57 protein-coding genes (2 of these 57 only partly in view) are annotated in these 55291 nt (G+C 66.3%); 29 read left to right on the top strand and 28 right to left on the bottom strand.

The window, feature by feature from the left end; all coding sequences use genetic code 11:
* The 4 genes from KW832_RS00755 to KW832_RS00740 all read right to left on the bottom strand — a co-directional run.
* A protein-coding gene (locus KW832_RS00755; RefSeq protein WP_255577431.1) for a glycosyl hydrolase family 18 protein crosses the window boundary here: on the bottom strand, nt 1–1772 show its 5' portion. Its footprint begins 634 nt before the window's first position; the window shows 1772 of its 2406 coding nt (coding positions 1–1772); it begins with the start codon at nt 1770–1772; the stop codon falls past the left edge of the window.
* Between the two features lie 43 nt (nt 1773–1815).
* A complete protein-coding gene (locus tag KW832_RS00750) occupies nt 1816–2514 on the bottom strand; it encodes a hypothetical protein (protein ID WP_218298972.1) in 699 nt (232 codons plus the stop codon).
* A 482-nt stretch (nt 2515–2996) separates the two neighbouring features.
* Nucleotides 2997–3545 carry an ATP-binding protein gene (locus tag KW832_RS00745; RefSeq protein WP_370628613.1) on the bottom strand — a complete coding sequence of 183 codons (549 nt, stop codon included), beginning with the start codon at nt 3543–3545 and terminating at the stop codon, nt 2997–2999.
* Complete coding sequence (locus KW832_RS00740; protein WP_218298973.1) at nt 3542–4237, bottom strand: hypothetical protein; 696 nt, start codon at nt 4235–4237, stop codon at nt 3542–3544. The genes KW832_RS00745 and KW832_RS00740 overlap by 4 nt, the downstream gene beginning before the upstream one ends.
* A gap of 368 nt (nt 4238–4605) precedes the next feature.
* On the opposite strand from KW832_RS00740, the gene KW832_RS00735 reads away from it, so the two are divergent.
* Nucleotides 4606–6363: a hybrid sensor histidine kinase/response regulator gene (locus KW832_RS00735; RefSeq protein WP_218298974.1), complete on the top strand. Its 1758-nt coding sequence runs from the start codon at nt 4606–4608 to the stop codon at nt 6361–6363.
* Nucleotides 6364–6442: 79 nt separating this feature from the next.
* On the opposite strand, the gene KW832_RS00730 is transcribed toward KW832_RS00735, so the two are convergent.
* Genes KW832_RS00730 through KW832_RS00720 form a run of 3 tightly spaced genes read right to left on the bottom strand, consistent with a single transcriptional unit; the run spans nt 6443 to nt 9716 of the window.
* Nucleotides 6443–7063 (bottom strand): response regulator transcription factor, encoded by a 621-nt coding sequence (locus KW832_RS00730; RefSeq protein WP_218298975.1) that lies wholly within the window; start codon nt 7061–7063, stop codon nt 6443–6445.
* A 56-nt stretch (nt 7064–7119) separates the two neighbouring features.
* Nucleotides 7120–7950, bottom strand: a complete 831-nt coding sequence (locus tag KW832_RS00725; protein ID WP_218298976.1) for a general secretion pathway protein GspB — start codon at nt 7948–7950, stop codon at nt 7120–7122.
* 2 nt (nt 7951–7952) lie between these two features.
* A complete protein-coding gene (locus KW832_RS00720) occupies nt 7953–9716 on the bottom strand; it encodes an ExeA family protein (RefSeq protein ID WP_218298977.1) in 1764 nt (587 codons plus the stop codon).
* A 243-nt stretch (nt 9717–9959) separates the two neighbouring features.
* On the opposite strand from KW832_RS00720, the gene KW832_RS00715 reads away from it, so the two are divergent.
* The 9 genes from KW832_RS00715 to KW832_RS00675 all read left to right on the top strand — a co-directional run bounded on the left by KW832_RS00715 (nt 9960) and on the right by KW832_RS00675 (nt 21281).
* Nucleotides 9960–11906 carry a long-chain fatty acid--CoA ligase gene (locus KW832_RS00715; RefSeq protein WP_121422121.1) on the top strand — a complete coding sequence of 649 codons (1947 nt, stop codon included), beginning with the start codon at nt 9960–9962 and terminating at the stop codon, nt 11904–11906.
* Nucleotides 11907–11944: 38 nt separating this feature from the next.
* The gene (locus tag KW832_RS00710) at nt 11945–12730 is read left to right on the top strand and encodes an ABC transporter ATP-binding protein (RefSeq protein ID WP_055400027.1); all 786 of its coding nucleotides are present in this window, start codon (nt 11945–11947) and stop codon (nt 12728–12730) included.
* Nucleotides 12731–12745: 15 nt separating this feature from the next.
* Nucleotides 12746–13675, top strand: coding sequence for a branched-chain amino acid ABC transporter permease (locus KW832_RS00705; RefSeq protein ID WP_055400015.1), 930 nt, complete (start codon nt 12746–12748; stop codon nt 13673–13675).
* A 28-nt stretch (nt 13676–13703) separates the two neighbouring features.
* Nucleotides 13704–14780 carry a branched-chain amino acid ABC transporter permease gene (locus KW832_RS00700; protein WP_055400013.1) on the top strand — a complete coding sequence of 359 codons (1077 nt, stop codon included), beginning with the start codon at nt 13704–13706 and terminating at the stop codon, nt 14778–14780.
* A gap of 52 nt (nt 14781–14832) precedes the next feature.
* Nucleotides 14833–16161: an ABC transporter substrate-binding protein gene (locus KW832_RS00695; RefSeq protein WP_055400011.1), complete on the top strand. Its 1329-nt coding sequence runs from the start codon at nt 14833–14835 to the stop codon at nt 16159–16161.
* Nucleotides 16162–16385: 224 nt separating this feature from the next.
* Nucleotides 16386–17198: an ABC transporter ATP-binding protein gene (locus KW832_RS00690; protein ID WP_055400025.1), complete on the top strand. Its 813-nt coding sequence runs from the start codon at nt 16386–16388 to the stop codon at nt 17196–17198.
* A gap of 225 nt (nt 17199–17423) precedes the next feature.
* Nucleotides 17424–18671, top strand: coding sequence for a phenylacetate--CoA ligase family protein (locus tag KW832_RS00685; protein ID WP_218298978.1), 1248 nt, complete (start codon nt 17424–17426; stop codon nt 18669–18671).
* A gap of 412 nt (nt 18672–19083) precedes the next feature.
* Complete coding sequence (locus KW832_RS00680; protein WP_121422117.1) at nt 19084–20070, top strand: tripartite tricarboxylate transporter substrate-binding protein; 987 nt, start codon at nt 19084–19086, stop codon at nt 20068–20070.
* Between the two features lie 182 nt (nt 20071–20252).
* Complete coding sequence (locus tag KW832_RS00675; RefSeq protein WP_176888129.1) at nt 20253–21281, top strand: tripartite tricarboxylate transporter substrate binding protein; 1029 nt, start codon at nt 20253–20255, stop codon at nt 21279–21281.
* A 28-nt stretch (nt 21282–21309) separates the two neighbouring features.
* Here the strand turns inward: KW832_RS00675 and KW832_RS00670 are convergent, their stop codons facing one another.
* The 3 genes from KW832_RS00670 to KW832_RS00660 form a co-directional block, all read right to left on the bottom strand.
* Nucleotides 21310–21699, bottom strand: coding sequence for a nuclear transport factor 2 family protein (locus KW832_RS00670; protein ID WP_218298979.1), 390 nt, complete (start codon nt 21697–21699; stop codon nt 21310–21312).
* A gap of 98 nt (nt 21700–21797) precedes the next feature.
* Nucleotides 21798–22121: a DUF1840 domain-containing protein gene (locus KW832_RS00665; protein WP_121422116.1), complete on the bottom strand. Its 324-nt coding sequence runs from the start codon at nt 22119–22121 to the stop codon at nt 21798–21800.
* Nucleotides 22122–22150: 29 nt separating this feature from the next.
* Complete coding sequence (locus KW832_RS00660; protein ID WP_218298980.1) at nt 22151–23419, bottom strand: class I SAM-dependent methyltransferase; 1269 nt, start codon at nt 23417–23419, stop codon at nt 22151–22153.
* 113 nt (nt 23420–23532) lie between these two features.
* Between KW832_RS00660 and KW832_RS00655 the strand changes: the two genes are divergently transcribed.
* Genes KW832_RS00655 through KW832_RS00630 form a run of 6 tightly spaced genes read left to right on the top strand, consistent with a single transcriptional unit; the run spans nt 23533 to nt 30516 of the window.
* Complete coding sequence (locus KW832_RS00655; protein WP_218298981.1) at nt 23533–25884, top strand: bifunctional salicylyl-CoA 5-hydroxylase/oxidoreductase; 2352 nt, start codon at nt 23533–23535, stop codon at nt 25882–25884.
* Nucleotides 25885–25890: 6 nt separating this feature from the next.
* Nucleotides 25891–26382, top strand: coding sequence for a MarR family winged helix-turn-helix transcriptional regulator (locus KW832_RS00650; RefSeq protein WP_218298982.1), 492 nt, complete (start codon nt 25891–25893; stop codon nt 26380–26382).
* The gene (locus tag KW832_RS00645; RefSeq protein WP_218298983.1) at nt 26379–27233 is read left to right on the top strand and encodes an enoyl-CoA hydratase family protein; all 855 of its coding nucleotides are present in this window, start codon (nt 26379–26381) and stop codon (nt 27231–27233) included. Before KW832_RS00650 ends, KW832_RS00645 begins: the two co-directional genes overlap by 4 nt.
* Before the next feature lie 4 nt (nt 27234–27237).
* Nucleotides 27238–28443: an acyl-CoA dehydrogenase family protein gene (locus KW832_RS00640; RefSeq protein WP_218298984.1), complete on the top strand. Its 1206-nt coding sequence runs from the start codon at nt 27238–27240 to the stop codon at nt 28441–28443.
* A 4-nt stretch (nt 28444–28447) separates the two neighbouring features.
* Nucleotides 28448–30115 (top strand): AMP-binding protein, encoded by a 1668-nt coding sequence (locus KW832_RS00635; RefSeq protein ID WP_218298985.1) that lies wholly within the window; start codon nt 28448–28450, stop codon nt 30113–30115.
* Nucleotides 30116–30117: 2 nt separating this feature from the next.
* Nucleotides 30118–30516: a RidA family protein gene (locus KW832_RS00630; RefSeq protein WP_015012337.1), complete on the top strand. Its 399-nt coding sequence runs from the start codon at nt 30118–30120 to the stop codon at nt 30514–30516.
* On the opposite strand, the gene KW832_RS00625 is transcribed toward KW832_RS00630, so the two are convergent.
* Nucleotides 30461–31429: an EamA family transporter gene (locus KW832_RS00625; RefSeq protein ID WP_218298986.1), complete on the bottom strand. Its 969-nt coding sequence runs from the start codon at nt 31427–31429 to the stop codon at nt 30461–30463. The two genes, KW832_RS00630 and KW832_RS00625, sit on opposite strands and share 56 nt — an antisense overlap.
* Nucleotides 31430–31526: 97 nt before the next feature.
* On the opposite strand from KW832_RS00625, the gene KW832_RS00620 reads away from it, so the two are divergent.
* A complete protein-coding gene (locus KW832_RS00620; protein WP_056059735.1) occupies nt 31527–31988 on the top strand; it encodes an Lrp/AsnC family transcriptional regulator in 462 nt (153 codons plus the stop codon).
* A 36-nt stretch (nt 31989–32024) separates the two neighbouring features.
* Here the strand turns inward: KW832_RS00620 and KW832_RS00615 are convergent, their stop codons facing one another.
* From KW832_RS00615 to phnG, 12 genes are all read right to left on the bottom strand, one after another.
* The gene (locus tag KW832_RS00615; protein WP_218298987.1) at nt 32025–32609 is read right to left on the bottom strand and encodes a phosphonate degradation HD-domain oxygenase; all 585 of its coding nucleotides are present in this window, start codon (nt 32607–32609) and stop codon (nt 32025–32027) included.
* Nucleotides 32610–32621: 12 nt separating this feature from the next.
* Complete coding sequence (gene phnE, locus KW832_RS00610) at nt 32622–33428, bottom strand: phosphonate ABC transporter, permease protein PhnE (protein ID WP_146870132.1); 807 nt, start codon at nt 33426–33428, stop codon at nt 32622–32624.
* A gap of 34 nt (nt 33429–33462) precedes the next feature.
* Nucleotides 33463–34410, bottom strand: coding sequence for a phosphonate ABC transporter substrate-binding protein (gene phnD, locus KW832_RS00605; protein WP_055399982.1), 948 nt, complete (start codon nt 34408–34410; stop codon nt 33463–33465).
* A 45-nt stretch (nt 34411–34455) separates the two neighbouring features.
* Complete coding sequence (gene phnC, locus KW832_RS00600) at nt 34456–35316, bottom strand: phosphonate ABC transporter ATP-binding protein (RefSeq protein WP_218298988.1); 861 nt, start codon at nt 35314–35316, stop codon at nt 34456–34458.
* A 112-nt stretch (nt 35317–35428) separates the two neighbouring features.
* Nucleotides 35429–36583, bottom strand: a complete 1155-nt coding sequence (locus KW832_RS00595) for an alpha-D-ribose 1-methylphosphonate 5-triphosphate diphosphatase (RefSeq protein WP_218298989.1) — start codon at nt 36581–36583, stop codon at nt 35429–35431.
* Entirely contained in the window at nt 36580–37311 is a 732-nt protein-coding gene (gene phnL, locus KW832_RS00590) for a phosphonate C-P lyase system protein PhnL (RefSeq protein WP_218298990.1), read from the bottom strand. Before phnL ends, KW832_RS00595 begins: the two co-directional genes overlap by 4 nt.
* Nucleotides 37308–38096, bottom strand: a complete 789-nt coding sequence (gene phnK, locus KW832_RS00585) for a phosphonate C-P lyase system protein PhnK (RefSeq protein WP_055399975.1) — start codon at nt 38094–38096, stop codon at nt 37308–37310. Before phnK ends, phnL begins: the two co-directional genes overlap by 4 nt.
* Nucleotides 38093–38554 (bottom strand): GNAT family N-acetyltransferase, encoded by a 462-nt coding sequence (locus KW832_RS00580; RefSeq protein ID WP_218298991.1) that lies wholly within the window; start codon nt 38552–38554, stop codon nt 38093–38095. Before KW832_RS00580 ends, phnK begins: the two co-directional genes overlap by 4 nt.
* Nucleotides 38551–39471 carry an alpha-D-ribose 1-methylphosphonate 5-phosphate C-P-lyase PhnJ gene (locus tag KW832_RS00575; RefSeq protein WP_304505072.1) on the bottom strand — a complete coding sequence of 307 codons (921 nt, stop codon included), beginning with the start codon at nt 39469–39471 and terminating at the stop codon, nt 38551–38553. The genes KW832_RS00580 and KW832_RS00575 overlap by 4 nt, the downstream gene beginning before the upstream one ends.
* Entirely contained in the window at nt 39468–40571 is a 1104-nt protein-coding gene (locus tag KW832_RS00570; RefSeq protein ID WP_218298992.1) for a carbon-phosphorus lyase complex subunit PhnI, read from the bottom strand. Before KW832_RS00570 ends, KW832_RS00575 begins: the two co-directional genes overlap by 4 nt.
* 2 nt (nt 40572–40573) lie before the next feature.
* Nucleotides 40574–41212 carry a phosphonate C-P lyase system protein PhnH gene (gene phnH / locus KW832_RS00565; RefSeq protein WP_218298993.1) on the bottom strand — a complete coding sequence of 213 codons (639 nt, stop codon included), beginning with the start codon at nt 41210–41212 and terminating at the stop codon, nt 40574–40576.
* Entirely contained in the window at nt 41209–41721 is a 513-nt protein-coding gene (gene phnG, locus KW832_RS00560) for a phosphonate C-P lyase system protein PhnG (protein WP_094289204.1), read from the bottom strand. The genes phnH and phnG overlap by 4 nt, the downstream gene beginning before the upstream one ends.
* 75 nt (nt 41722–41796) lie before the next feature.
* Here phnG and phnF point away from each other — a divergent pair, with 75 nt between their 5' ends.
* The 5 genes from phnF to KW832_RS00535 are packed head-to-tail and all read left to right on the top strand — an operon-like array spanning nt 41797 to nt 45594.
* Nucleotides 41797–42579, top strand: a complete 783-nt coding sequence (gene phnF / locus KW832_RS00555; protein ID WP_218298994.1) for a phosphonate metabolism transcriptional regulator PhnF — start codon at nt 41797–41799, stop codon at nt 42577–42579.
* Nucleotides 42566–43294, top strand: coding sequence for a DUF1045 domain-containing protein (locus KW832_RS00550; RefSeq protein ID WP_218298995.1), 729 nt, complete (start codon nt 42566–42568; stop codon nt 43292–43294). Before phnF ends, KW832_RS00550 begins: the two co-directional genes overlap by 14 nt.
* A complete protein-coding gene (phnN, locus tag KW832_RS00545; RefSeq protein ID WP_218298996.1) occupies nt 43291–43896 on the top strand; it encodes a phosphonate metabolism protein/1,5-bisphosphokinase (PRPP-forming) PhnN in 606 nt (201 codons plus the stop codon). The genes KW832_RS00550 and phnN overlap by 4 nt, the downstream gene beginning before the upstream one ends.
* Nucleotides 43897–43932: 36 nt before the next feature.
* A complete protein-coding gene (arsC, locus tag KW832_RS00540) occupies nt 43933–44355 on the top strand; it encodes an arsenate reductase (glutaredoxin) (protein WP_218298997.1) in 423 nt (140 codons plus the stop codon).
* Between the two features lie 39 nt (nt 44356–44394).
* A complete protein-coding gene (locus tag KW832_RS00535; protein WP_218298998.1) occupies nt 44395–45594 on the top strand; it encodes an MFS transporter in 1200 nt (399 codons plus the stop codon).
* A gap of 4 nt (nt 45595–45598) precedes the next feature.
* On the opposite strand, the gene KW832_RS00530 is transcribed toward KW832_RS00535, so the two are convergent.
* Nucleotides 45599–46264 (bottom strand): DNA-3-methyladenine glycosylase I, encoded by a 666-nt coding sequence (locus tag KW832_RS00530; protein WP_218298999.1) that lies wholly within the window; start codon nt 46262–46264, stop codon nt 45599–45601.
* A gap of 73 nt (nt 46265–46337) precedes the next feature.
* Here KW832_RS00530 and KW832_RS00525 point away from each other — a divergent pair, with 73 nt between their 5' ends.
* Genes KW832_RS00525 through KW832_RS00515 form a run of 3 tightly spaced genes read left to right on the top strand, consistent with a single transcriptional unit; the run spans nt 46338 to nt 48632 of the window.
* On the top strand, nt 46338–47510 hold the full coding sequence (locus KW832_RS00525; protein WP_218299000.1) for an aminopeptidase: 1173 nt from the start codon (nt 46338–46340) through the stop codon (nt 47508–47510).
* Entirely contained in the window at nt 47503–47910 is a 408-nt protein-coding gene (locus tag KW832_RS00520) for a polyhydroxyalkanoic acid system family protein (protein ID WP_218299001.1), read from the top strand. The genes KW832_RS00525 and KW832_RS00520 overlap by 8 nt, the downstream gene beginning before the upstream one ends.
* Nucleotides 47911–47927: 17 nt before the next feature.
* Nucleotides 47928–48632, top strand: coding sequence for a nitroreductase (locus KW832_RS00515; RefSeq protein WP_218299002.1), 705 nt, complete (start codon nt 47928–47930; stop codon nt 48630–48632).
* 21 nt (nt 48633–48653) lie between these two features.
* Here the strand turns inward: KW832_RS00515 and KW832_RS00510 are convergent, their stop codons facing one another.
* Nucleotides 48654–49715 (bottom strand): ornithine cyclodeaminase, encoded by a 1062-nt coding sequence (locus tag KW832_RS00510; RefSeq protein WP_218299003.1) that lies wholly within the window; start codon nt 49713–49715, stop codon nt 48654–48656.
* A 209-nt stretch (nt 49716–49924) separates the two neighbouring features.
* Between KW832_RS00510 and KW832_RS00505 the strand changes: the two genes are divergently transcribed.
* The gene (locus KW832_RS00505; RefSeq protein ID WP_218299004.1) at nt 49925–50845 is read left to right on the top strand and encodes a hydroxymethylglutaryl-CoA lyase; all 921 of its coding nucleotides are present in this window, start codon (nt 49925–49927) and stop codon (nt 50843–50845) included.
* Nucleotides 50846–50906: 61 nt separating this feature from the next.
* Here KW832_RS00505 and KW832_RS00500 read toward each other — a convergent pair whose 3' ends face one another.
* Complete coding sequence (locus KW832_RS00500; protein ID WP_055397012.1) at nt 50907–51161, bottom strand: acyl-CoA-binding protein; 255 nt, start codon at nt 51159–51161, stop codon at nt 50907–50909.
* A 149-nt stretch (nt 51162–51310) separates the two neighbouring features.
* Between KW832_RS00500 and KW832_RS00495 the strand changes: the two genes are divergently transcribed.
* Together KW832_RS00495 and KW832_RS00490 are read left to right on the top strand one after the other, a co-directional pair.
* Complete coding sequence (locus KW832_RS00495) at nt 51311–52945, top strand: wax ester/triacylglycerol synthase family O-acyltransferase (RefSeq protein WP_218299005.1); 1635 nt, start codon at nt 51311–51313, stop codon at nt 52943–52945.
* Complete coding sequence (locus KW832_RS00490) at nt 52942–53538, top strand: DUF922 domain-containing Zn-dependent protease (RefSeq protein ID WP_370628615.1); 597 nt, start codon at nt 52942–52944, stop codon at nt 53536–53538. The genes KW832_RS00495 and KW832_RS00490 overlap by 4 nt, the downstream gene beginning before the upstream one ends.
* 37 nt (nt 53539–53575) lie before the next feature.
* Here KW832_RS00490 and KW832_RS00485 read toward each other — a convergent pair whose 3' ends face one another.
* Nucleotides 53576–54433, bottom strand: coding sequence for a LysR substrate-binding domain-containing protein (locus tag KW832_RS00485; protein WP_218299006.1), 858 nt, complete (start codon nt 54431–54433; stop codon nt 53576–53578).
* Nucleotides 54434–54520: 87 nt separating this feature from the next.
* On the opposite strand from KW832_RS00485, the gene KW832_RS00480 reads away from it, so the two are divergent.
* Complete coding sequence (locus KW832_RS00480) at nt 54521–54901, top strand: tautomerase family protein (RefSeq protein ID WP_218299007.1); 381 nt, start codon at nt 54521–54523, stop codon at nt 54899–54901.
* A 27-nt stretch (nt 54902–54928) separates the two neighbouring features.
* On the opposite strand, the gene KW832_RS00475 is transcribed toward KW832_RS00480, so the two are convergent.
* Nucleotides 54929–55291, bottom strand: the 3' portion of a protein-coding gene (locus KW832_RS00475; protein ID WP_218299008.1) for a TetR/AcrR family transcriptional regulator. It continues 222 nt past the right edge of the window; only the last 363 of its 585 coding nucleotides appear in the window; its start codon lies off the right edge, out of view; its stop codon occupies nt 54929–54931.

The following is a 55291-nucleotide window of genomic DNA, read 5'->3' as shown; positions in this document are numbered from 1 at the left end:
GTCGGGTGCTGTGGCCCTTCGCCGAACAGCGGCGAGTGGTGCCAAGACAGCCAGCCCCAGTCGCCGGTCATGCTGTAGGTCATGAGGTTGAAGCGGTCCACCACCGAGGCCACCTCGGCATGCCAGGCGGTCACATCCTTGTGGTTCACGTTCACCCAGAAGCCAGGCCAGCTGATCTCCAGCGGCGTGGCCTGGTAGCGGGCACGCTGCTGCGACGCGGCGCGCAGTTCGCGCAGCAGGGCCAGCGCCTGGGCGCGGCTTTGCTCGGTGTCCAGACCCTCTTCCCAGTCGATGTCCACGCCGTCGTAGTTCTTCTGCTCGGCCTTGTCCAGAATGTTCTTGATGAACCGTGCGCGGGTCTGCGGGTCGGCCGTGGCGGCGCGGAAGCCGGGGCCATCCCCTTCGCCGCCCACCATCATCACCGCCTTGGCGCCGCTGCCGTGGGCCTTGGTGATCAGTGGCTCCTCGACCTCAGTGTGCGCGCCGCCCGCCCCCTCCACCAGGTCGCCAGCCTGCCCGCCCAGCGGGCCCGTGCCCGGCGCGTAGCGCCCGAAGACGAAATGGGTCATGGTGGTCATGTCCACCGCCTCGGGTGGGTACATGGTCCAGAACCAGCCGGCGTAGTAGCCGTAGACCCACTTGCCGCTCTGGGCAATGGGGTTCCAGCCCAGGCGCACGCCCTGGGACGTGGTGCTGGCCGTGACACCGCCCACCTGCGGCAGCGAATTGGTGCTGTCCACCGCGAGCGTGACCGTCCCGCTGGCCGACTGGCCCGCACTGTTGGTACACACCAGCTCATACGCCGTTGTGGCGGACGGGCTCACCTGCTCGCTGCCCTGGGTGGGGCGCGCACCGCTCCAGCCGCCCGATGCCGTGCAGCCTGTCGCGTTGCTTGCCTGCCAGTTCAGGCTGGCGCTTTCGCCGCGCCGGATGCGGCTGGGCGTGGCGCCGAAACTAGCGATGGTCGGCGCTCCCGGTGGAGTACCGCGCACCATCACCAGGGTCGATGCGCCGGCGCTGTCGCCCTGCGCGTTCTGGCAGTCCAGGCTGTAGGTGGTGGTCGTGGCCGGCGTGACGCTGGCCGTGCCGCTGGCGGGGCGGTTGCCCGTCCACCCGCCCGATGCCACGCACCCCACGGCACCCTCGGTGGACCAGCCCAGCGTGCTGGCGCCGCCCGCGTCGATGGTGCCCGGCTCCGCCATGAACGACACGATGCGCGGCGCGGGGGTAGGCGCCGGGCCGGTGCCCTCCACCACCAACTGCGCCAGCCCCTCGCCCCCGGCTTCGAAATACTCCATGCGCACGGTGTGATCGCCGGCTGCCAGTGGCACGGAAGCGGTGTCCATGGTGATGCCATGCGGCGTCCAGTTGTTGATAACCGGCTGCCCGTCGACCAACACGCGCACGCCGTCATCGGTGAAGGTGGTGAAGGTTGCGGAGCCGCCCGTAAACGTCAGGGTCGCCGTCCAGCGCGCCGAGAAGCTGTCCACGGGCAGCCGGGGGTCGGGGCTGTCCGTCATCCAGTAGCGGTCGATGGGGCCGTTTTCACAGCGGGTCAGCACCGCCGGCCCGGACAGCGCCGTGTTGGGGAAATACTCGGCCAGCCACTGGCCGGGCGCGCAAACCTGGGCCATGGCGCTGCCGCTGGTCCATGCCAGCGCAGCCACCAGTGGCAGCGCCCAGGCGCGCAGCCCCGTGCGCGGGCGCCGTGGGGCAGGCCCCGCAGCGCCGCTGCTGCGGCCGAAGCCGCCATGTGCGTGTGATAGGTGCATCAGAAAACCTCCCTTGAAAAAAATGTCCATGTCTTCGTTCCCCTCAAAACCGCGGGCCCCGCGGTCCCGCACGCCGACGCAGCCGCAGCCCGCCCAGGCCGGCCAGCGCCAGTGCCGCCATGCCCAGCGCGGGTCCGCTGGCGGTGGGAACGGCCGCAGGCGCCACCACCACCGGGGTGTCGTCGCAAGGCCCCATCACCGCGCGGGGCGCGCTCCAGCGGGCCGGGTCCATCTGCACGCCCCCAACGGCGTCGCCAAAGCCACGCGGTAGGCCGCCAGGGCCGCCGCGGTCAAAGAACACCTGGTTCGTGGCGTCGGCCTCCCAGGTCACGGGGGGCACCAGCGTGATGCCGGTGGCGCTGAACTGGCCGCTGCGCAAGCCGTCGGACACCAACGCACTGGCCATCTGCGCGAGCGCGCCGCCCGCGTCCGTGGCGATGTTGCCGTCCAGCGTCTCCAGCGGGAACGCGCGCAGGCTGTGCCGAAAGACGGCCGTGCCCTGGCTGTCGAGCCGCCAGATGGCGCACTGCAGATCGCCCGGAGTCCAGGTCTGCGCGCGGGACGTGGTGCCCCCGTTGTCCATCACCAAAGTGAGGCTGTAGCGGTCGCCGTCCAGCGCCCCGGGTATCGTCGAATCAGCCACCGTGCCCGCGTATGTGGTGGCATAGGGCGCGGCGCCCACCGTGGCAACGGCGGTCGATAGAACGAACGCGACAAGGACAGTGCGAAAAGATGCGGCCATAAAATTTGAATAGAAAAACAGTTCCAGCGCTTATTCAGCAAGCGCAAACAGCTATCAAATAGAGAGCAAGCGAACGGCACATCCAGCAGCGCTGGCAGTGCTTGGCAACGCCTGGCGGCTTCGCCACCCAACTGCATGCGATTGTGGAAAGCGCCCCGGCGCGGGTCCATTCGCCTGATGGACTACGACTTCGAAACCCGGGTCGTACGACCAGGGCACCTGCACGATGCAAGGCTCGCAGAACCGATCACCGCACCGCGCAAACGAGCCAGGCGCCATGGCCGCAGAGGCCACACCGCAGACGACAACGCTAGCGCGCTCGCAGGCCGTGCGGGTGGGCGCAGTGCCGCTGATGCCCATGAGTACCAGCGATGCCCCCAACACCTGAAACGCCACGCCAGTACAGCGCGATACCAGCTTTGGAGCGCCCCCGAGGGACCTCTGCTTACTTTGAGCCACTGCATTCCAAAATTCCCAACCAACTATTTCGCACCCGATACAAAAACTGCCTGGTACTGCTCACACTCCGCAGCGTCCAAAGGCTCCCAAAGCTTGCTGTCCATCTCAAAAATCTCTTCCCACGCCGTGGGAGACAGTGCTCTCCCCATTTCCCGGTTCCGTCGCCAGACCCTGGCACGCCGTACTTCACAAGGGGCGTCCAACACGTGCATCTGGATTTCAAACCCGTCTGACTCCACCTGCCTGAAGAACACCTCCCGGGCGCTGCGTTGGACGAGCCCCAGTTCCAGGATGACGTCCACCCCGTTGGCAAGAAGCTGACGGCTGTGGTCCCAGATCAGCTGGGTCAGCCGTTCTTTGCGAGCCACATACCACTCGGGGTCAAGCCCGGCGTCCGTGCGATCTGCGTTGAAGAGCACCGAAAACCAGGTATCCAGCGCAATGTGCACGCCCTGGTTGTTCACGGCATAGGAATAGGCATACGTCGATTTGCCCGCCCCGACAGGGCCTTCGATCAAATGCACCTTTGGCACTTTTTGAATCGGAGATAAAGGAAGCGAAGATGCCGTCACAAACCCCCCCGCCATCCGCGCCTGCGCAACCGCAATACACCCACGCCAGCCACAGTCAGCCCCATCAGCACCAGGGCAGGCGCACCCGCTGCGGGCACAGGGCTGGCCTGGGGCCCCGGGTTCACCGGTGTGTCGTCGCAGGGCCCCATGACCGCGCGGGGGGCACTCCACTGGCCAGGGGCCATTTGCACGCCACCTGCCGCGTCACTGAAGCTGCGCGTCCCTCCACTGCCGTTGTTCCGGTCAGACAGCACCCAGTTGTTGCCATTGGCCCTCCACGACACTCGCGGAGCCAGCGCGATGCCGCTGGTGTCGTACTGGCTCGATTGCATGCTGGTGATGGAAAGCGCCGTCATCATCTGCGTGAGCGCTCCCGTGGCATCGGTGGCGATACTTCCGTTGAGCACCTGGAGTGGAACCGCGCGCAGGTTGTGCCGGAAGATGGCTGTGCCTGCACTGTTCAGCCGCCAGATGGTGCACTGCAGTTCGGTAGGAATCCAGGTCTGGCCCAGGGCCGTGCTGCCTCCGTTATCCATCACAAACGTGACGCGATAGTTGTCACCATCCACGACCCCAGGAATCGTGGAATTGCTGACCACACCGGTGTAAGTGATGGCGTACGGGGCTGCGCAGGCTGCTGCACAGGCGTACAAGAGCACCGAGGCAACAGTGGTGCGGAGCAGATTTTTCATGTTTGATTTTGATCTAAGAGTGGATCTAGCGCCTTACCAATAAGCACTAGCAGCTATGAATTTATGAGCATCTATCGCATTGACTCAATGCACCTGAACAGAGTTGCTGGTGCGTAGCCAGGCCCTGCACCAGCACCTCAGGCCAGTGAGATGACAACCTGACATTCATGGTGAAACAGCCCCCGCAGGGAGGGTTTTGCGGGTTATGGGCCGAGCCAGATCAGTCAGCTTTTGATTGTGTTGAGAGCGCTGCAGTTGATCCATTCGACTGAAGGACTACGACCTCACACCACAGGTAGTACGACCCCAGAGCCCGCAAAATGCCAGGCCGGTGGGATCGGTTCACTACAAAAAGTCAGGGAGAAGCCATGGCCGAGGAAGACAAGCCACAGCCGCCACACACGCAGGCGCAGATCGAGCAGGAGGCGATACGCCGCATGCAGGCCGTCCTGGCCGGGGCGGTACCGCTCATGCCGACGTTGCCGCTGGTCGCAGCAGCGGCGCTGTGGAACCGGTGCGGTGGTTGGCAATTGGGGGCTTGGCTGCTGGCGGCCCTGCTCGCGCCAGGCCTGCGCTATCTGCTGGTGCGCAGGTACCACGCTGCTGCCGCAGATGCAGCAGGCGCTGTGCGCTGGGCCAACGAGGTGACGGTTTCGGCCCTTCTGGACGGACTGGCGTGGGGCGTTGCCGGCATGCTCTTCCTGGTGCCCGACTCACCCGCGCTGCAAATGCTGCTGATCACGATGATCGTCGGGACCTCAGCAGGCTCGGTCTTCGTCACCTCGTTCTGGCCGCGCTCGGAATACGCCTTTGCCGTCCCCTCCGTGGGCCTGACGGCCTTGGGCCTTGCTCTGCAGGGCAGCGAAGGCGGCGTGGGCATGGCCATCGGGCTGGTGTTTTTCCTGGGCATCCTGTACGGCATCATGGGCCAGGCCCATGGCATGACCATGGAGACCATCCGCCTGCAGTTCGAGAAGACCGCGCTGGCGGAGAGCCTGCAGCAGCAAAAGGAAGTGGCCGAACAGGCCAGCCTGGCCAAGACCCACTTCCTGGCGGCCGCCAGCCACGACCTGCGCCAGCCGCTGCATGCGCTGGGATTGTTTGTTACGGCGATGCGGCAGCGCCTCAGGGGTTCTGCCCACGAGCCCTTGGCCGACCGCATTGCCAGCAGCGTGGCAGCCCTGGAAGGTTTGCTCAACGCGCTGCTGGATGTCTCGCGGCTGGACGCAGGTGTGATGCAGCCGCAGCGCAGCCCTGTGGCCCTGCACGACCTGCTGGGCCGATTGGGGGCCGAGTTCGCCCCCCTCGCGCAGGCCAAGGGGCTGGCATGGCGCAGCGAGGGGCCAGAGGCCATGGTGGATTCAGACCCGGCCCTGCTGGAAACCATGTTGCGCAACCTGCTGTCGAACGCCGTGCGCTACACCCCAGCGGGCGAAGTGTCCCTGCAATGGCGCAGCAGCGGAGGCCAAACCGTGGTGCGCGTGCAAGACACAGGCGTTGGCATCCCGCCCGAACACCATAGGACGGTGTTCCGGGAGTTCTTCCAATTGCACAACCCTGAGCGGGACCGGAGCAAGGGGTTGGGCCTGGGACTGGCGGTGGTGGAGCGTCTGGGCATTCTTCTGGACCACCCGCTTACCTTGTTTTCGGCCCCGGGGCGTGGAACCACGTTCGAGCTGGCATTGCCAGCGCTGGAGGCGGAATCCACCTTGGCGACAACCGCGACAGAAGGCACCGCGGACGCCATCGGCCTGCGGGTCTTGGTCATCGATGACGAGGCGGGAGTGCGAGATGCCATGGCGCTGCTGCTCGGTGACTGGGGCTATCGCGTCACGCTGGCCAGCTCTGTCGGCGAGGCCCTTTCACTGCTGCGCGAAGCCCCGCAGGCCATCGTTGCAGACTACCGACTGCGTGACGAACGCACCGGCGCCGAGGCGATTGCGCAAGTCCGCGAGACGTGGGGAGCCAATATTCCTGCGCTGATCGTGACCGGCGACACCGCACCCGACCGGCTGCGTGAAGCCAGCGCCAGCGGTCACCCGGTGCTGCACAAGCCCGTTGCAGCAGCCCGCCTGCGTGCGTTTCTGCGCCACGCCGTCCACGCGCCGCAGCACGGGCTGGCTTGACCGGGTAGCCACGTCTGCAACCCTCGCCCATCGGCAACGCCGGAGCCCAGCCCCCAGGCCGGCACGCAACAGGAGCGCTTTACTCCCGTGGCAGCAGCCCCCGGCGCCTGGCCACCAGGACCGCCTGAGCGCGGTTGCTGACCTCCAGACTGCGAAAGATGGAGCCTGTGTGTGCCTTCACCGTGGCCTCGGTCATGCCCAGTTGGCGCGCAATGACCTTGTTGGAATGGCCATGCGCCAAACAGTGCAGCACCTGCGCCTGCCGTGGAGTCAGAGGCGTGGCGGGCGCTGGAGTGGGCGTGGAGGCCAGCAGCATCGGCGGCAGGTAAACCCCACCGGCCAGCACCAGACGCAGCGCCCCCAGCATGACATCAGGCCGCTCACGCTTGGGGATGAAGCCCATGGCCCCCGCATCCAGCACACGCCGGACCATGCTCGCGTCTTCGCAGGCGGACAGCACAACCACCGGCATGGTGGGCGCCAGCGCAAGCAGCCGCTCTATTCCGCCCTCGCGCTCACGCCCCGGCATGTCCAGATCCACCAAGGCAAGCGCTGCATCGGCGTGCTCCTCCAACAGGGCTGCCGCTGCGGCATAGTCCCCGGCGGCCAGCATCACCGCGTGCGGGTCCAGTTCATGCAGCAGGTACTGCAGGCCCTCCCGGAACAGCGTGTGGTCGTCGGCAAGGATGATCTTCATCATGAAAACAGGGGCGTAAAGCAGATTTGGCGAGCCGGAAAAACTCGAGGGTTGCAAGCCTACTGCGCCGCCACCCCATACCGGTAGCCCTTGAACGACCAGACAGTACGCCCAGGCTCGATCTTTTCCAGCACCAGGCCGGGTGCCGCCTGGTCGCCTTCGTGCAGCACCTGTCCGTTGACGATGGCCATGCGGTAGGCCGGATTGTTCGAATGGGTGGCGCCCGTCACCTTGAGCGCAGGCAACTGCGTGCGCAAGGCCTCGGGCAGGTCTCCCTGCGCAAACACGGGGCTGGCGGGCGGTGGTGCCACTCCGGCGTCTGGTGACGGCCGTGGCGCAGGCGCTGAGGGGGCCTGGGGGGCGGGCGCAGCTGCCGGGCTGCGCGGGCGCGCGGGCTGCTCGGCTGCGGGGGCGCGGGCCGCCGCAGGAGCCGCCACCACCACGGAGGCCACGGGCCGCTCACGTTCACGCGGGGGTGGCTGAGGTGCTGCGCTGCGTTTGTCTGCCGGGCGCTTGTCGGCGCTGCGGGGCTCAAGCGGTGCCATCGGTGCGGGTGCGGGTGCCGGGGCAGGCTCCGGCGCGGGCACAGGGGGCGGCGGCGGGGTTGGCGCTGCCACGGGGGGCGCCACGGCAGCGGGCGTTGGCACAGCCGGGGCCGCTGCCACCACCACAGCCGGGGCCTGGGGCCGCAGGGCCCACCAGGTGCCGCCGGCCGCCAGCGCAGCGGCTCCGACCACGCCCGCTGCGACAAACCACAGGTTGATCGGCCCGGCCTGACCCGGCATGGAGGAAGCGCCAGAAGTGGGCGCAGCCTGCGTGTGCAGGCCCGGCACGGCGCCCCGGCCGCGTTCGGCATCGGCACGCCGCAGGGCATCAAGGATGTAGGACATGGTTAAGGCGTGTTCCGCAGACGTGGCTCGTTCACGCCGGTGGCGCGGTTGAGCAGCATGAGGGTCAGGGGGCCGGCGCGGCCGTCGGGCGTCACGCCCTGGGCCAGCTGGAACCGGTGGATGCGCGACTGGCGCTGAGCGGGTGTCACCGGCTTGCTGCCGGGGCCCGAGCCACCGGCGGCCTTGCTCGCCAGCCGTTGGTCCAGCCAGGCCGCGCCCGCCGGTGAATCGGTGATCTCGCCCCGGTCGGGCATGCCCACCGGGGCGCGCCACAGCGTGGCAATCTCGCCGCGCCAGACCTGGGCCAGTTCGGCCACGGGCACGCGCAAGCTGCGGCCGCCGCCTTCGAGCGTGGCGTTGTCGCCATCCAGTCCACGCAGCAAGACCGAGACAGGGGCCTCGGCCTCTTCCGACGGGTACAGCGCAAGCAGGACGGGCCGGTCGATCTGGCGCACCAGGTTCAGGCCCGCACGGCGGTTGCGGTAGCAGCGCAAGCCCTCGCGCGGCAGGGTAGTGCAGGCATCGGCGCCCGCAGGCAAAGCCGCCCCCCAGGCCGAGGCCAGCGCCTGCCAGGCCGGCGCATCGGTGGCAGGCTGGGCCTGCATAAATTGGTCCAGCGCAGAAGACGGTGCCGCCGATGACGCCGGTACAGCGGGCGCGGCAGCAACCGGGGCGGAGGCAGCCGCAGCGGATGCGGGCAGCACTGCCGCAGGCGCCGCAGCCGCCGGGGGTTTCGCGCCCAAGCTGGACGCCGCACCCTGCGCCACGGCGGCACCAGGGCCTGTGGTGGCCACCTGCGGGCCGCCACGGTGCGCAGGCCACACCCCCATGCCCCAGCCCGCAGCCGCCACCGCTGCAGCACCCGCCACGGCACCCAGGCCCGCCAGAGCCCAGCGTGGCAGTCCCGCCTGCCGGGCGCTGCGCGCTGCAGCGGCCGAGGCCGGCGCATCGAAGACCTCGCGCGCGGCGCGGTTGACGATGGCCCGGTTCACCTGCCGCGCGCCAGCCGCATAGGCACCGAGCAGCGCCCGGTCGCACAGCAGGTTGATGCGCCGGGGCACGCCGTGCGAGAGCGCATGCACACGCCGCAGGGCACCCCGGTCAAACGGCAGCGGCCCGGTGAGCCCGGCCACGGCCAGGCGGTGTGCGATGTACTGCTGTGTCTCCTGCGGGCTCAGTGCGCCCAGGTGAAAACGCGCAATCACGCGCTGGGCCAATTGCTCCATCGACGGCTTGGCCACCATGGCGCGCAGTTCGGGCTGGCCGATGAGGATGATCTGCAGCAGCTTGCGCTCGCTGGTCTCCAGGTTGGTCAAAAGCCGCAGCTGCTCCAGCACGTCGGCCGAGAGGTTCTGTGCCTCGTCGATGATGAGCACGGTGTTGCGCCCGGCGGCGTGCGCCGCCAGCAGCGAGGCGTTGAGCGGGTCGATGTAATCCTTGACCGTTTCCACACCGCCCGGCACGGTGGGCTTGTGCGGCACCCCGAACTCGTCGCAGATGGAACGCAGCAGCTCACGCACCGTGAGCTTGGGATTGAAGATGTAGGCCACGTTGCAGTGCGACGGGATCTGCTCCAGAAAGCAGCGGCACACGGTGGTCTTGCCCGCCCCCACCTCGCCCGTGAGCAGCACGAAGCCCCCCCCTGCATCCAGTCCATAGAGCAGGTGGGCCAGCGCCTCGCGGTGCCGCTCGCTCATGAACAGGTAGCGGGGGTCGGGGGCGATGGAGAACGGCGGGTGCTGAAGGCCGAAGAACGGGGCGTACATAGCCCGTGAGGATACCGCCCCCCTGTGAAGCGTTCCGCGATACCCCGTCCGCCACCCTCGCCAATCGGCCATTCGCCGTGCGTCAGGGTTTTACCCGAGGAGTAGTTTCCCGTAAATTGTCGTCGGCAAGACAAGATGACGTCAAAGTCAGTCCTAGCATCCATCCCATACACAGATACGCAGCCACAAGGCCGCGCTCCCGGCAGTCACCGGACGGACACCTCTTACTTTCAGGAACCTGCAATGTTGACCACGTTCCCGCAATTGCTGCTCAAGCATGCCGCCGAGCGCCCCACGGCCCCGGCCCTGCGCGAAAAAGAATATGGCATCTGGCAAACCCACAGCTGGGCTGACCTGGTGCGGCTGGTGGAGCAGGTGGCCGCCGGCCTGCACCTGGCCGGGCTGCAGCGCCATGAACACATGGTGGTGATCGGCGCCAACCGCCCCCGCCTCTACGCCACCATGCTGGCCGCGCAGTCACTGGGCGCGATTCCTGTTCCGCTGTACCAGGACGCCGTGGGGGCCGAATGCGTGTTCCCGCTCAACAACGCCGAAGTGCGCTTTTGCCTGGTGGAAGACCAGGAGCAGGTGGACAAGCTGCTGGAGATCCGCGAGCAGTGCCCCCAGATTTCGAACATCTACTTTGACGACCCGCGCGGCCTGCGCAACTACGAGGAACAGGGCCTGGCGTCGCTGGACTCGCTGATCGAAGCAGGCAAGGCGCACGTCGCCAAGAACCCCCAGTGGTTCCAGAGCGAGGTCGCCAAGGCCCAGCCCGACGATGTGGCGGCGATGTTCTTCACCTCGGGCACCACGGGCAACCCCAAGGGCGTGGTACACACCCACAGCACCCTGCTGGACCGCGCCAGCGCAGGTGCCGAGTTCGACAAGCTCACCAGCAGCGAAGAAGTGCTGGCCTACCTGCCCCCGGCCTGGATCGGCCAGAACATCTTCAGCTACGCCCAGTGGCTGGCCTGCGGCTACGTGGTCAACTGCCCCGAGTCGGCCAGCACGGTGACCATCGACCTGAAGGAAGTCGGCCCCACCTACTACTTTGCGCCGCCGCGCATTTTTGAAGGCCTGCTGACCAGCGTGATGATCCGCATGGAAGACGCAGGTACCATCAAGCGCGCCATGTTCCACGCCTGCATGAGCGTGGCCAAGCGGGTGGGCCCCGCCCTCATGGACGGCGAACCCGTGAGCACCCTGGACCGCATCAAGTACGCGCTGGGCAACCTGCTGGTGTACGGCCCGCTGCGCAACAACCTGGGCTTTAGCCGCGTGCGCGTGGCGTACACGGCAGGCGAGGCCATTGGCCCGGATCTGTTCACGTTCTACCGCTCCATCGGCATCAACCTCAAGCAGCTGTATGGCTCCACCGAGACCGCCGTGTTCGTCTGCCTGCAGCCCGACAACCAGGCGCGCGCCGACACGGTGGGCGTGCCGATTCGCGGTGTGGAGATCAAGGTGGCCGACAACGGCGAGATCCTCGTCAAGTCCGCCGGCCTGCTCAAGGAGTACTACAAGAACCCCAAGGCCACGGCCGAGGTGCTCACCGCCGATGGCTGGTACCACACCAGCGATGCAGGATTCCTCGACGCACACGGCCACCTCAAGATCATTGACCGCGTGAAGGACGTGGGCCGCATCAAGGGCGGCGCCAACGATGGCGCCATGTTTGCGCCCAAGTATGTGGAGAACAAGCTCAAGTTCTTCCCGCACATCAAGGAAGTGGTCGCGCTGGGCGACGGCCGCGAGAAGGTGTGCGTCATGGTCAACATCGATTTCGACGCCGTGGGCAACTGGGCAGAACGCCGCAACCTGCCCTACGCGGGCTACACCGACCTGGCACAAAAGCCCGAGGTGTACGAGCTGATCCGCGAGTGCATCGAAAAGGTCAACGCCGACCTCGCCACCGACACCATGCTGGCGGGCAGCCAGGTCAGCCGCTTCCTGGTGCTGCACAAGGAGCTGGACGCGGACGACGGCGAACTCACGCGCACCAACAAGGTCCGCCGGGGATTCATTGCCGAAAAGTACGCGGTGCTGGTGGATGCGCTGTACGCAGGCCGCACCGAGCAGTACATCGAGACCCAGGTCAAGTTCGAGGACGGCCGCACAGGCAGCGTAAGCGCCACCCTGAAGCTGTCGGACACAAAGACCTTCGCGCCCGTCAAGGCTGCAGCATGAAACCCGCTCTCTACCCGCCCGAGCAGCAACACCCCACCATGACCAAAAAGAAGATCGGCGACGTCATCCTGGACGTCAAGAACATCAGCCTGCGGTTTGGCGGCGTGAAGGCGCTGACCGACATCTCGTTCAACGTGAAAGAGCACGAGATCCGCGCCATCATCGGCCCCAACGGCGCGGGCAAAAGCTCCATGCTCAACTGCATCAACGGCGTGTACACGCCGCAGGACGGCTCGATCACCTTCCGGGGCAAGACGTTCTCGCACATGAACTCGCGCCAGGTGGCCGAGATGGGCGTGGCGCGCACATTCCAGAACCTGGCGCTGTTCAAGGGCATGAGCGTGATCGACAACATCATGACCGGCCGCAACCTCAAGATCAAAAGCAACCTGCTGATGCAGGCGCTGCGTATCGGCCCGGCCGAGCGCGAGGAGATCCGCCACCGCGAGTACGTCGAGCACATCATCGACTTCCTGGAAATCCAGGCGTTTCGCAAGACGCCCGTGGGCCAGCTGCCCTATGGCCTGCAAAAGCGCGTGGACCTGGGCCGCGCCCTGGCCATGGAGCCGCAGGTGCTGCTGCTGGACGAGCCCATGGCCGGCATGAACGTGGAAGAAAAGCAGGACATGTGCCGCTTCATCCTCGATGTGAACGACGAGTTCGGCACCACCATCGTGCTCATCGAGCACGACATGGGCGTGGTGATGGACATCAGCGACCGCGTGGTGGTGCTCGACTACGGCAAGAAGATCGGCGACGGCAGCCCCGACGAAGTGCGCAACAACGAAGACGTGATCAGTGCCTATCTGGGCACAAGCCACTGATCGGGAGAACAACTCATGGCATTCTTTTTGGAAACCCTCATCGGCGGCCTCATGGCCGGCATGCTGTATTCGCTGGTGGCGCTGGGCTTTGTGCTGATCTACAAGGCTTCGGGCGTGTTCAACTTCGCGCAGGGCGCGATGGTGCTGTTTGCAGCGCTGGCCATGGCCCGCTTTGCCGAATGGATCCCCAAGTGGACCGGCATCGACAACCCCATCGTGGCCAACCTGGCCGCCTTCGTGATTGCGGGCGCCATCATGTTCGTAGTGGCCTGGCTGATTGAAAAGCTGGTGCTGCGCCACCTGGTCAACCAGGAAGGTGCCACGCTGCTGATGGCCACATTGGGCATCACGTACTTTCTTGAAGGCCTGGGCCAGACGCTGTTTGGTAGCGACATCTACAAAATCGACGTGGGCATGCCCAAGGAGCCCATTTTTGCGTTCGACACGGTGTTCCAGGGCGGCATCCTGATCAACAAGGAAGACGTGATTGCTGCGGCCATTGCCGCCGCGCTGGTGGCCCTGCTGTCGGTGTTCTTTCAGAAAACCTCTACCGGCCGCGCACTGCGCGCCGTGGCCGACGACCACCAGGCGGCCCAATCCATCGGCATCCCTTTGAACCGCATCTGGGTGATCGTGTGGTGCGTGGCAGGTGTGGTGGCCCTGGTGGCCGGGATGATCTGGGGCAGCAAGCTCGGGGTGCAGTTCTCGCTCACCACGGTGGCCCTGCGTGCGCTGCCGGTGGTGATCCTGGGCGGCCTGACTTCGGTACCCGGCGCCATCATCGGCGGCCTGATCATCGGCGTGGGCGAGAAGCTCTCCGAGGTGTACCTGGGCCCGTTCGTGGGCGGAGGCATCGAGATCTGGTTTGCGTATGTGCTGGCGCTGGTGTTCCTCCTGTTCAGACCGCAAGGTTTGTTCGGAGAAAAGATCATCGACCGCGTGTAACCCATAACAACAAGAACAGGAGACTTCCATGCTCTACCGCGAAAACGGCCAGTTCAAGACGAGCTACCGCGCTGACCAGCAGATCTTTCCGATCGCGCAGGACCGCATTGCCATCGGCATCATCCTGGCCATTGCCTTCATCGCCGTGCCCATGCTGGCCAGCGACTACATCTTCCGTGCCATCCTGATCCCCTTCGTCATCATGGCACTGGCGGCCCTGGGGGTGAACATTCTGGTGGGCTACTGCGGACAGATCTCGCTGGGCTCGGGCGCCTTCATGGCCGTGGGCGCCTACGGGGCCTACAACTTCTTCGTGCGTTTCCCCGGCATGCCGCTGATCCCGGCACTGATCCTGGGCGGGCTGTGCGCCACGTTCTTCGGCATCCTGTTCGGGCTGCCCAGCCTGCGCGTCAAGGGGCTGTACCTGGCCGTGGCGACGCTGGCCGCGCAGTTCTTCAGCGACTGGATGTTCCTGCGCATCAAGTGGTTCACCAACAACTCCGACTCGGGCTCGGTGTCGGTCACCAACCTGCAGGTACTGGGCATGCCGATCGAAAGCGCCACCAGCAAGTACATCTTCTGCCTGGCCATCCTGGTGGTGGTGGCCCTGCTGGCCAAGAACCTGGTGCGCGGCGCCATCGGGCGTGAGTGGATGGCCATCCGTGACATGGACGTGGCTGCGGCCGTGATCGGCATCCGCCCCATGTACGCCAAGCTCAGCGCGTTTGCGGTCAGCTCGTTCATCGTGGGCATGGCCGGCGCGCTGTGGGCCTTTGTGCACCTGGGCGCGTGGGAGCCTGCGGCCTTCTCGGTGGAAATTTCGTTCCGCCTGCTGTTCATGGTGATCATCGGCGGGCTCGGCTCGATCATGGGTGGTTTCTTTGGTGCGGCCTTCATCGTGGTGCTGCCCATCGTGCTCAACCAGTTCCTGCCGGCCTTCATGGGGATCTTTGGCATCGAGGTGTCCACCGCCGGTGTCTCGCATGCCGAGCTGATGATCTTCGGCGCTCTGATCGTGTGGTTCCTCATCGTGGAGCCCCATGGCCTGGCCAAGCTGTGGTCCACCGCCAAACAAAAACTCCGCCTCTGGCCCTTCCCCCACTGATCCCCTGCCAGTTTTCCCCGTGCTTCAACACATTCATCCAAAGGAGACATCCATGAAGCTTTCGAAACTCGTGATCGCCGCTGCGGTGGTTGCTGCCGGTGCCTCGTCCGTTGCGACGAGCGCCCTCGCACAAGCCAAGGAGCAGTTCTTCCCGCTGCTGTCCTACCGCACAGGCCCCTACGCACCCAACGGTGTGCCATGGGCCAATGGCAAGCAGGACTACATCAAGATGATCAACGCCCGCGACGGCGGCATCAACGGTGTGAAGCTGACCTTTGAAGAATGCGAAACCGGCTATGCCACCGACCGTGGCGTGGAATGCTACGAACGCCTCAAGAGCCGCCCCGGCGTATCGCTGTTCGACCCCCAGGCCACCGGCATCACCTTTGCGCTGACCGAAAAAGCACCCGTGGACAAGATCCCGCTGATGACGCTGGGCTATGGCCTGTCGGTGGCGCAGGACGGCCAGGCGTTCAAGTGGAACTTTCCGTTCATGGGCAGCTACTGGACAGGCGCCGACATCCTGATCCAGCACATCGGCAAGGCCAATGGCGGCCTGGACAAGCTCAAGGGCAAGAAGATTGCGCTGGTGTACCACGACAGCCCGTTTGGCAAGGAACCCATCCCGCTGCTGCAAGAACGCGCCAAGATGCACGGCTTTGAGCTGCAGATGCTGCCCGTGACCGCGCCCGGCGTGGAGCAGAAGGCCACCTGGCTGCAAGTGCGCCAGAGCCGCCCTGACTACGTGCTGCTGTGGGGCTGGGGCGTGATGAACTCCACCGCCCTCAAGGAAGCCCAGGCCACGGGCTACCCCCGCGACAAGATGTATGGCGTGTGGTGGGCGGGTGCCGAGCCCGATGTGCGTGACGTGGGCGAAGGCGCCAAGGGCTACAACGCGCTGGCACTGAACACCTCGGGCCAGCAGCCCAAGGTGATCCAGGACATCCTGAAGAACGTTCACGACAAGGGCCAGGGCACAGGGCCCAAGGACGAAGTGGGCTCGGTGCTGTACACGCGCGGCGTGATCATCCAGATGCTGGCCGTCGAATCGGTGCGCCGCGCACAGGAGCGTTTTGGCAAGGGCAAGGTCATGACCGGCGAACAAGTGCGCTGGGGCATGGAAAACCTGGCCCTGGACCAGAAGAAGCTCGATGCGCTGGGCTTTGGCGGCGTGATGCGTCCGCTGTCCACCAGCTGCGCTGACCACATGGGATCCACCTGGGCGCGCGTCCACACCTGGGATGGCAGCAAGTGGAACTTCTCGTCCGACTGGTACCAGGCCGATGAGCAGATCTTGAAGCCCATGGTCAAGGCCGGTGCGGACAAGTACCTGGCCGACAAGAAGATGACGCGCCGCGACGCTGCGGACTGCCAGAGCTAAGCACATCCCCCTGAGCGGCTTTGCCGCTTCCCCCTTCTCTCTTAGCGCTTCGCGCTGCGGGAAGGGGGACGCCACCAGCGCGGCGGGGCGGCCCTTGCGCGGTGGCACTGGTATTTCAGGCTGCGACCGTTTCAAGGGCCAGTGATGTAACGGCTGCTTTCTGGCAGCCGCCAATCCAAAGGGTTGTGCAACAGCTCTTTGGATTGGTACAGGAAGGCAACACCATGGACTCCAACAGCAATATCGTTCTCAACGTCAACGGCATCGAGGTCATCTACAACCACGTGATCCTGGTGCTCAAGGGCGTGTCACTGCAGGTGCCGCAGGGCTCCATCGTGGCCATTCTGGGGGGGAACGGGGCGGGTAAGACGACCACGCTGCGCGCCATCTCCAACCTGCTGCAGGGCGAGCGGGGCGAGGTCACCAAGGGTTCCATCGAGCTGCGTGGCGAGCGCATCGAAAACCTCTCGCCCGCCGACCTGGTGCAGCGTGGCGTGGTGCAGGTGATGGAGGGGCGGCACTGTTTTGCCCACCTGACGATTGAAGAGAACCTGATGACGGGCAGCTACACCCGCACCAGCAAGGCCGAGATCGCAGCCAACCTGGAGAAGGTCTACAACTACTTTCCGCGCCTCAAGACGCGCCGCACCTCGCAGGCCGCCTACACCTCGGGCGGCGAGCAGCAGATGTGCGCCATCGGCCGCGCGCTGATGGCCAACCCCAGCATGGTGCTGCTGGACGAGCCCTCGATGGGCCTGGCGCCGCAGATCGTGGAGGAGGTGTTCAACATCGTGAAGGACCTGAACACCAAAGAAAAGGTCACCTTCCTGCTGGCCGAGCAGAACACCAACATGGCACTGAAGTATTCCGACTACGGCTACATCATGGAAAGCGGCCGCGTGGTGATGGACGGCGCAGCGAGCGACCTGGCCAACAACGAGGACGTCAAGGAGTTCTACCTGGGCGTGGGCGGCGGCGAGCGCAAGAGTTTCAAGGATGTCAAAAGCTACAAGCGGCGCAAGCGCTGGCTTGCTTAGGGAGCCCCCTGAGGCGCTGACGCGCCATCCCCCTCAGGGGGACGCACCCGGTGGCCTGGCAAAGCCAGTTCCACGGGTGCGCTGGTGGGGCATCGCGGGCGGCCAGCGCAGTGCTCATTTTCGGACCTCGGACAAATTCACTCTCAATTTCATAGCTGCTTGCGCTTTATGGATGAGCGCCAGAGGCCAATTTCACTTCAAACCACCTCACAAGGAACCCCAGGCATGAGCACGTTTTATGACGCCCTGGAAACGCGCAGCCCCGCAGAGCGCGAAGCGGCGCTGATGGCTGCGCTGCCGCAGCAGATCGCCCATGCCCAGAAGGCATCGCCCGCATTTGCTGGCATCCTGGCTGGCGTGGATGCAACCACCATCACCGGCCGCACGGCCCTGGCAAAGCTGCCCGTCACGCGCAAGTACGAGTTGCTGGAGCGCCAGCAGGCAGGCCGCGCCACCAACGTGTTTGGCGGCTTCAGCGCGCTGGGTTTTGGCGCGGCCATGCCGCGTGTGTTTGCCAGCCCCGGCACCATCTACGAACCCGAAGGCACGCGGCGCGACTACTGGCGCATGGCGCGCGCCATCCACTCTGCAGGCTTTCGGCCCGGTGAGCTGATCCACAACAGCTTCAGCTACCACTTCGTGCCCGCGGGCTCGATGATGGAAACCGGCGCACACGCTCTGGGCTGCACGGTGTTTGCAGGCGGCACGGGGCAGACCGAGCAGCAGGTGCAGGCCATGGCCGAACTGCAACCTGCGGGCTACATCGGCACGCCCAGCTTTCTCAAGATCATTGTCGAAAAAGCCGCCGAGATGGGTGTAACGCTGCCCACGGTGACCAAGGCGCTGGTGTCGGGCGAGGCCTTTCCGCCCTCCCTGCGCGAGTGGTTTGCCGAGCGCGGCATCGCGGGCTACCAGTGCTACGCCACGGCCGACCTGGGGCTGATTGCCTACGAAACCTCGGCCCGCGAAGGCCTGGTGCTCGATGAAGGCGTGATCGTCGAGATCGTGCGCCCCGGCACCGGCGACCCGGTGCCCGAGGGCGAGGTGGGCGAGCTGGTGGTGACCACGCTCAACCCCGACTACCCGCTGATCCGCTTTGGCACGGGCGATCTGTCGGCCGTGCTGCCAGGGCAGTGCCCCACGGGCCGCACCAACACCCGCATCAAGGGCTGGATGGGCCGGGCCGACCAGACCACCAAGGTCCGCGGCATGTTCGTGCACCCCGGCCAGGTGGCCACGATTGCACAGCGTTTTCCGCAGGTGCTGCGCGCACGCCTGGTGGTCAGCGGCGAGATGGCCAACGACCAGATGGTGCTGCAGGTGGAAACCGTGGAGACCGCCGAGGGCCTGGCACACCAGCTCTCGGACGCTATCCGCGAAGTGACCAAGCTGCGGGGCGACGTGCAGATGGTGGCCCCTGGCACGCTGCCCAACGATGGCAAGGTGATTGAGGACGCGCGGAGCTATAAGTAGCCTCCGCCATGGCGCCCTGCGGCGCCTAGCCGCAGCTGCCAGGGGCTGCAGCTCCTCTATCCCCAACGGAAACGCCGCCCGTGGCCTGGCAAAGCGTTCCACGGTGGCGCTGGCATCGGGTCGTGCCTGTCTCGGTGAGGAGGGGCATGGGCGTGCTGTCAATGCGCAAACGTGGGCCCTTCCCGCTCCGCCCAAAGGTTTGCGTCAGCGCAAAAAGTGCCCGCTTTGCGCGGTGTCATAGCGCAGTGTTTACCCTAGCATTGCTCATAATTCAGTAGCATTCAGCGCTTTATAGACAAGCGCTACAGACGTCTTTTTGTTAAAGACCATGCCCCCTGTGTGCTACGTAATATCCGCAATGTTCCCGCAACCCCCCCTCGCTATCATGGCCCGTCATTCACAGGAGAGACCCATGAAAACAACGCTGAAACTTGCATTGATCGCTGCGGCCGCAGCCACCGCTTTTGGCGCCAGCGCCCAAGACTATCCCGCCAAGGACAAGACCATCACCATCGTGGTTCCCTTTGCTGCGGGCGGCCCCACCGACCGCGTGGCGCGCGACCTGGCCGAAGCACTGCGCAAGCCCCTGGGTGCTACTGTGGTGGTGGACAACACGGCCGGCGCCGGCAGCTCCATCGGTGCAGCCCGCGTAGCCCGCGCTGCACCGGACGGCTACACGCTGCTGCTCAACCACATTGGCATGTCCACCATGCCCGCGCTGTACCGCAAGCTGTCGTTCAGCGTGCCCAACGACTTTGAATACCTGGGCATGGTCAACGATGTGCCCATGACGCTGATCGCTCGGCCCACCATGCCCGCGAACAACTTCAAGGAGCTCACCGCCTGGATTCAGCAGAACAAGGGCAAGATCAACCTGGGCAATGCCGGCCTGGGCGCTGCGTCGCACCTGTGTGGCCTGATGTTCCAGAGCGCCATGCAGGTGGACATGACCCCCGTGCCGTACAAGGGCACGGCCCCCGCCATCACCGACCTGATTGGCGGCCAGATCGACCTGCTGTGCGACCAGACCACCAACACCACGCCACAGATCGAAGGCAAGAAGGTCAAGGCCTACGCCGTGACCACGCCCAAGCGCCTGACCACCCCGGCTCTGAAGGACCTGCCCACCCTGGCGGAGTCGGGCCTGAAGGACTTCAACGTCAGCATCTGGCACGGCCTGTACGCGCCCAAGGGCACGCCAGCTCCCGTCGTGACCAAGATCAACGAAGCCCTCAAGCTTGCACTGAAGGACCCCGAGTTCATCAAGAAACAAGAAGGCCTGGGCGCGGTGGTCGTCACCGACAAGCGCATGGAACCCGCTGAACACAAGAAGTTTGTACAGGCCGAAATCGACAAGTGGGGCGCTGTGATCAAGGCTGCAGGCACCTACGCAGACTGATCAATTTTTCCCTTCCAGCCATTGATGGAATAGCCGCCTCGGCCTTGGCCGAGGCGGCTTTTTTTGTGCCTGCCATTGAGCTCGGCACCACCACCTTGGGGTAATCCATCTGCACGGATCGCGCCGTGCCGCGTAAAAAGCTTTGCATGCATACGAAACACCTGCGAAAGGACGCCCCCGCCATGACAACACGCCCCCATCCACGCCGCCGCACCGTTGCGGCACTGGCCTGCGCCGCCTTGGGTTGCGCTGCCCTGCTGCCCCTTGCGCACGGCCAACAACAAGCCAGCACCTGGCCCACCAAGCCCGTGCGCATCGTGGTGCCCTTTGCCCCCGGTGGCACCACCGACATCCTGGCGCGCGCCATGGCGCCCGAACTCTCGCGCGCGTTTGGCCAGCAGTTCATTGTGGACAACCGCGCCGGTGCTGGCGGGAATGTGGGCGCCGACATCGTCGCCAAGTCGCCGGGGGACGGCTACACGCTGCTGATGGGCACCGTGGGCACGCATGGCATCAACCGCGCGCTGTACGCCAAGCTGCCCTACGACCCCATCAAGGACTTTGTCCCCGTCACGCTGGTGGCTGCGGTGCCCAATGTGATGGTGATGAATGCCGACAAGGCCAAGGCCCAGGGCATCGCCAACGTGCAGGATTTCATCCGCGTCGCCAAGGCCAACCCCGGCAAGATGAACATGGCCTCCAGCGGCAACGGCACATCGATCCATCTGGCAGGCGAGCTGTTCAAGAGCATGACTGGCACCTTCATGCTGCACTTGCCTTATCGGGGTTCCGGCCCCGCGCTCATGGACATGGTGGCGGGCAACGCCGACGTGATGTTTGACAACCTGCCTTCGTCGATGGCGCAGATCAAAGCGGGCAAGCTCACGGCCCTGGCCGTGACCAGTTCAGAACGCTCCAGCGCCCTGCCCGACGTTCCCACAGTGGAGCAGGCCGGAGGCCCGGCCCTCAAGGGCTACGAGGCCAGCTCCTGGTTCGGCCTGCTGGCACCAGCCGGTACACCGACCGAGGTCGTGAACCGCATCCAGCAGGAAGTGGCCAAGTCACTGGCCACCCCGGCGATGAAAGAACGGCTGGTGGCGCAAGGCGCTATTCCGGGTGGCAACACACCCGCCGAGTTTGCCAAACACATCGACAACGAACACAAGAAGTGGGCGCAGGTGGTGAAGGCGTCGGGGGCGAAAGTGGACTGACCTGTTGCCGTGGTGACGGGCCTGCGGGTCAGCCCGTGATGGCTGCCTGCGCGTGCTGCAGGCGCTTTTCACCCGTGGCAAACGAGGCGCGCTGGATGCGCCCGTTCGAGACTTCATACACGCACAGCATCTCCAGCGTCCCCAGGCCCTCGGGAAAATTGCGCGTGATCAATTCGCAGTCCACCACCACATTCGCCACCACCGTGCGCGACAGCAGCCGTGCATGCAGGTCGGGCTCGGCAAAGCGCGCCAGAAAGCGCGGGCGCATCTCGGCATGCCCTTGCGCAAGCCGTTCTCCGTGGAGGACAAACTGCTGCGCGTCTTCGGCGTAGGTCGCCAACAGGGCGTCGATGTTCTTGGCGTTGTAGGCGTCCAGCTGAGCCTGGACGACGGCCAGCGGAGAAAGGTCGCGGGTCATTGGAGGGTTGCACGAGAAAGAAGAAGCCTGCAGGGGGCTACCGTGAAGATGCGCCGCGAACGAAGCTGCCCGCAACCCACTGGCTCAAAGACGAGGCGCTACACGCCCCAGACCACGTCCACATCCGCCGCAGCACTGCGCTTGAGCATGTCGATCAGCGGTGCCACCCGCTGCCGCAGACGCACGGCCTCAGCGCGGTCTTCCGCACTGGCCTCGTCCTCTCCACCCGCGTCTGCGGACGCCTGCTGAGCCTCTTCGGACGCCACGGCGGACTCCAGCGCAGCGATGGCGGCAGGGATCTGGGCGGCCGTCACGATGCCGCTGGCACCGGGTGTCTTGCCCATGATGGTCACCACCTGGCGGCCCTGCGGCTCCAGCATGATCAGATCGGCTGCGGCGCGGGATTTGAATTTGTAGAGCATGGAGAAGCGTTTTCGTGGAAGAAGCAGACTCAGCTGCGGTAGATGTAATCGCGAATGAACGGATAGCCTGATTGTGCGCCGGGCATGGCCCCGGTGGCCACATCTCCGTCAGGCTTGATGGCCAGCATCTGGTGCAGTGCCATCCAGCCGCGCTCAAACCCCAGGGCACTGCCCGCAAGATACAGGCGGTATGCACGCAAGACCTTATCACCCTGCTGCGCCCCACCCTGTGCGGCCAGCACCTCACGGGCCGCAGGCAATTGGGCTTCGAGCCCGTCGGACCACGCCCACAGCGTACGCGCGTAGTGTGGGCGCAGGTTCTCGGTGTCCACCATCTCCAGGCCTGCGCGGGCCATGTCGTGCAGCACCGTGCTCACATGCAACAGCTCGCCGCCCGGGAAGATGTACTGCTCGATAAAGTCACCCATGCCCGCGCCCAGTTGCGCGTTGTCTGCGCCCCCCGCTGTGATGCCGTGGTTCAGCACCAGCCCTCCGGGCCGCAGCAGGCCCGCCACCGTCTCAAAGTAGCGCTGCATCTGCGCGCGGCCTACATGCTCGAACATGCCCACCGAGGCGATCTTGTCGAAGGGCTGCTCCACCTGCAGCTCGCGGTAATCCACCAGTTGCATGCGCACGCGCCCCTGCAGCCCACGCTCTTCAATGCGCCGCTGCACATGGGCGTGCTGGTTGCGCGACAGCGTGATGCCTGTGGCATCCACACCGTAGTGCTCGGCCGCCCACAGCAGCAGGCCACCCCAGCCCGCGCCAATGTCCAGAAACCGGTCCCCCGGTTGCAGCTGCAGCTTGCGGCAAATGTGGTCGAGCTTGGCCTCCTGCGCCTGGGCCAGCGTCAGGTCTGGGGACCGGTAGTACGCACACGAATACACGCGGCGCGGGTCCAGCCACAGCGCGTAGAAGTCGTCCGACAGGTCGTAATGGAACTGCACATGGCGCGCGTCATGCGCCAGCGTGTGCACCGCCATCGACCGCGCGCGTGCCAGCACCCGCTGCCACCAGCCGTGGTGCTGGTCGCGGGCCGGGTCGCGGGTCAACAGGCCCGCAGCGGCGGCCATCAGGTCGCGCATGCCGCCTTCCAGCGCCACGCGCCCCTCGACGATGGCAGCCCCCACATTGCCGATCTCGCCCGTGGCCAGCGCCACCAGTGCCATGCGGTCACGAAAGCGCAGCGTTACAGCAGGCTCGGGCGCGCCCAGTTGCTGGCCCGCAGGCAACTGGACTGCCATCGGCACCGGCAAGGCCGCCAGCCGCCCCTCCAAGGTGTGCAGCAAGTGCTTCATGCGGCGCATCTTGAGAAATTTGCTGCACTGCGTCAACACCCCGCGATGGCATCAGGGGTTTCGCCGGGAAGGCCCCATTGACAGCATTTTGTTTAAGCCTAAACTATTTTGGCATGAACATCCTCTGCATTGGCGGTGGGCCCGCCGGTCTCTACTTCGCCCTGCTCATGAAGCAGCAAAACCCCGCGCACCGCGTCACGGTGGTCGAACGCAACCGGCCGTTCGACACCTTCGGATGGGGGGTGGTGCTGTCGGACCAGACGCTGGCCAACCTGCAGGCGGCCGACGCGCCCACGGCAGCCCTGATCGGCGACGCGTTCAACCACTGGGACGATATCGAAGTGTTCTTCAAGGGGCGCAGCGTGCGCTCCACAGGCCACGGCTTCTGCGGCATTGGCCGCAAGCGCCTGCTCAACATCCTGCAGGACCGGTGCCTGGCGGTGGGCGTGGAGCTGGTGTTCGAGACCGACGTGACCGACGACCAGGCGCTGGCTGCGCAGTACAACGCCGACCTGGTGATCGCCAGCGATGGCCTCAACAGCCGCATCCGTACCCGCTACGCCACCACCTACCAGCCCGATATCGACCTGCGCGAGTGCCGTTTTGTCTGGCTGGGTACGCACAAAAAGCTGGATGCTTTTACGTTTGCTTTCGAGCAGACAGAGCATGGCTGGTTCCAGGCGCATGCCTACCAGTTCGATGCCGACACCTCCACCTTCATCATCGAGACACCCGAAGCGGTGTGGAAGGCGCACGGTCTCGACCAGATGGAGCAGCCCGAGGCCATTGCATTCTGCGAAAAGCTGTTTGCCAAATACCTGGACGGCAACGCGCTCATCAGCAACGCCACGCACCTGCGCGGCTCGGCCAACTGGATCCGTTTTCCGCGCGTGATCTGCAACACCTGGGTGCACCGCGAGACCATCGGCGGGAAGCAGGTGCCCATCGTGCTGATGGGTGACGCGGCGCACACCGCACATTTCTCGATTGGCAGCGGCACCAAGCTCGCGCTCGAAGACGCCATTGACCTCGCCAACGAATTCGCCACGGGTTTGCCAATTGACGAGGTGCTGCAGCACTATGAAGCGCGCCGCAGCGTGGAGGTGCTGAAGATCCAGAACGCCGCGCGCAACAGCACCGAGTGGTTTGAGAACGTGGCGCGCTACGTCGGCATGCCCGTGGAGCAGTTCACCTACTCGCTGCTCACGCGCAGCCAGCGCATCAGCCACGAGAACCTGCGGCTGCGCGATGCCGCATGGCTGGAGGGCTATGAGGCTTGGCTCGCGGGTGGCAAGGCCGCGATTCCGCCCATGCTCACGCCCTTCACGCTCAAAGGCCTCACGCTCAAGAACCGCATCGTTGTCTCGCCCATGGCCACCTACAGCGCAGTCGAGGGCGTGCCGCAGGACTTCCACCTGGTGCACCTGGGCGCCCGGGCCCTGGGCGGCGCAGCGCTGGTGATGGTGGAGATGACCAGCCCCACGCCCGAGGGCCGCATCACCCCCGCCTGCCCCGGCCTGTGGAACGACGCACAGCAAGCCGCCTTTGCGCGCGTCGTCAACTTTGTGCACGGCAGCAGCACGGCCAAGATCGGCCTGCAGCTGGGCCACAGCGGCCCCAAGGGCTCGACCCGCGTGGGCTGGGAAGGCACGGACGAGCCACTGCAGACGGGCAACTGGCCCCTGCTGGCCGCCAGCCCCATCGCCTATGGCGCGCAGAACCAGACACCTGCCGCCATGACCCGCGCCGACATGGACCGCGTGACCGCCGCGTTTGTGGACAGCGCCCGCCGCGCCGTGGCCTGCGGCTTTGACTGGCTGGAGCTGCACTGCGCACACGGCTACCTGCTGGCCAGCTTTTTGAGCCCCGCCACCAACCAGCGTACCGATGCATACGGCGGCAGCCTGGAGAACCGCTGCCGCTACCCGCTGGAGGTGCTGACCGCGCTGCGCGCCGTGTGGCCGGCCGACAAGCCGCTCTCCGTGCGTATCTCGGCCCACGACTGGCTCCCCGACGGAAATACTGCCGACGACGCCATCGCCATTGCGCGCTTGTTCAAGGCGGCAGGCGCAGACCTGATCGACGTGTCCTCCGGCCAGACCACACGCGACTCGCGTCCGGTGTATGGCCGCATGTACCAAACGCCGTTTGCCGACCGCATCCGCAACGAGGTGGGCATTGCCGCCATGGCCGTGGGCGCGATCACCGAAGCCGACCATGCCAACAGCATCGTCGCGGCCGGCCGCGCCGACCTGTGTGCCATTGCGCGCCCCCACCTGGCCGACCCGGCCTGGACATTGCATGCCGCCGCGCAGTTGAGCCCCCAGGCCGCAACGCACACCGACTGGCCTGTGCAATACCACAGCGGCCGCGACCAGATGCTGCGCGAGATTGCCAAGCAAAAGCAGATGGCCGCGCTGACCGCACCGGCGCAGGAATCCAGCAAACCCGCAGCCATCGAGTAAGCCACCATGGACCTCGAAGCCCGCCTGCACGGCGCCGCCCCCAGCGAACATCCCGAGGCCCTGCGCCTGTGGCTGCGCCTGCTCACCTGCACCCAGCTCATCGAAAAGCAGGTGCGCAGCCACCTGCGCGCGCAGTTCGACACCACGCTGCCACGCTTCGACCTGATGGCACAGCTGGAGCGCGCACCGGACGGCATGAAGATGAAGGAGCTCTCGCGCCGCATGATGGTGACGAGCGGCAACATCACCGGCATCACCGACCAGCTCGTGGCCGAGGGGCTGGTCGAGCGCATGGACGTGGAAGGTGACCGCCGCGCGTACCTCGTGCGCCTCACGCCGCAAGGCCGCGAGCAGTTCAACACCATGGCGCGCCAGCACGAGCAATGGATCGTCGAAGCCTTCGCCTCGCTGGGCGAGCGCGACATCGCCACCTTGTACCGCCTGCTGGGCAAGGTGAAAGAGCACACACAAAACAATTCTTTGGAGACAGCCGAATGAAACACTTCATCGGGGCGAGCAACCCCATGCGCGAGCAGTTCAACCCCCAGGCCAGCTACGTCGCTGAACACTTTGCCTGGAGCTTTGATGCTGGCGTGGGTACCGTCACGCTCAACCGGCCCGACCGCAAGAACCCGCTCACCTTCCAGAGCTATGCCGAGCTGCGCGACTTCTTTTACGCGCTGCGCTTCGCCACCGATGTGAAAGCCATCGTGGTCACGGGTGCGGGCGGCAACTTCTGCTCGGGCGGCGATGTGCACGAGATCATCGGCCCGCTGACCACCATGACCATGCCCGAGCTGCTGGAGTTCACGCGCATGACGGGCGACCTGGTGAAGGCCATGCGCGCCTGCCCGCAGCCCGTGCTGGGCGCGATCGACGGCATCTGCGCCGGTGCGGGCGCGATGATGGCGCTGGCCTGCGACATGCGCTACGGCACCGAGGCCACCAAGACCGCCTTCTTGTTCACCCGCGTGGGCCTGGCCGGTGCCGACATGGGCGCTTGCGCACTGCTGCCGCGCATGATCGGCCAGGGCCGCGCGAGCGAACTGCTGTTCACCGGCCGCGCGATGACGGCGCACGAAGGCCTGGCCTGGGGGTTCTTCAACGATTTGTACGAAAGTGCCGACCTGCTGGCCAACGTGCAGGCCACCGCGCGCGCGCTGGCCGATGGCCCCACCTTCGCCCACGGTATGACCAAGACCATGCTGAGCCAGGAGTGGAGCATGACCATCGAGCAGGCCATCGAAGCCGAAGCGCAGGCCCAGGCTATCTGCATGCAGACCGAAGACTTCCGCCGCGCCTACGAAGCGTTCGCCGCCAAGCAGAAGCCCGTTTTCCAAGGGGACTAACAAAATGCACGTAGCCACGCCGCCCGCCCCTTGCCCACCTTCGACGGCACACCTGGCCCTGCCGTTTTTTGATGACGCCCACCGCGCGCTGGCCGAGGGCCTGGTTCCGTGGGCGGCCACGCAAGAGGTGGATGAAACCGACGACCGCGTTGCTTGTCGCGACTGGGTGCAGCGCCTGGGCACGGGCGGCTGGCTGCGCTACTGCGTGCCCGCCGCCCATGGTGGCGCGCTGCCCGCACTCGACTCGCGCGCGCTGGTGCTGCTGCGTGAGACGCTGGCTTACCACTCGCCGCTGGCCGACTTTGCGTTTGCGATGCAGGGGCTGGGCAGCGGCGCGATCACGCTGGCGGGCAGCCCCGCGCAGCAGGCGCACTACCTGCAGGGCGTGGCACGCGGTGAGCTGATCGCCGCGTTTGCGCTCTCCGAACCTGAGGCTGGCTCGGACGTAGGCGCTATGAAAACAGTAGCCGAAAGCACTTACCCATCAGGCGGCAACGGCCTAAAAGACTCATATTCCTTGACCGGAACCAAGACCTGGATCAGCAACGGCGGCATTGCCGACTTCTACTGCGTGTTCGCCAAGACCGACCCGGCCGGGGGCACGCGCGGCATCAGCGCGTTCATCGTCGATGCGAACACGCCGGGGCTCGACACCTCGCGCCACATCCATGTGATGGCGCCGCACCCGCTGGCCACGCTGGAGTTCTCCAACTGCAAAGTGCCTGCCACTGCGCTGCTGGGCGAGGAGAACGGCGGCTTCAAGCTGGCCATGCGCACGCTCGACATCTTCCGCGCATCGGTCGCCGCTGCCGCCCTGGGCATGGCCCGCCGCGCACTGGCCGAGGCCGTGCACCACGCCCGTCAGCGCCGCATGTTCGGCCAGACGCTCGCCGACTTCCAGCTCACGCAGGCCAAGCTGGGCGAGATGGCTGCGCTGGTGGACAGCGCCGCACTGCTCACCTACCGCGCGGCCTGGCTGCGCGACACCGGCCAGGCGCGCGTGACGGCCGAAGCCGCGATGGCCAAAATGACCGCCACCGAAAATGCCCAGCGCGTGATCGACATGGCGCTGCAGCTGCACGGCGGGCGCGGTGTGGAAGTGGGCAGCAAGGTCGAGTCGCTGTACCGCGACATCCGCTCGCTGCGCATTTACGAAGGCGCGACCGAAGTGCAGCAGCTCATCATCGGCAAGGCCGTTCTGCAGGAGTAATCGCATGAAAGCCCCCTCCGCCCAGCCCGACCACTTCGTGCACGACCGCTTGCCGCCGCCCGAGGCCTGGCCCACACTGCGCTACGACCTGCCCGAGCTGCAGATCGCCAACCAGGCCAACCTGGTGCAGGCGCTGTTCGACAAGGCCGAACGTGCGGGCCACATCGACCGCCCCCTGTTGCGCGGCCCGCACCGCACGTACACCTACCGCGACGCCCGCACCGAGGCCGCGCGCATTGCCGAGGTGCTGACGCAGGACCACGGCCTGGTGCCCGGCAACCGCGTGCTGCTGCGTGGTGGCAACACGGTGGAGATGGCGCTGGCCTGGCTGGGTACCGTCTATGCGGGGCTGGTGGCGGTGGCGACCATGCCGCTGCTGCGCGCGGGCGAGCTGGGCAGCATCATCGACCGCGCCCAGCCCACGCTGGCGCTGTGCGACGGCCGCCTGTTGGCCGAGCTGCAGGCCGCGCAGACGCAGCACCCCGTGCTCGCCACCATCGTGCCCTTCCACACGGCGCCGGATGCGGCCGACCTGCTGCAGCGCGCGCAGGGCAAGCCTGGCACCACACCGCCCTGCCCCACGTCGGCGGACGACATCGCGTTGATGGCGTTCACCTCGGGCACCACAGGCTCCCCCAAGGCGGCCGTGCACACGCACCGCGATGTGCTGGCAGGCTGCGAGGCCTGGCCGCGCCATGTACTCAAGGCCACGCCCGATGACATCGTGGCGGGCTCGCCGCCCCTGGCGTTCACGTTTGGCCTGGGCGGCTTGCTGGTGTTTCCGATGTGGGCCGGGGCCAGCGTGTACTTCCCCGACCAGCCCTATACACCCGAAACCATGGTGCGGCTGATGCGCGATGCGGGCGTGACCATCTGCTACACCGCGCCCACTTTCTACCGCCAGATGGCACCCTTTGCCAAGCAGATCGGCCTGCCCCAGCTGCGCACCAGCGTGAGCGCGGGCGAGGGCCTGCCGGACGCCACGCGCCAGCTGTGGAAGGAGGCGACCGGCCTGGACATGACGGACGGCATTGGCGCCACCGAAATGTTCCACATCTTCATTTCCTCGCCCGGCGGTGAGAGCCGGCGCGGCGCCATCGGCAAGGTGGTGCCCGGCTACACCGCCAAGGTGGTGGACGACGATGGCAATGAGCTGCCACGCGGCACCGTGGGCAAGCTCGCGGTGATCGGCCCCACGGGCTGCAAGTACCTCGACGACCCGCGCCAGGCCAAGTACGTGAAGGATGGCTGGAACTACCCCGGCGATGCGTTCACGCAAGACGCGGACGGCTACTTCTTCTACCAGGCGCGCGACGATGACATGATCATCACCGCCGGCTACAACGTGGGCGGCCCCGAGGTGGAAGACGCCCTGCTGCGCCACCCGGCCGTGGCGGAATGCGGCGTGATCGGCGTGCCCGACGAGGAGCGCGGCATGGTGGTCAAGGCCATCTGCGTCTTGAAGCCCGGCCACACGGGCGATGCCGCCATGGTCAAGACGCTGCAGGACCATGTGAAGGCCACCATCGCCCCGTTCAAATACCCGCGCGTGGTGGAGTTTGTGACCGCCCTGCCGCGCACCGAAACCGGCAAGCTGCAGCGCTTCAAGCTGCGCCAGGGTGCGGCTGCATCCCCCTCCGCCGCTTCGCCCAATTCCACAAAAACAACATGACGATGAAAAACACCCTTTTGCAGCCCGAAGGCTGGGTCACCCCCAAGGGCTACGCCAACGGCGTGGCCGCGCGCGGCACCATGGTCTTTACCGGCGGACAGATCGGCTGGAATGCGCAGCAGCAGTTTGAGAGCGACGACTTCATCGCCCAGACCAAGCAGACGCTGCTGAACGTGCGGGCGGTGCTGGAGGCTGGCGGCGCGGGCCCCGAGCACCTGGTGCGGCTGACCTGGTACGTGACCGACCGCAACGAGTACAACAGCCGCCTGAAGGAGCTGGGCGCGGTCTACCGCGAGGTGCTGGGCAAGAACTTCCCGGCCATGGCCTGTGTGCAGGTGGCGGGGCTTATGGAAGAGCGCGCGAAGATCGAGATTGAAGCAACCGCCGTAATCCCGGACTGAGCTTTTCCAGCCACCGCTGTAGCGCTTGCCCATACAGAATGAACGCCAGCGCCGCCCCAATCAACGGCAGCGCGGCAAACACCCAACCCGTGAGCAGCTCGCCCCCCAGCGCCACACCCACCAGCAGCGCCACGGCCGGGTTCACGAACGAATAGCTGCCCGCCAGCGCTGCGGACGTGTTCTGCAGCAGCCACAGGTACGCATTGAGCGCGACCAGCGTGCCAAACACCAGCAAGTAGACCCACGCCGCCCACGACTTGGCAGTGACCTGGCCCAGGGCGCTCAACGGCTCGAACCACAGCGCCACCACCAGCCCCATGGCGCCCCCTGCAAACCACTGCGCGGCCGATGCCATGGCGGGCGCAGGTAGCGACAGCTTGCGCGATGCATACGAGCCCACGCTCCAGCACAGCGGCGCGCCAAAGGCCAGCAGCGCCCCGAGCCAGGTGGCTGAAAAATCGCCCTCCAGCGCCAGCAGCAGCGCGCCCACCACGCCCAGCGCCAGACCGATCCAGCTGGTGAAGGGCACCCGCTCGCCGCCCCAGCGCGACCACAGCGCCAGCCACATCGGCATGGTGGTGACCACCGTGGCCATCAGGCCCGAGCCAATGCCCAGCTTTTGCGCAAAACCCATCAGGTTCATAGCCAGAAACACCATGCAGCCGCCCACCACCGCCGAGTTGCGCCATTGCACCCACGTGGGCAATGCATGGCCTTGCCACAGCGCAATCAGCAGCATCACCCCCCCTGCACACAGAAAGCGGATCGCATTCATCAGCAGCGGCGGCATGCTCTGCAGCGCAATACCAATGGCGAAATAGGTAGTGCCCCAGACGATGTAGACCAACAGCAGTGCCATGGCCACCGCCCCTTTGCGCTGTGTGCGGGCTTGCGCATTGAAAATTGCCGGCATATTCTTCACCTGACCGAATAATTTATGGAAACCGCAAGGTTTTCGGAATTTTTACCAAAATCGAGCGGCTATGCAAGCAAATATTCAGACAGATGACATGGACGCCAGAATTATTTCGGCACTAGGCGCCGATGGGCGACGTTCCTATGCCGATGTGGGGGCCGAAGTGGGACTGTCCACCGCCGCCGTGCACGAGCGCGTAAAGAAGCTGCTGGACAAGGGCGTGATTCGCCGGTTTTCGATCAGCGTGGACCCGGAACGCGTGGGGCTGAACTTCACCGCGTTTGTGGCGATCCGCAACGATGGCGGCGCGCACTGCCGCGACATTGCGCCGCGCCTGCGCGGTATCCCCCAGGTGGAGGAGTTGCACAGCGTGGCTGGCGAGCACGACTTCCTGGCCAAGATCCGCACCACGCACGCGCGCGGGCTGGAGGACGTGCTCTACCAGATCAAGGCGATTCCCGGCGTGGCGCGCACCACGAGCACCGTGGTCCTGAACACCGAATTCGAGGACCGGCCGCTGGACCTGGGCTGGGTGAATGGCGACAAGGGAGGTTGACGCGCAGGGGCGGCCTCGGCTTGGCCGCGCGGCTTTTTACGCTGCCACCGGGGCGAGTTCAGCCGCAGCGGCAACAGCTGCCGGAACTGGCACCAGACGCTGCACCAGCGCCATGTAGTAGCCCAGCGGGGGCGTGACCAACCCCGGCACCTTGGCATGGTCGTCATAGCGGCGCAGGCGGATGGCCTCCTGCGCAAAGGGCTGGGCCGCAAACTGCATCGCCTCTTTGGGCGTGAAGGGCCCGCCCTGCAGCACCAGGCTGTGCTGCGATGCGGGCGACAGTGTCTCCCAGTACCCCGGCTCCATGGTGCACAGGTAGCGCTTGGCATCCACATGCAGGCGGATGGGCTCCAGCACCGCGTCGGGCAGCAGGCCCCGCAAGAACGGGATGGCCATGTACTGGTGCAGGTCGTCCTGCTCGGCCGTGTCGCCCCCGGGCGCCAGCAGGTGGCCCAGGTCGTGCAGCAAGGCCGCCACCACAGTGGCCGGGGTTTCACCCGATTTTTCGGCCCACTGCGCACACTGCAGCGCATGCTCCAGCTGGCTGACCGCCTCGCGGCCGTACTGGTTCACTCCCCGAGTGGAGAGCAGGTGGGCAATGTCTTCAAGGCTCAATGCCATCGTCTTTCCTTACTAGACCAATGCCTTGCGGATGCGGGCCGACACCAGGTCGATCACACTCACCGTGACCACGATGATGAGCATGACCGCGCAGGTCTCGGCGTACTGGAAGCCCCGGATGATTTCCCACAGCACCACCCCAATGCCCCCGGCCCCCACCATGCCCACCACCGAAGCCGAACGCACGTTGGCCTCGAAGCGGTACAGCGTGTACGAGATCCACAGCGGCATGACCTGCGGAATCACGCCGTAGATGATTTCGTGCAGTGCGCTCGCACCGGTGGAACGGATGCCTTCCACCGGCTGTGGGTCAATCGCCTCCACGGCTTCGGAGAACAGCTTGGCCAAGGTGCCCGAGGTGTGGATCCACAGCGCCAGCACCCCGGCAAACGGCCCCAGCCCGACAGCCACCACAAACAGCATGGCAAACACCATTTCGTTGATGGCGCGGCACGCATCCAGCACACGGCGCACTGGCTGGTAGACCCACCAGGGCACGATGTTGGACGAGGCCAGCAGTGCCAGCGGCACGGCGGTGACCACCGCCAGCGCCGTGCCCCACAGCGCGATCTGCAGCGTGACCAGCATCTCCTGCACATAGATCTGCCATTGCGCAAAATTGGGCGGAAAGAACTCCGCCGCATAGCTGACCATGTTGCCCGAGTCGTTCCACAGATCGAGCGGGCGCATGTCGGCGCCCTTCCAGGACGCCGCCAGCAACACCAGCAGGATGCCCCACGACAGGTACCAGGCCAGGCTGCGCTTGGGCGACGAGGTGCTGGCCAGTGTGGCCAGCGAGGGATTCAAAGCAGAGGACATGGAGACACCCGAGCCGCAACAAAAAACCTACGAATTACTTCAACGACGCCAGCTGCTGGTCGATCTCGGCCAAGCGGGTCTTCTTATCGGCATCGGCCAGCGTGGCGTCGGCCTCGATCTTGTTGCGCTTGCCGAAGAGGTCCAGCTGGCGGATGGGCGTGAGCTGGGCATTGGTCGATGGTTTGAAGCCCGAGAGCTTGGAGATCTTCATCACGATCTCCTTCTCGCGCGCATCGGTCTTGGCGTAGTTGTAGAAGAAGTCGCGGATCTTGGTCTTGGTGGCCTCGGGCAAGTCCTTGCGCATCACCAGCGGGTCCAGCGGAATCAGGGGCGAGGTCCAGACGATCTTGATGTCCTTGAACTTCTCGGGCTGGCGCTCCTTGATCTTCTCCAGGTTCTCGCTGTTGTTGGTGGCAACATCGACCTGCTTGTTGGCCACGGCCAGCGCGTTGGTCTCGTGGTTGGCACTGCGCGTGATCTTGAAGTGCGTCTTCGCGTCGATCTTGTTCTGTGCAAAGGCGTAGTAGCCGGGCACCAAGAAGCCGGAGGTGGAGTTGGGGTCGCCGTTGCCAAAGCTCAGCGACTTGCCGTTCTTGAGCACGTCATCCAGGGTGGCCAGGGGGCTGTCCTTGTGCACGATGAGGTGCGAGTAGTAGCCCTGTGTTCCGTCGGCGTTCACCATCTGCGCAAAGACTTCGCCGTTGGCGCGGTCCACTGCTTCCATGGCCGATTTGTTGCCCAGCCAGGCCACCTGCATTTTGTTGAAGCGCATGGCTTCGATGAGGCCTGCGTAGTCGGATGCAAAGAAGGCGTTGATCTTCAGACCGGTCTGCTTGGCCATGTCATCCAGCAGGGGCTGCCAGTCGGCCTTGAGGTTTTGCGAGGCCTCGGTCGAGATCATGCCGAAGTTGATGTCCTGGGCCAACGCGCCCGTGGTCAAACCCAGCCCGATCGTCAGGGCGGCACACAGTTTCTTGAACATGTTGAAAACTCCAGAGAAAGGAATTGAAAAGAAACAAAAGGCCGTTCAGGCGGCCTGGACCATGGCGGGCGCCCACTGCGGGACGGGTGTTGGGGCATGCACGGGTGCTGGTGGGGCACCCGCTGCATCCGACAGAATTTCGTCGGCGTGCACGCCATAGAGGCTGCGCAGCAGTGCGGGCGTGAGGGCCGCCGATGGGCCGTCGTACACCACCTGGCCGTGGTGCAACGCCACCACGCGGGGGCAGTATTTGATGGCCACATCCACCTGATGCAGCGACACGATGACGGTGCAGCGGTCCTCGCGGTTGATGCGGGCCAGGATGTCCATGACCTTGCGCGAGGATTCGGGGTCCAGCGAGGCGATGGGCTCGTCGGCCAGCACCACCTTGGCGCCCTGCACCAGCGTGCGGGCAATGGCCGCGCGCTGCTGCTGCCCGCCGGACAGGGTGGAAGCACGTTGTGCATGGCATTCGGCAATGCCCACGCGGTGGAGCGCTTCCAGCGCCAGCGCGCGCTCCTGCGGCTTGAACATGCGCAGCCAGCCGCGCCACCAGGGGGTGCGGTGCAGCAGGCCCACCAGCACGTTCATCAACACCGGCAAGCGGTCCACCAGGTTGAACTGCTGGAACACAAAGCCCACCTGCGAACGCACCTTGCGGATGTCACTGTGGATGCGCCCGCCCTGCTGCACGCAGCGGCCGTCCACCTCGATCAGCGAATCGCTGGACGCATCGGCCACCACCAGACCCGCCACGTGGCGCAGCAGGGTGGACTTGCCCGAGCCCGATGCACCGATCAGCGCCACCATCTCGCCGCGCTGCACGGTGAGGTTGATGTCGCGCAGGGCGTGTTTGCCGCTGGCGAAATGCTTGTTCAGTTGGTGGATGTGCAGTGCGGCAGTCATGGCAGCCTCCTGGGGGTTAAGTCGTCTAGACAACCGGAGTGTGGTTGTCGGGCGTGACAGTGCTTTGACAGTTGGGAGAAGTTTGGATGTCAGGAAACGACCTGCACGCGCTCTACAGCACCCGCTGCCCTTCGCGCCACACCCCACGCACCACGGCCTGGCGACCGCCATCGGGCAGCTCGGCCATGTGCACCTGCACCAGGTCGGCGCGCAGGCCGGGCGCCAGCGCGCCCCGGTCCAGCATGCCCGCCGCCTTGGCCGGATTGTGGGTGACGGTGGCCACAGCCTGTGGCAAAGGCAGGATGTCGTCCTGCACCAGCCGCATCACCGCGCTCAGCAGACTGCCGGGCACATAGTCGGACGAGAGGATGTCCAAGAGCCCCCTGCGCGCCAGGTCGGCCGCCGCCACGTTGCCCGAATGCGAACCACCGCGCACCACGTTGGGCCCGCCCATCACGGTGAGCAAGCCACGTTCGTGCGCGGCCTGGGCTGCGGCCAGTGTCGTCGGGAACTCCGACATCGCGGCCCCTTCGGCATGGGCCTGCTCCACATGGGCCACCGTGGTGTCGTCGTGGCTGGCCAGCGAGATGCCGTGCGTGCGGCAGTAATCCACAAAGTACGCACGGTGTGGCTCGGCGTACTGCGCCTGCAGCGTGGCAGCGTGCGCCACCTGGCGCTCGAATTTCTCGGCGCTCCAGCCCTTCTTGCCGGTGTAGTAGGTGCGCGCCTGCTCGATGTCCTCCCACTGGCGCTGACCTGGGGTGTGGTCCATCAGTGAGATCAACGACAGGCGCGGGTGCCCGTGGAAGGGCTCGAACAGGTCGATGGTGTTGGGCGCAGGCAGCTCGCAGCGCACATGCAGGTGGTGGTCGGCCCGCAGCAGGTTGCGCTCGGTGCAGGTGTCGATGGTGTCGAGCACGCGGTTCCAGGCGCTGCCGCGCAGGCTGTCCACATCGGCCTCGCCCACGCCCAGCGCATCCAGCACCGTGGTGATGCCTGCGGCCGCAATCTCGGCGTCGTGCGCCAGCAGTGCGGGCATCTCGGCCCATTGCACCTTGGGTCGCGGCATCAGATGGCGCTCGAAATTGTCGGTGTGAATCTCCACCAGCCCGGGCAGCAGGTAGTCGCCCCCCAGGTCGATGCCTTGCAAGGCCGCAGTGCCCCCACTATCCAGCGACACAATGCGCCCACCTTCAACCTGCAAGCTGCCGTGCACCACTTCGCCCGGCAGCACCATGCGGGCGTTCTTGAACACGGTTGCGGTCATGCCGATGCTCCCCGGAAGTCACCCACGTTCACGCGGCGCGTGGCCACGGCAGCGCCGACCTGAGCATCGTGAAAGATGCCCACCAGGGCCGCACCCCGCGCTACGGCCTCGCGAATCATGGCAATCACCGTTTCAGTGTTGGCCGCGTCGAGCGATGCGGTGGGCTCGTCCAGCAGCAACAGAGGCTTGGGCTTGATCATGTTGCGGGCGATGTTGATGCGCTGCTGCTCCCCGCCGGAGAACGTGGCGGGCGGCAGGTGCCACAGCCGCTCAGGGATGCGCAGGCGGGTCAGCCATTGGCGGGCGGCCTCGCGTGCGGCCTCGATGCCCGCTGGATCGTCGCCGGCGTCTTCCGCCAGTGGCTCGGCCACCACGTCCAGCGCCGACACGCGCGGGATGACCCGCAGAAACTGGCTCACATAGCCCACGGTGTCGCGCCGCAGCTGCACCAGCGCACGCGGCGTGGCCTGCGTCACATCCACCACGGCGCCATCGGCCGAGCGCACGGTGATGCTCCCTGCATTGACCCGGTAGTTGGCGTAGATCATCTTGAGCAGCGTGCTCTTGCCCATGCCCGAGGGGCCGTCCAGCACCACACATTCACCGGGCTGCACGGCCAGGTCCACGTGGGCGAGCACGGGCAGTTCAATGCCGTTCTGGTGGTGCAGGGTGAAGCGCTTGGCCACTCCTTGCATCTGGAGAATGGGCGCAATGGAAGGTTGGTTCATGGCTGCAGTACCGAAGAAACGAGGAGCTGGGTGTAGGGGTGTTGCGGGTCGTCGAGCACCTGGTCGGTCAGGCCCGCCTCCACCACGCGGCCGCGTTGCATGACCACCATGCGGTGGGCCAGCAGGCGTGCCACGGCCAGGTCGTGCGTGACCACAATGGCCGCCAACTGCATCTGCCGCGTGAGCTGGCGCAGCAGGTCCAGCAGGCGCGCCTGCACCGACACATCCAGGCCCGAGGTGGGTTCGTCCATGAACACCAGGCGTGGCTGCGTGACCAGGTTGCGGGCAATCTGCAGGCGCTGGCGCATGCCGCCCGAAAACGTGCGTGGTGCGTCGTCGATGCGCGCGGCATCGATCTCCACACGCTGCAGCCATTCCGTGGCCGTGGCGCGCAGGCGGCCATAGTGGCGCTCGCCCAGGCCCATCAGGCGCTCGCCCACGTTGGCACCGGCGGATACATCCATGCGCAAGCCGTCCGCCGCGTTCTGGTGCACAAAGCCCCAGTCGGTGCGCGCCAGCAGGCGCTGCTGCGCTTCTGTCATGGCGTAGATGTCCTGCAGCTCGCCGCTGCGCTGGCGGAACTGCACCGTGCCTTCGTCCGGGGCGCTGCGTGCTGCAATGGCGTTGAGCAGCGTGGACTTGCCGGAGCCCGACTCGCCCACCACGGCCAGCACCTCGCCGGGCCACAGGTCAAAGGACGCGCCTTGCAGCGCCACGCGGTCGCCATAGCGCTTGCTGACGTTGCGCACGCTCAGCAGCGGCGCAGAAGGTTCGGGGTGATTCATGTGAGGGTCTCGACAACAAAGCTCAGGCCATGCTGCGCAAAGCCCAGGGATTCATAGAAGGCATGCGCGCCCTTGCGGCGGGCGTTGGACGAGAGCGCGAGCTTGTAGCAGCCCGCGTCGCGCGCCTGCTGCATGGCGTGGGCCATCATCTGGCGGCCAATGCCTCGGCCTTGCTGGTCCTGTGCCACCACCACGTCTTCCACGATGGCCGAGGGCGTGCCCCGATGCGCCAGGTTGTGCATGACGAGCAGCGCATAGGTGCCCACCACGGCGCCGTGCTGCGCGGGGTCGCAGGCCACCCACAGGCGGTAGCTGGGGTAGCGGGCGAACTGGGAACATACGGCCTGGGCTTCTTCCAGGGTCAGCACGTCGGCCGGGCTGTCTTCAATGGCGGCATACAGCACCAGCACGCTCTCCAGGTCGGCCTGCCGGGCTTCGCGAATGTGCACGGCGCTCATGCCGCGCCGCCTTCCACCTGCGCCGTTTCGGCCTGCTGCGCCTGGCGCTCGTGGCAGTAGTCCGAATCGGAACAGACATGCATGCGCCCGCCCTGGTCGTCGGTGATGACCTCGTCCAGAAAGCTGTCGGTGGCGCCACACAGCGCGCAAGCAGCATCCCAGCGCTGCACCTCGAACGGGTGGTCCTCAAAACCCAGGCTCTCCACCGGCGTATAGGGCGGCACGGCATAGATGCGCTTTTCGCGGCCCGCGCCAAACAGCTGCAGCGCGGGGTTCATGTGCATCTTGGGGTTGTCGAACTTGGGGATGGGCGACGGCGCCATCACATAGCGGCCGTTGACCAGCACGGGGTAGTCGTAGGTGGTGGCAATGTGGCCGTAGCGCGCGATGTCTTCGTAGAGCTTGACGTGCATGAGCCCGTACTCGGCCAGGCCATGCAGAGTGCGCGTTTCGGTCTCCCGCGGCTCCAGGCGCTGCATGGGCTCGGGCACTGGCACCTGGTAGACGATGACCTGGCCTTCGGCCAGCGGTGTCTCGGGGATGCGGTGGCGCGTCTGGATCAGCGTGGCCTCGCGCGTGCGGGTGGTGGTCGCCACGGCCGTGGTGCGCTCGAAGAAGCGGCGGATGTTGACCGCGTTGACCGTGTCGTCCGATCCCTGGTCGATGACCTTGAGGCAGTCCTGCGGGCCGATGATGGAAGCGGTGACCTGGATGCCGCCCGTGCCCCAGCCATAGGGCAGCGGCATTTCGCGGGAGCCAAACGGCACCTGGTAGCCGGGGATGGCCACGGCCTTGAGGATGGCGCGGCGGATCATGCGCTTGGTGCGCTCGTCCAGGTAGGCAAAGTTGAAGTGGCCGTCCACCGGTGCGGCGTCGCCGGGCAAGCCCATCACGGCGGGTTCCATGGGCGCGTTCATGCGGCATCCTTCTCGGCGGGGGGGGTGGGGTGGGCGGCAGCGGCGCGCATCTTGCGCACCAGCTCCAACTCGGACTGAAAGTCCACGTAGTGCGGCAACTTCAGGTGCTGCACAAATCCCGAGGCTTCGAGGCTGTCGCTATGGCCCAGCACAAATTCCTGCATCTGCGCGGGGGACTCGACGGGTTCGCCCAACTCATCCGCACGCAGGGCGCGGTCCACCAGGCTCATGGCCATCGCCTTGCGCTCGCTGTGCCCAAACGCCAGACCGTAGCCGCGCGTGAACTGCGGCGGCTGGCTCTTGCTGCCCGCAAACTGGTTCACCATCTCGCACTCGGTGATCTCGATGTCGCCAATGTCGATCGCAAAGCCCAGCTCTTCGGGTTCGATCTCCACTGCCACCGTGCCCAGGCGCACCTCACCCACAAACGGGTGCGAGTGCGAGTAACCGCGCTGCGTGGAATACGCCATGGCAAGCAGGAAGCCCTCATCACCGCGCGCCAGGTTCTGTAAGCGGGTGGCGCGGTTGGCAGGGAAGCGCAGTGGCTCACGGGTCAGGTCTGTGGGGGCGGGGTCGCCCGGGGGCACGGGGCGGGTTTCGATCAAGCCTTCCTGGTTGAGCAGGTCCACTACGCGCGGCGTGGGGCCGGGTGGCACCGCAGCTGCCGCAGCGGCAGGCGGCGCCACCGGGCCTTCGGCCAGCAGCTTGAAGTCGAGCAGGCGCTGCGTGTAGTCGTAGGTGGGGCCCAACACCTGGCCGCCCGGCAGGTCCTTGAAGGTGGCGGAGATGCGCCGGTCCAGCACCATGCGGCTGGTGTCCAGCGCGCAGGTGGTGCCCAGGCGCGGCAGCGTGGCGCGGTAGGCGCGCAGCAAAAAGATAGCTTCCACCAGGTCGCCTGCTGCCTGCTTGATGGCAAGGGCCGCAAGCTCGGGGTCGTACACCGATCCCTCGGTCATGACGCGGTCCACCGCCAGCTTGAGCTGCTGGCGGATCTGCGCTACCGAGAGTTCAGGCTGTGCGGCATCGCCCCTGCGCTGGCGGGCCAGCAACTGGTAGCTGTTGAGAATGGCGGCTTCTCCGCCTTTGACGGCTACGTACATGCTCAGGCCTCCTGAAGGGCAGTGGCACCGCGCGTTGCCCGCGTGGTGCGTGGCAGACCCACGATGTGGTCTGCAGTGGCCAGCAGCAGATCCACACCGCGTGGAAACACCCCATGGTTGGCCGCCCACTGGGCCTCGAAGTCGTCGGGCAAACCATCCACCTGCAAGGCCGCCACCTCCTGGATGCCGGGGCCACGCAAGTGCCACGCATCACTCGCGTCCACCGTGGTGGCGGCACGCGATACATCGACCACGCAAGTCGCTGACTGATCGGGGTAGATGTCGGTACCCAGGGCCCGACGGTTCAGGGCAGGCAGCGCATCACCCTGCGCCACCCACACAAAACGAGCCTGCGCAGCGTCGGCCACCACAGTGCAGCCTGTGTGAAAGCGCAGCCAGGCACCGGCATCACTGGCTGCCAGCTTGGGCGAGAGCCACAAGGTGCAGTCGCTGTCGAGCAGCGCCAGCAGCACGGCAGCCGATGCGGAATGCCCCACGGCAGGAGCTTGCGCGTCGTGTTCTACCGCCACCGTGCGGCCGGGGTGCGACAGCGCCTGCAGCACCGCGCGGAACACCGCCTGGCTGCCAAAGGCTTCATTCGAAAATCCGGCACCCAGCGATGCCAACGGGGTCGTGCTCATTCGGTGTCCTCGTCGTTGTCGGCACCGCTCTCGCGCGCCACGGTGAAAAAGTCCACCTTGGTGCTGGCGGCCCGCGCCTGGCGCTCGGCCTGGGTGTGGCGCAGGTGGTTGCGGATGGGTTCGAGCAGTTGTGCGTCCAGCACCGGTTGCTGAACAGGGTCTTGCAGCAGCGCATCGGCCAGGGCCGCCAGCTGCACCTGGCGGTGCGACCGGCCCAGCACGTAGGCCACGCCCACAGTGGCCTCGGCGGCGTCCGATGCGTCGGCCACGCGCAGCGCGCAGCGGGTGACGGTGACCTCGCCCAGGTTGAAGCGCTCGCCCGTGCCACCGGCGCGGCCCTGCACCATCATCAGGCCGGTCTCGGGCGCACGCAGCCAGCGCGCGGGGCGCGTGGCGTGCTCGTGCAACGCAGATTCGAGCAGCCCCAGCGGCGCCCGGGCCAGCAGCGCCATCCACTGCGCGCGGCCCAGGGGGCGGCCCGGCCCCGGGTTGTCAAAGGCTTGAAACATGGAAGTGGTACCCTGAAAGTTGTATAGACAAATTGAACAACTGGCGCGAGCTTAAAGAGCGCGCATGTAGGTTTCATGACAGCCAGCACCACCTCTCTCACGCCCTCGCTACAGGTCCCGCAAGCACCACCACTGCGCCCTGCGCGCGACAGCTTCTGGACGCGCATTGCCGCCGAACTGGCCGAGGCCATCGGCAGCGGCGTCTACCCGCCGGGCCAGCGTCTGCCCTCGGAACACGCGCTGGCCGAGCAGTTCGGCGTGAACCGCCACACCATTCGCCGCTCGCTCGCCAGCCTGTGCAGCCAGGGGCTGGTGCGCATCACACAGGGCAGTGGCACCTATGTGGAAGACTTTGCGGTGGACCTGGTGCTGGGCAAGCGCACGCGCCACCAGCAGGGCCTGGCACAGGCCGGTCTGCGCGGCAGCCTGGTGGTGCTGCAGGCCCAGACCATGCGCGCCACGGCGGCGCTGGCCAAGGCGCTGCAGGTGCCCGCGCGCAGCCCGCTGCTGGCGCTGCGCGTGCGGGGCGACGCCGAGGGCCAGCCCCTGCACATCAGCGAGCGCTACTTTCCCCTGCCCCGCTTCGAGAACCTGGCGGCCGTTGTGCGCGAAACGGGCTCCATCACCGCAGGCTTCACCGCCCACGGCGTGGCCGACTACACGCGCCGCGAAAGCCGCATCACCGCCGAGCTGCCCAGCGCCGAAGTGGCCGCCCAGTTGCGCCAGCCCACGTCGCGCCCCGTGCTGCAGGTAGAGAGCCTGAACGTGGACCTGGCAGGCACGCCCATCGAATGGGCGCGCGCCTGGTTTGCGGGCGACCGCGTGAAACTGACCATTGACCACGATGAACACGCCTGAAATGCCACCCACCCACCACCGCTATGCGGTCTATTTCGCACCCAACCCGGGCAGCCTGGGCTGGCTGGCCGGCAGCCACTGGCTGGGGCGCTGCGCCGCGCTGCTGCAGCCGCTGCAGCAGCTCGCCATCGACGGCGTGGCGGCGAACGACCTGCACCGCCTGACCGCAGCGCCCCGCCGCTACGGCTGGCACGCCACACTCAAGGCGCCGTTTGCCCTGGCACCCGGCGCCGACTGGATCACGCTGCACCAGGCCGTGCAGTCCGTGGCGCGCGGGCTGCAACCCTTTGTGCTGCCGCCCCTGCAGGTGCAACGCATCGACGACTTTCTGGCGCTGGTGCCCCCGGCGTTGCACCCCGCCAATGCGCAGATCCAGGAGACCGCCGCCACCTGCGTGACGGCGCTGCAGCCCTTGGCCGCACCCTTGTCCGACGCCGACCTCGCCCGGCGCCGGGCGGCGGGGCTCACGGCCCGGCAGGACGCGCTGCTGCAGCAATGGGGCTACCCCTTTGTGCTGGACGAGTTCCGCTTTCACATGTCGCTCACCGGCAGCCTGGCGCAGGTGGAGCCGCCAACGCAGGCGCTGGTGTTCGAGGCCGCACAGGAGGTCTTCTCGGACCTGCCCACCCTCAAGTTCAACAGCCTGGCCTTGTTCGCAGAGCCTACGCCCGGCGCAGACTTTGTGCTGCTGGACCACCTGGAGATGGGCGCATGACCACCGGCAGATTGATTTACTGCATGGGCCCCTCGGGTGCCGGTAAGGACAGCCTGCTGAACTGGTTGCGGGCACACCTGCCCACCCCGTGCCCCGTGCACTGGGCGCAGCGCACCATCAGCCGCTTCGCCATGCAGGGCGGCGAAGCCCATGAAAGTGTTTCGCCCGAAACGTTTTTTGCTTTGCGCCACGAACTGGCCTTTGCCCTGCACTGGGAAGCCAACGGCCTGGGCTACGGCGTGCGGCATGCGCAACTGGCGCCGCTGGCCCAAGGCCACTGGGTGCTGCTCAATGGCTCGCGCGCCTACTTGCCTGAGGCCCTGGCGCGCTTCCCGGACCTCGTAGCGGTGCACATCACCGCCAGCCCCCAGGTGCTGCGCGAGCGAATACTGTCGCGGGGCCGCGAGAGTCCTGAGCAGGTGGAGGCCCGCGTGCAACGGGCCATGGCCTACACACCGCCCCCAGGCACTGTCAGCCTAGAGGTACACAACGACGACGCGCTGGGCAATGCAGGCCAGCGACTACTGAACGCGCTGGAGCAGTTGCCGGGCTGGCCCCTGCACAGTGGCAAACTTTCACGCCAACAACCTGCCTATTCGTAACCCTTTCCATCCCGTCAGCCATCCACAGCACCCACCATGACTGCCATCACCGTCTATCACAACCCCAAATGCGGCACGTCCCGCAACACGCTGGCCATGATCCGAAACAGCGGCGTGGAGCCCGAGGTCATTGAGTACCTCAAGACCCCGCCCGACCGTGCCACGCTGGTGGCGCTGATTGCTGCCACGGGCGAGCCGGTGATCAACGCCGTGCGCACCAAGGAAGCGATCTTCACCGAGCTGCAACTGGACGCACCGAGCGTCACCGACGCACAGCTCATCGACGCGATGCTGCAGCACCCCATCCTCATCAACCGCCCCATCGTGGTCACGCCCCTGGGCACGCGGCTGTGCCGCCCGTCCGAGAAAGTGCTGGACATCCTGCCCGCGCCCCAACAAGGCGCCTTCACCAAGGAGGATGGCGAAGTCGTCATCAACGCGCAGGGCCAGCGTGTCTGAGGCAACCTCGCGCGCCCCCACCACAGCCCACCGCGCGGCATGAGCGCCGCCTCGCAACGCTGGACCGTGGCACGCCTGGGCACGGCCCAGACGCTGGCCTGGGCCTCGTCCTACTACCTGCCTGCCATGCTGGCCGCACCCATGGCGCGCGACCTGGGCGTATCCACGCCCACCGTGTTCGCGGCGTTTTCGGTGGCGCTCATCGTGTCGGCGTTGCTCGGGCCTTTCGCGGGCCGGGCCATCGACCAACACGGTGGCCGCCCGGTGCTGGTGGGTACCAACCTGTTGTTTGCCGCCAGCCTGGCGGGCATGGCGCTGGCGCAAGGCCCAGCAGGCCTGTTTGCCGCCTGGGTGCTGATGGGGGTGGCCATGGGCTCGGGCCTGTACGAGGCCGCGTTTGCAACGCTGGTGCGCCTGTACGGCCAGGGCGCACGCGGCGCCATCACCGGCATCACGCTGATCGCGGGGTTTGCCAGCACCGTGGGCTGGCCGCTGTCGGCCTGGATGGAGACGCAGTGGGGTTGGCGCGGAGCGTGCGCGGGCTGGGCCGCATTGCACTTGCTGGTGGGCGTTCCGCTCAATGGCTGGCTGCCACGCGCCGACGCCGCAGACAAGGCCCCCGAACCATCGACGGACGCCATCGCAGCGCCCGCCACAGAACCGGCCGTATCCGCCCCGCCCACTCCAGCACACCCGCTGCGCACCACCGTGCTGCTGTCCTTCGTGTTTGCGGTCACCTGGTTCACGAGCACCGCCATGGCAGCCCACCTGCCTCGCCTGCTGCAGGCCAGTGGCACATCGCTGCAGGCGGCAGTGGCCCTGGCGGCGCTGGTGGGCCCGGCACAGGTGGCGGCGCGCCTGCTGGAGTTTGGTTTTCTGCGCCGCCTGCACCCGCTGCTGTCGGCCCAGCTGGCTGCCGCCGCACACCCCGTGGGCGCGGGCCTGCTGATGGTGCTGGGCGGGCCTGCTGCCGCAGTATTTACCGTGCTGCACGGAGCAGGCAACGGGATACTGACCATTGCCAAGGGCACGCTGCCACTGGTGCTGTTTGGGCCAGCAGGCTACGGCGCGCGCCAGGGCCTGATGATGGTGCCCGCCCGCGTGGCGCAGGCATTTGCGCCGGTGCTGTTTGGCATGCTGCTGGACAGCGCCGGGGCAGCTGCCCTGTGGCTCACCACACTGCTGGGCCTGGCCGCGTTGGGAGCGCTGTGGCTGCTGCGTCCCGTGGCGCGGGTCTGAACGATCAACCGCGCGGCACCACAAACGCCTTCCGCGCCGCGAGCGCTGCGGGGCGCGAGTGGCAGCCTTCCAGGTGGTCGTTGACCAGACCCATCGCCTGCATGAAGGCGTACACCGTGGTGGGTCCCACAAAGCTCCAGCCGCGCTTTTTCAGGTCCTTGGACATGGCAATGGATGCGGGCGAAGTGGACAGCGTGCGCGCCACTTCGCGCGTGAGCCGCTCGGGCCGGTCGGCAGCGGCCGGCTCGTAGCGCCAGGCGTAGTGCGCCAGCGATCCGAATTCGCGCTTAAGCTCCAGCACGCGGCGCGCGTTGTTGATGGTGGACTCGATCTTGCCCCGGTGGCGCACGATGGCCGCATCCTGCACCAGGCGCTCGACTTCGGCGGGGCCGAAGGCCGCAACCTGCTCGGCATCGAAGTTCGCAAACGCGGCGCGAAAACCCTCGCGCTTGTTCAGGATGGTGAGCCAGCTCAGGCCCGACTGAAAGCCCTCCAGGCAGATCTTCTCGAACAGCCGCCGGTCGTCCGCCACGGGGAAACCCCACTCGTGGTCGTGGTAGTGGCGGTAAAACGGCGTGGCCTGGCACCAGATGCAGCGTGGGCAACCGGCCTCGTCGGCAAACAGGCCGGCAGGCAGGTCAGGGGCGGATTCAGCGGTCATGCGCTGCATTCTAGAAACTGCACCGGCCACACTGCTGACCCCCCTTCAAACGCCCCGCGCGATCTGCCCATAAACTGCCCGCATGCGCCAGCTTCTCCCCCATCTGCGAGCCGTATCTCCCCTCATGATCAGCCTTGCCTTGGCGGGCTGCGCCAGCACCACCGGCCCCACCAGCATGCTGGGCTACTACTGGCAGTCGGTGCAGGGGCACATGCAGATCATGCAGGCGGCCGAGCCCATCGACCGCTGGATCGCCCGCACCGACATCCCACCCGCCCTGCGCGAGCGGCTGCAACTGGCGCAGCGCGCCCGCGCCTTCGCCGTGGCCGAGTTGGGCCTGCCTGACAACGCCAGCTACCGCCGCTATGCCGACCTCAAACGCCCCGCCGCCGTGTGGAACGTGGTGGCGGCCCCGCCCTATTCGCTGACGCTGCACACTTGGTGCTTCCCGGTGACGGGTTGCATTGGCTACCGGGGCTACTTCACCGAGGCTGCCGCGCAAGCCGAGGCAGCGGAGCTGGCCGCACAGGGGCTGGAAGTGGAGGTGTATGGCGTGCCCGCGTATTCCACGTTGGGCTATATGAACTGGGCGGGCGGCGACCCGTTGCTCTCCACCTTTGTCGCCTGGCCCGAGGGCGACTTTGTGCGCCTGCTGTTCCACGAGCTGGCGCACCAGGTGGTCTATGCCAAGAACGACACCTTGTTCAACGAGTCCTTTGCCACGGCGGTGGAGCGCATCGGCGTTGCGCAGTGGCTGGCAACCCAGTCCACCCCGGAGGCCCGCAAGGCCTTTGCCACCAGCGAGGCACGGCGCAGCGCCTTCCGCGCGCTGACCCGTGCCACGCGCGCTCGGCTGGTAGCTATTTATGAACAAAAAGAGGCTCTAGCGCTGGATGATCAAGCGCTAGCAGCTATGAAAAATGAAGCAATGGAGACTTTCCGCTCCGGTTACGCAGCCCTGCGCACGCAATGGCTGGACACATCCAGCGGGGGGGCACCCCAAGCCACCACCGCCCAGGTGGCGGGCTACGACCGCTGGGTGGCCAAGGCCAACAACGCCAGCTTTGCCGCCCAGGCTGCCTACGATGAGCTGGTGCCCGCGTTCGAAACCCTGTTCGAACGCGAGAACCGCGACTGGTCCCGGTTTTATGATGCCGTACGGCAACTGACGCAGCAGCCCCAGCCACAACGGCACGAGGCGCTACGCGCCCTTCTATCTGATACCCAACACCTCAAGGAGACACCCGGTGCCTGACATCCATATCCACCGCGACCACCACCTGGGCTTCAAGGAGGCCCGCAAGGTCGCCTTCTCCTGGGCCGAAAAGGCCGAAGAAAAATTCGACATGGAATGCATCTACGAAGAAGGTGAGACAGAAGACTTGCTCACATTCACCCGCTCGGGCGTCAAGGGCACACTGCTGGTGGATGCCCACCAGTTCGAGATGAAGGCGCAGCTGGGCTTTTTGTTCGGCGCGTTCAAGGACCGCATCGAGGCCGAAATTGGCGAACAACTGGATGCCCTGCTCAATGCGCCTCACCCCGGCGCCAAGAAGCCCGCTGTCGACAAGAAGAAGCACGCGGCTGAGGCAGGGGCAGACAAGCCGGGTACCAAGGCAGCGGCCAAACCTGCCGCCAAAGCCAAGAAGGCATAGCTACCGATGCCATCACCATGACATCCACCGCCACGGACACTGCCGCCCACAGCACGGCATTCGACACCCTCTCCACGCTGCTCCACACCCGCTACAGCTGCCGCGCGTTTCTGCCCGAACCCCTACCGCGCGCCACCATCGAAGCCATCCTGGTCACCGCGCAGCGCACGGCATCGTGGTGCAACGCGCAGCCCTGGCAGCTCACCATCGCCAGTGGCGCCACGCTGGATCGCCTGCGCAGCGCGCTGCAGGCCCACATGCCCACAGCGGCCCCTGAGCCCGACCTGCCCTGGCCGCGCGAATACCGGGGCGTGTACCAGGAGCGGCGGCGCGAATGTGGCTGGGGCCTGTACGAAGCCCTGGGCATTGCCAAGGGTGACCGCGAGGCCTCAGCGCACCAAGCGGCGCAGAACTTCACGATGTTCGGCGCGCCCCATGTGGCCATCGTCACCAGCGACGAGGCACTGGGCGTGTACGGCGCGGTGGACTGCGGCGCCTACGTGAGCAGTTTCATGCTCGCCGCGCACAGCCTGGGCGTGGGCTCCATTGCACAGGCCGCGCTCGCGTCCTACCCCGGCGTGCTGCGCGAGGTGCTGGGCATTGGAGAGGACCGCAGCATCGTCTGCGGCATCTCGTTTGGCATGGCAGACACCGCCCACCCGGCCAACCATTTCCGCACCACACGCGCCGATCCGGCCAGCAGTGTGGTGTGGCGAGACTGAGAGGGCGTGACCGGACGGGCGTCAGGCCACAGCGCGCAGCAGGGGGTTGTGCGTGCGCAGCAGCCCAAACAGGTTCTTGGGGTCTGACAGCTGGGGGATGAGTTCAATGGGCTGGCCCACGCCCAGCTCGGTGGCCGCATCGCGCAAGAATCGCAGTGCAGAAAAGTCCTCCAGCGCAAAACCCACGGAGTCGAACACCGTCACCGCCGCATCGCTGGCCCGGCCGGTGTGCTGACCTGCCAGCACTTCCCACAGCTCGGTCACCACAAAGTCGGCAGGCAACTGCTGGATGTCGCCTTCGATGCGTGTCTGCGGGGTGTATTCCACAAACACCTGGGCCTGGCGCAGCACGTCGGCGTGCAGTTCGGTCTTGCCAGGGCAGTCGCCGCCCACAGCGTTGATGTGCATGCCGGGCACCAGCATGTCGGGCGTGAGAATGGTGGCATTGGACTTGTCGGCCGTGACCGTGGTCACAACGTTGGCACCACGCACGGCCTCGGCCGTGCTGCTGCAGGCCACGGTACGCAGGCCCGTGCCTTGCAGGTTGGCCTGCAGCTTGGCGGTGGCGGCCGGGTCCGTATCAAACAGCCGCAGCGTGGTGACGCCCAGCAGGTGGTGGAAGGCCAGCGCCTGGAACTCGCTTTGGGCGCCGTTACCGATCAGCGCCATGGTGCGCGCACCGGGGCGTGCCAGGGCGCGGGCGGCCACGGCCGACATGGCGGCGGTGCGCAGGGCGGTGGTGAGGGTGAGTTCGCTCAGCAGCAGCGGCACGCCGGTGGCTACATCGGCCAGCACGCCAAACGCCATCACGGTCGGCAACCCCCAGCGCGTGTTCTTGGGATGGCCGTTGACGTACTTGAACGCATAGGTCTGGTCGTCGGCAATCGGCATGAGTTCGATCACGCCGTCGCGCGAATGGCTGGCCACACGTGCGGATTTGTCGAACGCGCCCCAGCGCAGAAAGTCGGACTGGATGTAGTCGGCAATGCCGCGCAGGCAGGCCTCGACGCCTTTGCGCTGCACCAACTCGATGACATCGGGCGCACTGAGGTAGAGGGTGGAAAAGTGGTTCTTGGAAGGCATGGTGCTTGTCTCCGGGTGGGATACAAGCAGTGTCCCGGAGCAACGCAGCAATGGGAATTGCCCAAACTGCCGCATGTTGTGGAGTGGTTTGCCGGTATGGCAGAACAAATTGCCACTTTGCACAATCGTCGGCCCCGCGCCATGGGGGCATGGGGCGCTATCCTCCCGCATCCGGCACATTCCACGCACGTCCGACAACATTCCGCACCATGACGCAACCCCAAGTCCTCATCAGCGAAGTCGGCCCGCGCGATGGCCTGCAGTCCGTCAAAGCCACCATGCCCACGGCCGACAAGCTGCGCTGGATCGACGCCCTGGTGGCCGCCGGGCTGCGCGAGATTGAAGTGGGCTCGTTCGTGCCTGCCCGCCTGCTGCCCCAGATGGCCGATGTGGCCGAGGTGGTGCGCCACGCGCTGACCCACCCTGGCATCACTGTGATGGCGCTGGCCCCCAACCTGCGCGGCGCCGAGGCGGCCCTCGCGGCAGGTGTGCACAAGGTCACGCTGCCGGTGTCGGCCAGCGCCGCCCATTCGCTGGCCAATGTGCGCAAGACGCGCGAGGCCATGGTCGAGGAAGTGCGCGCCGTGGCCCACCTGCGCGACGCGCAGGCCCCCGGCATGCTGGTGGAGGTGGGGTTGTCCACCGCCTTTGGTTGCACCCTGCAGGGCGAGGTGCCCGAGGACGACGTGATCTGGCTCGCGAGCCTGTGCGCTGAGGCCGGGGCCGACGAGGTGGGCCTGTCGGACACCACCGGCATGGCCAACCCGGCTCAGGTGCGCCGCCTCTTCATGCGCCTGCGCGCCGAGCTGGGCGCCAAGGCCGGGGCGGCCCACATGCACAACACCCGCGGCCTGGGCCTGGCCAATTGCCTGGCGGCCTACGACGTGGGGGTGCGAACCTTTGATGCGTCGCTGGGCGGCCTGGGCGGCTGCCCCTATGCGCCTGGCGCGTCGGGCAACGTGGTGACGGAAGACCTGGTGTTCATGTTCGAAGCCATGGGCATTGCCACGGGGGTAGACCTGGAGCGCCTGATGGCCGCACGCGCGCCGCTGCAGGCGGGGCTGCCAGGAGAGCCGGTCTACGGCATGACGCCGGAAGCGGGACTGCCCAAGGGGTGGGTCCGGCGTTAGGCACCTTTGCCCCCAAAGCAAAAGGCGACCGAAGTCGCCTTTTGCTTTGGGTACCGCCGTATCAGCTCAGCGAGGTGATCAGGTCCACATACTGTTGCTTGGCCTCGTCGGCACCCGTGCCCTTGAGCTTTTCCCAGGCGTCCCACTTGGCACGGCCCACCATGTCGGAGAAGCTGGGCTTCTTCTCGGTGTTGTCGCCGGCGGTGGCTTGCTTGTACAGCGCGTAGATCTTGAGCAGCGTGGCGTTGTCGGGACGCTCACTCAGGTTCTTGGAATTGGCCACGGCGGCTTCGAAGGTGGCGTTGAGGTCGGCCATGTCGGTGTGCTCCTTGAGATCTTTGGGGGGAGGGAAAGAACGGTGTCGGCAAGGGTTTGCTGCGTTGTATCTTACGGGCTGAGCACAGTCTGGGACCGCTCAATCCATAGAGGCAAGTCCCCAAAAATCAAACAACAGGTGTACATCCGATGGTGACCCGCATTCCAGCCCCCAGCAAAGCCACTCCGGGCAAAGGCTCCAGCCCCCTGCGCACGATGCGCAACCAGGCCCCCGAGGTGGCGCGCAAGGCAGCACAGGCACTGCCCCCAGCCGCCCGAAAAGCTGCCACCGTGGTACAGAAGAACGTGCGCCGCGCAGCCACTGGCATGCTGGGCCTGTCGGGCGAACGCATGACCAAGGTCGACACCGCCTGGCTGCGCATGGATTCGCACAGCAACCTGATGATGATCAACGGCGTGTGGACCTTGTCGCCCGGCATCACCTGGGACGCCCTTCGCGATCGCGTGCAGCAGCGCCTGCTGCAGTACCCGCGCTTTCGCCAGCGCGTGGTGGAAGACGCGGCGGGCGCCACCTGGGTGGAGGACCGCAACTTCGACATCGCCGCGCATGTGCTGCGCGAGAAGCTGCCCCACCGACAAGGCCACAGCATGCAGCGCGCCCTGCAAGACCGTGTGGGTGAACTCGCCATGCAGCCGCTCGATACCCGGCGGCCGCTGTGGCAAATGCACCTGATCGAAGATTTTGTGGGTGACGACGGCCAGCCCGGCAGCGCGCTCATCGTGCGCATCCACCACTGCATTGCGGACGGCATTGCGCTGATCTCGGTGACCATGTCCATCGTGGACGGCGGCTCCGAACCGCCCAAGCGCACCCGCAAGGAGCGCGAGCAGGCCGCCACGGCCGAGGACTGGATTGCGGACGCGCTCATCAAGCCCTTTACCGACATGACGGTGAAGGCGCTGGATCTGGCCGGTGACGGCGCAGCCAAGTCGTTCAAGATGCTGAGCGACCCCGAGAAGACCATGCACCATGGGCTGGCTGGCACCATGGACATGGCACGCGTGGCCTACCAGCTGGTGAGCGATGCCGCTGCCCTGGCGCTGATGCCCGACGACTCCCCCACGCGCCTGAAGGGCCAGCCTGGCAGCGCCAAGCGTGTGGCCTGGTGCCCGCCCATCCCGCTGGAAGAGGTCAAGGCCATCGGCAAGGCGCTCAACTGCTCCATCAACGATGTGCTGCTGTCGTGCGTGGCGGGCGCCATCGGCGGCTACCTGCGCAACCAGGGCGACGACCCCACGGGGCAGGAGATCCGCGCCATGATCCCGGTCAACCTGCGCCCCATGGAAGAGGCCTGGAAGCTGGGCAACCGCTTTGGGCTGGTGCCGCTGGTGCTGCCGATTGGCGTGGCCAACCCCGTCGAGCGCGTATACGAGGTGCGCAAGCGCATGAACGCGCTCAAGGGCAGCACCCAGCCCATCCTGGCGTTTGCGATGCTGGCCGTGGCAGGACTGATGATCAAACCCGCGCAGGACGCGCTGCTCAATCTTTTCGGCCGCAAGACCACGGCCGTGATGACCAATGTGCCCGGGCCCAAGGAGCAGCTGACACTGTGCGGCTCACGCGTCACCCAGTGCATGTTTTGGGTGCCGCAGTCGGGCGACATCGGCCTCGGTGTCTCCATCCTGAGCTACGGTGGCGGTGTGCAGTTTGGCGTGATCACCGACACCACGCTCTGCCCCGAGCCGCAGCAGATCATCGACGCGTTTGCGCCCGAGTTTGACCAGCTGTCGCTGCTCACGCTGATGCTGCCCTGGGGCGAGTGAACCGGGGAGCCTCGGTGGTGCTGAGGGCGCGCTGGGTGGACCTTGCCGGGGTGCTGGTGGCCCTGGTCTGCGCGGGCGCCGCCCATGCCGCCGTCACGGAAGAACATATCCAGCAGCCCTACCCCGTGCGCGCCCAGCCCGGCGAGACCCTGCGGAAAGCGCTGAACGCTGCCACGCCCATCACCGTCGACGGCCAGCGCTTTCACGGCTACACCCGCTGGAACGTGCGCTGGACCTTTCGCTGGTGGCGCGAGGCATCGGGCCGCTGCACCATCACCGAGGTCACCACCCGACTGCGCACTCAGGTGCAATTGCCCGAATTGCGCAGTGGCACGCCCGTCCAGCAGGCGGTTTTCGACCGGTACCTGCGCTCCTTGTCGCACCACGAAGAGGGCCATGTGCAGTTCGGACGCGACGCAGCGCAGGCCATTGACGAGGGCATTGCCGCACTGCCTGCCGCGCCGGACTGCGCCACGCTGGAGCGCCAGGCCAACGCGCTGGGGCACCGCTTGCTGCGAGAACATGCCGAGCGCGAGAAGCAGTACGACCGCGACACGCGGCACGGCGCATCGCAAGGCGCCAGGCTGGAGTGAAAGGCCGGGTCCATCAACAAGCGTACAGGCGTGTGCGCTATCCCCGCACCGCGCTGCGAAAGGCCGCCGACAACGCTGCCAGCGCATCGCGCGGGCGACCTTCCTGGTTGCGTGTGTGCAGCAGCACCGGCAGACGCGGCAGCTCAGGCAGCCCCAGGCGAGCACCCACATCCACCGCCCCCAGCGGCAGCATGCGCGGCGCCAGTGCCGCCACGCCCAGCCCGGCCATCACGGCCGCCGCCACGGCCGCAACGCCTCCACCCACAAACACCTCGGCCCAGACAATGCCCGCAGCGTCCAGCGCCTGCCCCGCCATCGCCCGCACACCGCAGGGCTCGGCCAGCGTGGCCAGGGGCAAGGGCTCGCCCGCACGGTGCTGCCAGCCGGGGGCGGCGAACCAGCCGAAGGGCTCTTCGGCGATCAGCTCGCCATCGCTGCGGCCCACGTGCATGCGGGCCAGTACGGCATCCAGCTCACGCCGGTCGTAGTTTTGCAGCAGGTCGCCCGACGAGCCGATGCGGATCTCGATGAGCAGCTGTGGGTCTTGCTGGTTCATGCGGGCGATCAGCGCGGGCAGCTCCGGCCCGGCCACATGGTCGCTGATGCCGATGGTCAGGCGCTGGCGGGCCTGAGCGAACGTGGCCAGCGCCCGGTCGTGCGCGGCCAGCAGTTCACGCGCATGCTCCAGAAATGCCGCGCCCCGGGCCGACAGCTGCACTTGGCGCGGCGTGCGCTCGATGAGGCGACAGCCCAGCCGGTCCTCTAGCCGCTTGAGCTTCAGGCTTATCGCGGCCTGCGCCGTGCCCATGGCTTCGGCTGCGCGCGTGAAGCTGCCCAGCTCGGCAATGCGCACAAAGGCTTCGACGGCATCCAGATCCAGGGATCGCTCAACCATTTGAATTTGATATTTCTGAAATAGATATCCATAGCATATTCATATGGATAGGATTTCGCCAGCATCTTGTTCAGAAAGGATCTTGCGATGCCCCTCATCCACATTGCCATGCGCGCCGGCAAGCCTGCGGCCTACCGGCAGGCGATCTTTGACACGCTGTACCGCGCCTTGCGCGAGACCTTCAACGTGCCCGAGGACGACCAGTTCATGACCATCACCGAGCACGAAGCCGCGAACTTCCGCTACAGCCCCACCTACCTGGGCGTGGCCCGCAGCGACGACGTAGTGTTCATCCAGATCACCGCCAACAACACGCGCGGCCTGGAGCAGAAGAAGGCGCTGTTTGCGCGCATCGCGCAGCTGCTGGGCGAGAGCCCGGGCCTGCGGCCCGAGGACGTGTTCATCAACATCGTCGAGGTGGCCAAGGAGAACTGGTCCTTCGGCCACGGCCTGGCGCAGTACGCGTGAGGTGATGCGCAGCTCCGGGCAGGCAGGCTATGCGGCCAGGCCCGCCAGCAGGCGCTCCACGCTGCCCAGCACCGCCTTGACCGGCTCGCCCATTTGCACACGCACGATGGCGCCCTCCACCACCAGCGTCACGGCCTCCGCGGTCTGCGCCCGCTGTGCGCCAGGCGGCAGCAGGGTGGCCAGAAGGTCCGTCATCTCATGCTTGTGGCGCTGTGCAATCTCCATCACCTCCGGCACCGTGCTGCCCAGCTCGCCCACGCTGTTGATGAAGGCGCAGCCCCGGAAGTCATCGCGGCCAAACCATTCGGCCAGCGTGGCCACCAGCGCATTCAGGCCGGACGCACCACCACGCTTTGCACCCCCATGGCGCTCCAGGGCCGCAGCGAACCA

The organism is Acidovorax sp. sif0632 (genome assembly GCF_019218805.1).
GTDB lineage: Bacteria > Pseudomonadota > Gammaproteobacteria > Burkholderiales > Burkholderiaceae_C > Acidovorax > Acidovorax facilis.
This window is presented reverse-complemented; position numbering and strand designations above follow the sequence as displayed.

Coding starts and splice junctions, on each gene's coding strand:
- KW832_RS00690 (WP_055400025.1), top strand. CDS start 16,386: ATGGACTCCAACAGCAATATCGTTCTCAACGTCAACGGCATCGAGGTC.
- KW832_RS00620 (WP_056059735.1), top strand. CDS start 31,527: ATGGACGCCAGAATTATTTCGGCACTAGGCGCCGATGGGCGACGTTCC.
- KW832_RS00525 (WP_218299000.1), top strand. CDS start 46,338: ATGCGCCAGCTTCTCCCCCATCTGCGAGCCGTATCTCCCCTCATGATC.
- KW832_RS00670 (WP_218298979.1), bottom strand. CDS start 21,699: ATGACCCGCGACCTTTCTCCGCTGGCCGTCGTCCAGGCTCAGCTGGAC.
- KW832_RS00495 (WP_218299005.1), top strand. CDS start 51,311: ATGGTGACCCGCATTCCAGCCCCCAGCAAAGCCACTCCGGGCAAAGGC.
- KW832_RS00615 (WP_218298987.1), bottom strand. CDS start 32,609: ATGGCATTGAGCCTTGAAGACATTGCCCACCTGCTCTCCACTCGGGGA.
- phnD (WP_055399982.1), bottom strand. CDS start 34,410: ATGTTCAAGAAACTGTGTGCCGCCCTGACGATCGGGCTGGGTTTGACC.
- KW832_RS00625 (WP_218298986.1), bottom strand. CDS start 31,429: ATGCCGGCAATTTTCAATGCGCAAGCCCGCACACAGCGCAAAGGGGCG.
- KW832_RS00650 (WP_218298982.1), top strand. CDS start 25,891: ATGGACCTCGAAGCCCGCCTGCACGGCGCCGCCCCCAGCGAACATCCC.
- KW832_RS00645 (WP_218298983.1), top strand. CDS start 26,379: ATGAAACACTTCATCGGGGCGAGCAACCCCATGCGCGAGCAGTTCAAC.
- phnC (WP_218298988.1), bottom strand. CDS start 35,316: ATGACTGCCGCACTGCACATCCACCAACTGAACAAGCATTTCGCCAGC.
- KW832_RS00480 (WP_218299007.1), top strand. CDS start 54,521: ATGCCCCTCATCCACATTGCCATGCGCGCCGGCAAGCCTGCGGCCTAC.
- KW832_RS00750 (WP_218298972.1), bottom strand. CDS start 2,514: ATGGCCGCATCTTTTCGCACTGTCCTTGTCGCGTTCGTTCTATCGACC.
- KW832_RS00660 (WP_218298980.1), bottom strand. CDS start 23,419: ATGAAGCACTTGCTGCACACCTTGGAGGGGCGGCTGGCGGCCTTGCCG.
- KW832_RS00705 (WP_055400015.1), top strand. CDS start 12,746: ATGGCATTCTTTTTGGAAACCCTCATCGGCGGCCTCATGGCCGGCATG.
- KW832_RS00515 (WP_218299002.1), top strand. CDS start 47,928: ATGACATCCACCGCCACGGACACTGCCGCCCACAGCACGGCATTCGAC.
- KW832_RS00485 (WP_218299006.1), bottom strand. CDS start 54,433: ATGGTTGAGCGATCCCTGGATCTGGATGCCGTCGAAGCCTTTGTGCGC.
- KW832_RS00535 (WP_218298998.1), top strand. CDS start 44,395: ATGAGCGCCGCCTCGCAACGCTGGACCGTGGCACGCCTGGGCACGGCC.
- KW832_RS00570 (WP_218298992.1), bottom strand. CDS start 40,571: ATGTACGTAGCCGTCAAAGGCGGAGAAGCCGCCATTCTCAACAGCTAC.
- KW832_RS00580 (WP_218298991.1), bottom strand. CDS start 38,554: ATGAGCGCCGTGCACATTCGCGAAGCCCGGCAGGCCGACCTGGAGAGC.
- KW832_RS00680 (WP_121422117.1), top strand. CDS start 19,084: ATGAAAACAACGCTGAAACTTGCATTGATCGCTGCGGCCGCAGCCACC.
- KW832_RS00505 (WP_218299004.1), top strand. CDS start 49,925: ATGACGCAACCCCAAGTCCTCATCAGCGAAGTCGGCCCGCGCGATGGC.
- KW832_RS00550 (WP_218298995.1), top strand. CDS start 42,566: ATGAACACGCCTGAAATGCCACCCACCCACCACCGCTATGCGGTCTAT.
- KW832_RS00735 (WP_218298974.1), top strand. CDS start 4,606: ATGGCCGAGGAAGACAAGCCACAGCCGCCACACACGCAGGCGCAGATC.
- KW832_RS00635 (WP_218298985.1), top strand. CDS start 28,448: ATGAAAGCCCCCTCCGCCCAGCCCGACCACTTCGTGCACGACCGCTTG.
- KW832_RS00740 (WP_218298973.1), bottom strand. CDS start 4,237: ATGAAAAATCTGCTCCGCACCACTGTTGCCTCGGTGCTCTTGTACGCC.
- KW832_RS00695 (WP_055400011.1), top strand. CDS start 14,833: ATGAAGCTTTCGAAACTCGTGATCGCCGCTGCGGTGGTTGCTGCCGGT.
- KW832_RS00500 (WP_055397012.1), bottom strand. CDS start 51,161: ATGGCCGACCTCAACGCCACCTTCGAAGCCGCCGTGGCCAATTCCAAG.
- phnN (WP_218298996.1), top strand. CDS start 43,291: ATGACCACCGGCAGATTGATTTACTGCATGGGCCCCTCGGGTGCCGGT.
- phnG (WP_094289204.1), bottom strand. CDS start 41,721: ATGTTTCAAGCCTTTGACAACCCGGGGCCGGGCCGCCCCCTGGGCCGC.
- KW832_RS00595 (WP_218298989.1), bottom strand. CDS start 36,583: ATGACCGCAACCGTGTTCAAGAACGCCCGCATGGTGCTGCCGGGCGAA.
- KW832_RS00715 (WP_121422121.1), top strand. CDS start 9,960: ATGTTGACCACGTTCCCGCAATTGCTGCTCAAGCATGCCGCCGAGCGC.
- KW832_RS00700 (WP_055400013.1), top strand. CDS start 13,704: ATGCTCTACCGCGAAAACGGCCAGTTCAAGACGAGCTACCGCGCTGAC.
- KW832_RS00710 (WP_055400027.1), top strand. CDS start 11,945: ATGACCAAAAAGAAGATCGGCGACGTCATCCTGGACGTCAAGAACATC.
- phnH (WP_218298993.1), bottom strand. CDS start 41,212: ATGAGCACGACCCCGTTGGCATCGCTGGGTGCCGGATTTTCGAATGAA.
- KW832_RS00725 (WP_218298976.1), bottom strand. CDS start 7,950: ATGTCCTACATCCTTGATGCCCTGCGGCGTGCCGATGCCGAACGCGGC.
- KW832_RS00510 (WP_218299003.1), bottom strand. CDS start 49,715: ATGCCTTCCAAGAACCACTTTTCCACCCTCTACCTCAGTGCGCCCGAT.
- phnK (WP_055399975.1), bottom strand. CDS start 38,096: ATGAATCACCCCGAACCTTCTGCGCCGCTGCTGAGCGTGCGCAACGTC.
- arsC (WP_218298997.1), top strand. CDS start 43,933: ATGACTGCCATCACCGTCTATCACAACCCCAAATGCGGCACGTCCCGC.
- KW832_RS00685 (WP_218298978.1), top strand. CDS start 17,424: ATGAGCACGTTTTATGACGCCCTGGAAACGCGCAGCCCCGCAGAGCGC.
- KW832_RS00730 (WP_218298975.1), bottom strand. CDS start 7,063: ATGATGAAGATCATCCTTGCCGACGACCACACGCTGTTCCGGGAGGGC.
- KW832_RS00675 (WP_176888129.1), top strand. CDS start 20,253: ATGACAACACGCCCCCATCCACGCCGCCGCACCGTTGCGGCACTGGCC.
- KW832_RS00630 (WP_015012337.1), top strand. CDS start 30,118: ATGAAAAACACCCTTTTGCAGCCCGAAGGCTGGGTCACCCCCAAGGGC.
- KW832_RS00665 (WP_121422116.1), bottom strand. CDS start 22,121: ATGCTCTACAAATTCAAATCCCGCGCCGCAGCCGATCTGATCATGCTG.
- phnE (WP_146870132.1), bottom strand. CDS start 33,428: ATGTCCTCTGCTTTGAATCCCTCGCTGGCCACACTGGCCAGCACCTCG.
- KW832_RS00575 (WP_304505072.1), bottom strand. CDS start 39,471: ATGAACGCGCCCATGGAACCCGCCGTGATGGGCTTGCCCGGCGACGCC.
- KW832_RS00720 (WP_218298977.1), bottom strand. CDS start 9,716: ATGTACGCCCCGTTCTTCGGCCTTCAGCACCCGCCGTTCTCCATCGCC.
- KW832_RS00530 (WP_218298999.1), bottom strand. CDS start 46,264: ATGCAGCGCATGACCGCTGAATCCGCCCCTGACCTGCCTGCCGGCCTG.
- phnL (WP_218298990.1), bottom strand. CDS start 37,311: ATGAACCAACCTTCCATTGCGCCCATTCTCCAGATGCAAGGAGTGGCC.
- KW832_RS00640 (WP_218298984.1), top strand. CDS start 27,238: ATGCACGTAGCCACGCCGCCCGCCCCTTGCCCACCTTCGACGGCACAC.
- phnF (WP_218298994.1), top strand. CDS start 41,797: ATGACAGCCAGCACCACCTCTCTCACGCCCTCGCTACAGGTCCCGCAA.
- KW832_RS00655 (WP_218298981.1), top strand. CDS start 23,533: ATGAACATCCTCTGCATTGGCGGTGGGCCCGCCGGTCTCTACTTCGCC.